Origin of the sequence: Moorena sp. SIO3B2 (assembly GCF_010692525.1) — a bacterium.
In the GTDB taxonomy this organism is placed as follows: Bacteria; Cyanobacteriota; Cyanobacteriia; order Cyanobacteriales; family Coleofasciculaceae; genus Moorena; species Moorena producens.
The window spans coordinates 1-57,671 of record NZ_JAAHHE010000024.1; the positions used below are offsets into that span (position 1 = coordinate 1).

Below are 57,671 nucleotides of genomic sequence, written 5' to 3' on the forward strand. Positions count from 1 at the left end.
TTAAACTTAGCTCCGTGACTCTTGGTAGTAGTGTTTTGGCAGCTTGTAATAATCAAAGCTCTACACCATTAACGACAGAAAAAAAAGGTAAATTAGATAAAATAAAATTTGCTCTGGGCTGGAAAGCTGAAGCAGAGTACGGTGGTTTTTATCAGGCTGTCGCTACTGGAATTTATCAAAACTATGACCTAGATGTTACCATACAACCAACAGGTCCTCAGAGCAATACCACCCAATTATTAATGGGAGGAGTAGTTGATTTAACTATGGGACAGGCTGTTGATGCTATTAAAGCAGTGCAACAAGGTATTCCCAAAATTACTTTAGCAAGTATCTTCCAAAAAGAAATACGAATTCTCTTGGCTCATCCAGGGGTAGGCAATGACTCTCTGGGACAATTAAAAGGTAAACCGATTTTTATTTCTCCTGGAGCCATCACCACCTATTGGCCCCTACTCAAGGCAAAATACGGTTTTACAGATGACCAGAAACGCCCCTACAACTTTAATGTTAGCCCTTTTTTAGTAGATAAAAATTCAGCTCAACAGGGAATTTTGACTTCTGAACCTTACCTTATAGAAAAGCAAGGAGGCTTTAAGCCCAATATATTATCCTTAGCAGATGCTGGTTATAATCCCTATGCTTTCACCATCGAAACCACCAAGAAACTCGTTGAAACTAACCCCGACCTGGTTCAGCGATTTGTTGATGCGTCAATCAAAGGATGGTATAGCTATCTAGAGAATCCCGAACCAGGCAATCAGCTGATAAAAAAAGATAATCCAGAGATGAACGATGACCTGATCGCCTATGGTCTGGATAAGCTTAAAGAGTATGGTATTATCATTTCTGGCGATGCTGAAAAACTTGGCATTGGGGCAATGACCGATGAACGCTGGGAAAGTTTGTTCAATGAGTTAGTTACCGTTGGGGTACTTGATGCCAAGACTGATTACAAACAAGCCTACACCTTAGCATTTGTCAATAAAGGAGTAAATTTTTATACATAAAGTTAGTTAACATTTTAGTTTATTAGTTACTTTTTAGTTACTTTAATTAAGTACCGAAATAACAGCTTATTAAAAAAAAAAGTAAAATGCCGAATATATTATTTATAGACATGTTAACATCAAATTTATTAGATATTGTTATTAGACATTAATTTCTATCTAGTGATTGATAATTTAAACTATTAACGGATTGCTAATCACTGATTAGAGCTCTTGCAAAAGTAGTTTTATGATACTGTTTTTATAAATTTTTTTCCGCTGCTACCTGTTACCGACTTCTGCAAGAAGTCTATTGCTACTAACTGACAATAGATGAACCAAAAACCAGCTATTTCTCTTACCCATGTCAACAAAACTTTTGACAATGGTACTGTAGCGCTAAAAGACCTAAATCTCAACATCAATAAGTCTGAATTCATCAGTCTGGTAGGACCATCGGGATGTGGCAAGAGTACCCTGCTACGCATCATTGCTGGACTAAGCACTATGAGTTCGGGAAACATAGAATGGAGCGATCGCGGCCACCAAAACGAGATAGCTTTTGTCTTCCAAGAAGCAGCACTAATGCCTTGGGCAACGGTAATGGTAAATGTTCGTTTGCCTCTTAAATTAGCAAGGGTATCTAAAAAAGTGGCTGATAATGCTATTAAAGAAGCGCTCCAATTAGTTGGACTAGAAAGTTTTGCCCGATCCTATCCCCGTCAACTCTCCGGTGGCATGAAAATGCGAGTCTCTATTGCCAGAGCTCTTGTTACTTCTCCCAAGGTATTGCTGATGGATGAGCCCTTTGGAGCCTTGGATGATATCACTCGTACTAAGCTTAACCTGGAGTTACTTGATTTGTGGAGTAAGAAACACTGGACTGTCGTTTTTGTGACTCACAATATTTATGAAGCCGTATATCTATCCAATCGCGTGGTAGTAATGGCAGCTCGTCCAGGTCGAGTAGTGGCGGATATAACTATTGATGAACCATTACCACGTAAGGAACAGTTTCGTACATCATTAGTTTATACAAAATATTGTCGCAAGGTGGCTGAGCAGTTGTCAAAAGGGATGAATTATGAATAGAAATATTATGAATAGAAATATTACAGCTATATTAAACGCGATCTAAAAATTTTATGGAAAAAACCAAAGCCTTCGTTCTGGCAAAGCTAAAATTGAAACGTTTGCTATCTATCGATATTATAGCCCCTTTGGCAGTGGGAATCCTGGTGTTGATGGTGTGGGATATCTCTGTTCGAGTGACTAGTACGCCCTCCTATATATTACCAGGTCCTTTGCTGATTATCAAGGTATTAATTAGGGACTGGAACAGTTTATTTCAGCCATTGCTGATCACCATAAAAATCACTGTAGCTGCTTTTATAACAGCAGCAATTTCAGGATTGCTAATTGCCATGTTAATGGCTCAGAGTAAGTGGATTGAAAAAAGCTTATATCCCTATGCAGTAGTTTTGCAAACAATGCCTATTGCTGCGATCGCGCCTTTAATTATTATTTGGCTGAGGAACAATACCTTCGCTGCTTTGGTACTTTGTGCTTGGATTGTAGCATTCTTCCCGATTATTTCTAATACGACGTTTGGTTTAAATAGCATCGATTCCAACTTAAGTGACCTGTTCCGGCTTTACAAAGCATCTCGCTGGCAGACAATGCTGTATCTGCGATTACCAAGTGCTTTACCCTATTTTTTAGCTGCATTACGTATTAGTGGTGGATTAGCCTTAATCGGAGCAATAGTAGCTGAGTTTGTTGCCGGTACAGGCGGTGCTAATTCAGGAATTGCTTATCAAATGCTAATTGCTGGCTACAATCTCGAAATTCCCCGGATGTTTGCTGCTTTGTTTATGATTAGTAGTCTAGGTATCTTGATTTTTGTACTCTTGACCACCTTATCCAACTTGGTTCTGGGGCAATGGCATGAAAGTTCTCTCACCAGAGATAATTGATTTGATAATTAATAGTAAAGCAGCTCTTAAGATTAATTTTTTATATGATTCGATTTCGATATAAGCGAAAGTCTCAATCAAGATCAGGAAAAAAATCTAGATGTACCTCACGCTAACTAGGAAATCCGATATCCGTTTTCATTTCCTATAGCTGAAGTTACCTTTTGGTGATTGATTTTATTGTTACTTGTCCTAAATAACTATATATAGTTATTGATGTATTGTAATTGCTTAACTCCTGTGATTAACTGCCGATTGTTAATTTCCGGAGCCACTTCAGCAATAGTCGGGACCTGGTTAGCGATCGCTTTAGCATCTCCCCAAACTAACGTCTTAGTTGACACTCCCTGCTCGCGCATAGACGGGGAGTGTCAACTAAGACATTAGTTTGTTGGTAAAGGGGTTGCTATGGGACGTCGCTCAATGACCTGGTCGATTAAACCATAGTCCTTAGCCTCAGTCGCTGACATAAAGAAATCCCGCTCGGTATCCTCCTGAATCTTTTCCAGTGGCTGACCGGTATGTTCTGCTAAATAATTGTTTAGCTGCTGCTTGTGGTACAGGATTTCTTTTGCTTGGATTTCTATATCGCTTGCCTGTCCCTGTGCTCCTCCCAGTGGCTGATGAATCATAATCCGGGAGTGGGGCAAGCTCATGCGTTTACCCTTAGCACCAGCACTGAGTAAGAAAGCCCCCATACTAGCTGCTAGTCCAACACAGATAGTGCAGACGTCCGGAGCAACTTGATTCATCGTATCGAAAATGCCCATGCCCGCAGTCACTGAACCGCCGGGAGAGTTGATGTACAGGTAAATATCTTTTTCCTGGTCATCGGCTTCTAGAAAGAGTAATTGGGCAACCACTAAGTTAGCTAAGTCAGAATCAACCTGTTGTCCGAGGAATACAATGCGCTCTCGCAACAAACGAGAGTAAATATCAAAGGCACGTTCGCCACGACCGGATTGCTCGATAACTGTAGGAATCATAAAAAATAAGCGTGAAATTTGCAAACCCCGTGTATGGGCGACTGGGGAGGAAAAACAAAGGAAAAGGGCGGTTAAAACCGTCTTAGATCAATGTGGGGAGAACAGATGCAGTTCATACCCGTTCCTGTTAACAGCCTCAAGCCCCTATCGAAGCATAACCTCATGTTTGCCTCGCGGCTTGTTATCGGTTGGTCAGCTATGTTGCATGACTAGGCTAGGGAGTCCTGTCTAGACAAGAGTGGGGTGCTGACTTAAGGTGGCTGGTAGATTGGTTTTCCTTTACATTGTAGCGACTAGCAAACTCTTGCTTTGGTTCTAATCTCGGCTACCCCTAATCTATTAAATTACACAGAATGACTTAGGAGCAACCCTTTGCACTGTGCCAGTCACTGAGGCGGAACATATAACTTGGCACTTATATGGTTGCTTAAATAAACTGGTAGAGTTAATTACCTTCACGGGTGTATCAATTTTTATAAAGTTCGTATCTCAGTCAAGTAGCATCGCTTTCGATTGTTTCACCAAGACTATATATTAGGAATGAGGAGTGTGGCTCGTGTTTAAGAAAGTTTTTCAGGCATTTACCATTACAATATTGCTCAACTTACTAGTCTATATTAGTCCACCAGATCCTCAACAGTCTGATGCTGTACCGCCGTCACGGTCAACCCCAAAAGTGTTCTTAAGTTTACGGTAGCACCACCAGACATGATTGATTAGTCGTTAGTCATTAAACCTTCGATGTCTTAATTGGTTCCATCTATGGATGGAACTAACAGACTTGTAGACTAATGACTCAATCATCCAAGGGCAATCGGAGTGATGGAATAAGTTAAGGGCTAGGAACACCCAAGATAACTAAGGAATTGTGAATCCCATTTAACTAACTCAATAGCAATGGCGGTTAGTCACCAATTTATCCTATCATTCCAGATGTCCAATTCCACACCCACCCATTGCCGAGCCATGAAATTTAGTCTTTTAATAGAACACCTGGGTAGTACAGCGTCTTTGTGCCATAGCCTGAATAGCGATACAGAGCTTAACCCTGAAATTACCGGAGTTGCTCCCATCGATCAAGCCACCCCAGGCACTCTCAGTTATATTGAAGGACCCAAGTTTGCCCACATGGTAGAAAAAACCCAGGCGAGTGCATTAATTTTGTCCCTGGATGAAGCATTACAGGCAAAAGCGACAGAAAGAGGTATTGCTTGGGTAGGGACATCTGAACCGAGATTACTATTTGCTCATGCGATCGCATGTTTCTATCAACCCTTTCAACCAGCACCAGTCATCCATCCCACTGCAGTGATTGACCCAGATGCTCAGTTAGGAACAGATGTCTATATTGGACCTTTCGTCATAATTTCAGCAGGGGTAAAGATTGGCAATCAGGTCTGTATTCATCCTAATGTAGTACTATATCCTGAAGTAGAAATAGGCGATCGCACTGTTCTACATGCCAACTGCACTATTCATGAACGGAGCCGCATTGGTAACGATTGTGTGATTCATAGTGGTGCAGTCATTGGTGCTGAAGGGTTTGGCTTTGTGCCAACCCCCCAAGGGTGGTATAAAATGCAACAATCTGGCTACACGGTCTTAGAAGATGGGGTCGAAGTTGGCTGTAACAGCACCATTGACCGTCCAGCGGTTGGGGAAACCCGGATTGGACGTAACACTAAATTAGATAATTTGGTACATATTGGTCATGGCTCCGAGGTGGGACAAAACTGTGCCTTGGCAGCCCAAGTTGGATTATCTGGAGGAGTCAAAGTAGGTAATCAAGTGTTGCTGGCGGGTCAGGTAGGAATTGCGAATCAAGTGAAAGTTGGGGATGGAGCAATTGTGACCGCTAAATCGGGAATCCACAAAGATGTAGAACCCGGAAGTATAGTTTCTGGCTATCCTGCTATTTCCAACAAACTCTGGCTAAAAATATCTGCCATCTACAATCGGCTTCCAGAAATGTATAAAATCTTGAAACAACTTGAACGAAACTTTAAAGATAAAAAATAAATATAAAAAGTTAAACAACTGGGCTCTCCTAGACTGATTATAGTAAATTAGTAGTTTAAATGAGCTTAAACCCTTAAAGAGCAAGGGATTCAATAAACTAAAAATACATTGTCTTGATGCAGTCGCTCATGGTTTGTTCGCGTTCGCCTTTGGCGTGGCCTACGGCCAAGCGTCGCCTTTGGCGATAGTTACCGTAAGACAGGCTCGCCTTAATCAATAAGTTTTAACCATGCATCTGCATAGCCTACCAACCATAAAGGCTCCCCTGTCTAAGGTTTCGTCTCCGGGGAAAACCACGGCAGTCGCTCATGGGGGGAACCCCCTTTGGCGGCGCTGCCTCCCCTGTTCCGAAGCTGCATCGCTTTTATTAAAATTGCATTTTTAAATTACTCAAGAGCTTACTAAGCAAGGACTATGGCGATTATTTTGTACTAATTTATCCTAGCCACTCTAGGAGAGCCAACAACTGAACAATTTTTGCTGTTTCTTTTGCTATGATTTTGGAACATTAAGGAATTAAGCTGACTTGAACAGATTTCTTGACAAAATCTTCATATTGGAAGCTTAGTGAGAAATAAAAACTCTAATTTTAATAATTTTTTAAGGTTATAGTTAATCGTTTCTTCTCGGAAACTTAATAAATAAATCTCAAAGTATAAATAGTTTGTAAAGATTACCTAGATACATTGACTTTTAATAAAAAAAACCTGTAAAAATTTACACAATACGTTCATTAGTCGTAAGCATTCAGCTATCAGCCGTCAGTCGTCAGCTAATCAACGGGAGGTAGTAAACAAGCTGAGGGTGCTGATATGGCTGCTTGAAAATCCCTGCTTGTTTTACTCATCCAACCCCCTGCAGTTAAACCGCCTGCTAGCACCTCAAGTAGCGATGCAGCTTCGGAACAGGGGAGGCAGCGCCGCCAAAGGGGGTTCCCCCCACTCGCGCTTTGCATCAAGACAGCACCTCAAGTAGCGCATTAGCTGATAGCTGACAGCTGAATACTTACCATTAGTCATTAGACGATCATCAAACTGATCAGATTAATCAGGGTGTTAATACGGTTGGTGCTCATATCAAAAGTTAAGATTGCCTCTGATTTTTCTGGAATCATCGTCGTCGTTTCAACCTTTAGCGTTCTAGAAAAATTAATTTTATGTCCACGTCTCAAATTCCAAAACAGTCCACCTTAAGAAAAGAAATCAACTATCTGGTTGACTCGTCTAGTTTTTCTAGTGGTGAGGAACCAGTTAAATTAGTTAATGGTGGCTTTGAAGAAGGACTCAAAGGCTGGCAAAAGCTAGGACCAGGCGGGATCAAAAGAGCTAGTTTTGGCATTACTCCAACCGAGGGAGAAAAGCAGCTTTTACTAAGAACTAGCAATACCGAAGTCACCAGAACAGGTCAGCCAAAAGCCCCATCAGCCTCTAAACTGGAGGAGTTTTTATACCTGTCCACAGGAACTCTTGATTGTATTGCCCAGAAAATTTTAGACACCGTTGGCATATGTGGTACTTCTAGCAAGGTAGTCAGAGGTGCTGCTATCCAACAAATGATTACCCCTTGTGTTGGTGATACCTTAACCTTTGATTGGAATTTTCTCACCAATGAAGACGTGGGAGATGAGGCTATTGTTGCCGACTTCGCTTTCTTCTGCCTTAGTTCTCCCAAGTCCCAAATTGTCTATGAACTAGCTAACCCAATCCTAGGGGTCTTTAGTCAAGCACCGAAAAACTTTTACAACCAAACCGGATTTCAAGGATTTACTCATACCTTCACTACTGCTGGAACTTACAGCCTAGGCTTTGGTGTTGTGAATGAATTGAGTCATCAAACTCAGTCTGGGCTCATCATTGACAATGTTAAGCTAACCAGCGCTACTGTTGATGATCCGGCTTCAGTACTCAGCCTACTTTCAGTAGCCTCCTTCAAGGATGCTTAAATAGGACTTAGGCACTCAAGCTATATGTAGAGCTATATCTAGAAATGAGTTGATTTGGTTAAACTCTATCTATAGAGATTAGAGCAGATATATTAGACCAGAGATTAGACCTCCTCAGGGCATAAATCTTGTTAAAGCTTAATCCTTAGTGGGAAATCAACTCAGAAAGAAGTAGACATTAACTCATCCAGGCGAGCCAGTACTTCGGTGCTATGAATTGCTGGTATCACACCAAGGAATATTTCCCGTAGAATGCCTTCTGGATCAATGATATAGGTATGGCGTAGGGACATAATACCTAGCCAAGAACCATAAGCCTTGCTGACAGAGCCATCGGTGTCAGCTAAAAGTGGGAACTGTAAACCTTCTGATTCACAAAACTCCGCGTGAGAATCGACATGATCCACGCTCACCCCTAGGATCTGCGCATTTATCTCCATATATTTGGCCAAATCTTGCTGAAATCGCTGAGCTTCCAAGGTGCAACCACTAGTAAAGTCTTTGGGGTAGAAATAGAGTACGACCCACTTACCGTGATAATCGGAGAGGGACACCGAACCCTTACCAGTATTGGTCGGTAGGGTGAACTCGGGTGCGGGTTCATTAATAGGAGGTTGTTTGCCACCGAGAGCATGGGCAGGGTTGGCAAAATTTATCCAAGCCAGTAAAACGATCAAGCTAGCCAACAGACTGCTGATAAATGCGCGACGAGAGATCATGATGAAAACAGCAAATTATACTTCACATAAGTTTACATCATTGATCAACTAAGACTTTATACACAATTCATCCCGCTTGCCTATGCAGATAATTGACATTTAGCCAATAATTTGTTACATTTATTAATATAAACGGGCTACACAGAGTAAATTAGCGGAGCAAAGAACCATGTCCAATCAAGAGTCTAACGAAGCCAAGTTCGGTTTCACCCCTAAAGCAGAAAACTTAAATGGTCGTCTAGCTATGATCGGCTTCATCGCTGCTTTAGTCACAGAATATATTACTGGTCAAGGTGTACTACACTTCTTGGGATTAATGTAGTTCCCAATAGTTAGTTAAATTTGTCAATCTCAATAAATAGCTGGAGTTCTAGTGTTGAACTCCAGCTTTCTTATGTGTTTTTAGCTGATTCCATAGTTTGTTCTACGGAATGTCAGCTAAAATATGAAAACGGTGCGACCCCGTAATTTAATTCGCCATAGGAAAGCGCACCGGAACTAATTTCTGGGTAGGAATTGGGGTAAGGAATGTGATATAATGTCTGTTTGAATACTTATCATGTTTGGTTGATAGCCAATGGAAAATTGAAAATTAACAATTGTTAGGAGTCAATTGACAATTAACATCCATGGTACCAACCGTATTATATGTGATTAACCAGACTTCATACTGACTCCCTATTCCCCACGAAGTAAATTGAACGATAACAGAAAACCCTGATTGCTATCAAGCAGCAGGGTTTTCTATCGGATATATTCCTTGAGAATGCTATTGCGATTTGGATGGCGTAGTTTGCGAAGGGCTTTGGCTTCAATTTGTCGAATCCGTTCCCGCGTGACGTTGAAGATTTGGCCGATTTCTTCCAAAGTCTTCATCCGTCCATCATCTAATCCATAGCGTAGACGCAGTACGTCACGTTCCCGGGGACTAAGGGTATCAAGGACACTTTCTAGGTCTTCCCGGAGTAGATTTTTGGAAACCTGATCTTCTGGGGTTTCACCATCGGCTTCAATAAAGTCTCCCAAGCGGGAGTCTTCTTCTTTACCAATAGGCGTTTCTAAGGAGATGGGAAGTTGAGCTGATTTGGCAATGAATCGCAACTTCTCGATGGTCATTTCCATCCGATCTGCAATTTCCTCTTCTGTGGGCTTGCGACCCATTTCTTGAGAAAGAAGTTTAGTGGTTTTCTTGATCCGCGAGATGGTTTCATAAAGGTGAACGGGTAAGCGGATAGTCCGGGACTGGTCAGCAATAGCACGAGTAATAGCTTGACGAATCCACCAGGTAGCATAGGTAGAAAACTTGTAGCCTTTTTCGTGGTCAAATTTTTCCGCAGCCCGGATTAAACCTAGAGAACCTTCTTGAATCAAGTCTTGGAATGAGAGTCCTCGATTCATGTATTTCTTGGCGATGGAAACCACCAAACGGAGGTTAGACTGCACCATTTTTTCCTTAGCCCGCCGACCGACGTGTAAGCGGTAACGGAAAGCTGGCAGCTCCATATCGACCTCTGTTGCCCATTCCCGATCTCCAGGTTCCCGCTCTAACTGCTCAGACAAGCGCTCCCGCACTCGTTCTAATTCCAACAAATCAGCAATTTTACGGGCTAATTCAATTTCTTCATCAGCTCTGAGTAGACGAATCCTGCCAATTTCCTGCAAATAGAGGCGAATTGAATCTTCTGTATAGTGCTTCTTTTTGCTTTGGGTTCGGCGACGGTTAGATCGCCCCTTACCAGGCTTACTATTTTCCTCGTCAGGTTGAGCGTCCACCAAATCATCTCGGTTCACGTCATCCTCAATCAAGACTTCTAAATCGCTCTGAGGTTGAGCGATTGTTGCGAGTAATTCATTTGCCTGGGTCATGTTTTTTCCTCATGCTCCTTCAGTTTCAGACCAGTAGATGATGTCCGTTGATCTACTTAAGATGGCTTAGTCAGTGAGAACCTTGTTTGTTGCACCCTATGGTGGGTCGAATCGCTTCAGCCGTAGGAATTAGATCGACTCTATTTCCTTGGACTTAACTTGCAGTGAATCTACTATCCATTTAAGTGTTAATACTGAATTTTGGGAAGACTTTTTGATTGTAGCCTTATTTACAAAATTTTGCTCTAGTGTTTATCTGAAAAATTTAGCTTATTTATCTGGTCAAAAGCTTTGAGAAAGTGTAGCAATAAGTACCCACTTTCCTTTATGCCTAGAATATAGTCACTAGTTTAGTACTAATGTTCTATAAAACCCGACAGTTGAACTTCACTAGGTTAATTAACTTGTCCTGTATGATAACCATTGACAAGCTATGGGTCTAGGTAATGATTATTTAGTATTACTTTTGTAATACATTTTCCTAGCCAATGTAGTAACACGCTAAGTGAAAGTACTGCCAAGTAAGTTGATTTAACCAGCTCCTAATTCGGTATTCCTGCGTAAGGGAATGGTGAATCAGGGCATCGGAAATAATCTAGAGAAAGACGATGGGAACATTGCGTAGGGGAAGCAAGTCTCCTCGTCCGATGGAGCTTTCGGTTGATCATTATTTTAATTTCTAATTTTAATTTTTACAGTTTGCTCATTTTTTTGAAAATTTATCAGATTAGCTGAGCACTACATATAGCGTTAAAATGGATAGTATACTCTATATGAAGTATATAGAGTAGGTAATTGGATTAAGTAGTTCACTACAGGAGTAATGAGATGGAAAACCGGAAGCGTCTAGCAAAGCAGTTTTTCTAGGAGTTTACGGTGCGGTGAGTCAGAAAAGCCTAACTCAATTAACAAAACTACTAATTTTCCTGCCATAGCTGGTCAATGCTAACAAATTTGTAACCTTGGTTCAATAGCTGAGGAATTAACTCAGCCGTAGTTTCAACCACATCTTGTCCTCCATAATAACCATCATGTAGGACGATCAGGGAACCGTTTTGAACCTGCTTTAGGACTCTCTCCACGATTATACTGACACCAGGACGTTTCCAGTCTTCTGGAACAACACTCCACATTACTGATCTATAGTTCCACTGGTGCAGTATATTCAAGGTTCGGGGTGTAAATAATCCGTTAGGGGGACGAACGTCTTTTACCTTGTCTGGGTGAATCTGACAAGCTTGAGCGATCGCGTCTTGGGTAAGGAGCAAACTCTGCTGAAGGGCATCCCGTTTTAAAAAGGGAAAAGACTGATGGTAATATCCATGAAGTCCTAACCAGTGACCTTGTTGGTAAACCTCTCTAGCGACACTGGGGGCTTGGTGTACGCAAACGCCCAACCAGAAAAAACTGGCTCTGACTTGGTAGCGGTCTAAGACTTGCAGTAACTTGGGAGTGTACTGTGGATGGGGTCCATCATCGAAGGTGAGTGCGATCGCAGGTGAATTCGTTGCTCCTGACCACAGGCAATTGGGAAAGGCAGGTTTGAGAATTTGGTACAGAATAGGGTATAGGGGAGCAAATTGCATTTAGTCGTAAGTTTGGATGGGGTGGAGTGAATTTGACTAGTTTCCATGTCCTACTTGATCGCATTTTGCGGCGTCGCCAGATTATTTTGATGTTGATCGGCTTTTGTGTAGCAGTAGCGCTTAGCAGTTGTAACACTGTGATTATTACTGAGTATGAAGCTACAGCACTAACCACCTTAACCTGGCGAGTTGAGTATTCTCTTAATTCAACAACTGATAGAGATCCCGATGTTGAGGAGTTTGCTTCCAAGTCCGTAGTCAACCGCAATGGTGAGAAACCAGAAGGTGCTGTAACAGGACCTGATGACAAGGGGTTATGGTGGCCAGTTGTCCCACCAAAACCAACCATTGATGAGGTAGAACAGCGTCAGCCACTTCATCATAAGCCTAGCAAGCCAGAGCTGTTGCGTACAGTTAAATACGATATCACCTATCAAGAGGGGGCACAGACAGTGACACTACCTACTAATTATGACGTTTACCGGCAAGTTGCTAGAGCCTATCCTTACCGGAAACCTCTAAGGCTTACCCTGGGAATCAATGATGCTTCGGTGGAAAAAGCTGATACTAAATGAGCTAAAGCTCTCCCTTGCGGCTGCCCGATGGTGGGGTGTATGGGATAAATGATTAGTTCAATTCACCCCATCACTCGTGATTCCCAAAAATTTTGGGTTTAAAGCCCCGTCCTTCGCTGGATAGAAACCTTATATAGTGGAGCCTTAATCAATAAGTTTTAACCAAAGGTGCGCTTTCCGCATCTAATTATTAAATTCGCCACGGGTCGCACCTCTTTTATGCATAGCCTGCCGACTCTAAAGGCTCCACTATCTTACGGTAACTATCGCCAAAGGCGACGCTTGGCCGTAGGCCACGCCAAAGGCGAACGCGAACAACGGGGTTTTGTTATCTTTCGTATTGACGGTAGATAATATAATGGCTATTATAGAAGGCAAGGAGGAAAAGCAAATGTTTAATCTCACCTACGAGTTCAAGCTCAAACCTACCAAACAACAATCAAAAATCTTTGATGAGTGGCTTGAGATAACTCGCTTGGTATACAACTACGCTTTAGCGGAAAGGAAGGATTGGTACAAATCTCGTAGTTGTCAGATTAATTCTTGCCGCCTCCGTAGTTGCTACATCATTCCCGCTGACACACCGCGTCCTACCTATGCAAGTCAGTGTAAATCTTTGACGGCTGCCAAAAAACAGAACCTTGAACTCAAAAAGATCCAATCTCAAGTGTTGCAGCAAACTTTAAAAAGAGTTGAAACAGCTTTCACCAACATGTGGGAGCGTAACGCTGGATTCCCCCGATTCAAGAAAAAAGGCAGAATGAGGTCTTTTGTTTTTCCTCAAATGAAAGGGAAAAGATTAGAACATGGGTTAGTGAAATTGCCTGTAATTGGTTGGGTAAAATTCCGTCAGTCACGAGAAATTCCTAATGATGCTCAAATCAAGCAAGCTCGTATAGTTAAACGGGTTTCCGGTTGGTACGTCATGCTAACCATTCAATGGAATGTTGATTTACCTCAACCAATACCCCATGGTGAAGCAGTAGGAATTGATGTAGGATTAACTAGTTTTATTGCTACTTCTAGCGGTCTTTTAATCAAGCGTCCGAGGTTCCTGGGTGATGCCGAACGCAAGCTGAAATTGCTGCAAAAGCGTGTTTCCAGGAAACCTATAGGCTCGAAGAATTGGAGGCGCGCACAAAAAAAGGTAGCAAAACTACACGAGTATGTAGCCAATTGCCGTAAAGATTGGCACAGGAAGCTTTGCCATCATCTGTGCGATCATGCAGGGATGATATTTGTAGAAGATTTGAATCTGGTGGGGCTATCCCGTGGAATATTAGGGAAACACTGCTTAGATGCTGGGTTTGGCCAATTTTTCAAGATATTGGCACAAACTTGTTTTAAGCGTGGGGTGTATTTCCAGAAAGTAGATGCACGTAAAACCAGCCAGATTTGTCCTAATTGTTTGACAGAAACGGGAAAGAAAGAGCTTTCACAACGTACTCACATTTGCTCTGCCTGTGGCTATACAACGAATAGAGATATAGCAGCAGCTCAGGTAGTGGCAATTAGAGGATTAACAGCCGTAGGGCATACGGTGAAGATGCTTGCTGAGGGTAAATTCGTTGGAATCCCATTGAAGCAAGAATCCTCTCGCCTTTAGGCAGAGGAGTGTCAATTTACTCTGACATTAATAACACTGGCGTTGAAGTTATAATCTCTACCTTCTAACTCTACTGGGGTACCAATTTTAATCTTGCTATTGCCTAGGACTACTCCATCTTTGGTGATTGTTGCTTTACCACCTAAGGTGAGTAACATATTAATTCCATAAAAGCTAGGTCTGGGATCTGGTAGTTCTTTGATAGAGCCATCTGGTTGTGGCACCAGGACACTTCTACGCAGAATTTTGACGGATTTGACGTCAACCTGACCATAGGGTTGCTTACGAATCACAATATTAGTCTTCTTGGTCTCCTCCAACTGATTGACCAACACATCTGGTTCAAGCAAGCTTAACCCCCGGACAATAACATCTACTTCTACTGGTTTGGTGCTATTGAGTTGGGCAACGGAACCAGACTCACCAGGAAAGAAGAAGATTCCTACAACTACCAACAAAATCACCAAGGCAGCACCGAAGTCGATAATGCTCACCTTGCCAAACAAACGTCCTTTAGAATCTACAATAGCCATAAACTTGCTTAGGTTTGAGTTCTCCCCGCTTTGAAAAGACGGGGATTCTAAGTTGATGTCGTTACGCGGATTAAAACCGCGCTTGGCGCGCTTTCCAATGGCGAATCTGATTCGCCTTGGGTCGCGCCTCTCCACGACGCTTACGATACCGACTAGGAGAACCTACCTGTATCGTTGCGGCACACTCAAAGATGCCCTACCTCCCTGGCCGTAGGCCACGCTACGCGAACGGATTAACAAAAAAGTTAACCTGTGGATTTACTTTTGATTTAAAAAAACTTTCGGAGTGGTTGTACCAAACAAATTAGGGCAATAAGTCACTACTTTTTGCTGCGTTACTTACCTGTTCCTTGAGGAGTAGGATTAACCCCGTCTCTTACTGGTCGGAATCTCACCGAAAAGCGCAAAAAATCAACGTAACCAACCTTGTTCTTACTCGTCCTTCTATTCTAACACGGTAGCCGGGATAAATCCCGGGGCGCTGGCCTTTGGCCACGCGGGGCGCGTTCGCTGGCCACCCAATAAATTAGGTGGCTAACTCTCGTTTATTATCTTCTCTGTTTTTGTGAAAATTGTATAGTGTAAAGATAACTCCTTAAGGTTCCCTGGCTCTAGGTTGAATGGCTAAGGGGTTTATAACCTAGTTATGAAGGGCTCCTATTAAAGGATATCGGCTGTTAACTGCTTTTGATCTACCTAATACCTATAATTAGAGTTATCCATAACTGGTGAGTGAGAATAACAAACACCAGGTTCGTCTGTGGAACATATTACCCTATTTGGGGTTCAACCATAACGAGGAATGCTACTGGTCAGTAATTATGGCAGACAACTCCTAGTAGAGAGTTGACTTATGATGTTAAAGACAAGGCTCCTCTACAGCAAGCCATGGCTGCAAACCCTTTTTCCAGTGGAAAAAGGGATAATAGCTAAAATAATCTCTTTTCGATTTAATAATTCATAATTTTGCTATGTTCAGCAATATATTATCGATTTACTCCCGTTATCGACGTCATTTGTTATATCCGTTAATCAGCATGCTTCTATCCCTGAGTCTGGTGGTGGGAACAGCCCAGATCGCCCAAGGGGTTCCTTGGTTAGAGCTGCTATTGCGTGGTATTCAGATTATCCAGTTATCTAATATGTCTGATCAACAGGAAGTCCAAATTGGTCAGCAAATTAATCAGCAACTTGTTGGAAAGCAATTTAAGCTCTATCGCAATCGGGAAATTAATCGCTATGTTGATCAAATTGGTCAGCGACTAGCTAAAAGGAGCGAACGTCCAAACATTAACTATACATTCCAGGTGGTCGATGATGGTAATATTAATGCCTTCGCTACCATGGGAGGATTTGTTTATATTAACACGGGTTTAATCGCAGCAGCAGACAATGAAGCTCAACTGGCAAGTGTAATGGCTCATGAGATTGGTCATATCGTAGGTCGTCATAGTATCCAGCAAATTAAGCAAGCCGCGATCGCTAGAGGTTTAGCAGAAGCGGCTGGAGTTGATAGCAACACGATGGTTAATCTGGGCGTGGAATTAGCACTACGTCGTCCCAACAGTCGTCAGCATGAATTTCAAGCGGATGAACTAGGTATCAAGAACTTAAAACAAGCAGGCTATGCTCCGATAGGATCAGTAGACTTTATGAAAAAACTACTCAAGCAAAGAGGCTTTATTCCAGGGTTTTTGAGTACTCATCCGTCAACAGCAGACCGAATTGATTCCTTGGAGCAGTCTATCGATTCAAATCGTGCCTATGTTGGTGATGGATTAAACAATCGGGCTTACAAAAACAAAACTCGTGCAGTCCGCAACCAGAAAAAAGCTGCCCTCAAAAGGACAACAGGTCGTAGAGGGCGAGTGCTCAGATCAGCACAGCTAGCTCAAGAGCCGCAAGCTTGCCCAATAGTTTTTTTGTTAACCTCTAGAACCGTCAGGAGGTAATCAACACTTGACGTCGGCATATTTTACTAGGTTCTATCTTGGTCACGGCTTCTTCCAAGGGGAATTGGCGAACATAACCCCGAAAGACGTTAACTTGATAAACAAGATTATTGGTAATGTCTAGACCTGTCATCCAACCACTTTTGGGATGATAAGCACCAGTGTCTATATCTAGCCAACCACAACCTTGGGCTATTGTACCGGGAGCCACTCCTGGTAAGGTGAAAGTCATGGTGTGACCGGTGATGATCAGCTTGTCGAGAAAGTAAGGTTCACGCATACTGTGAAATTCATCCCGAATCCAACAAAATTGCTCAACGGTTTGCTCCTCAATGGTCATGCGAGGATTAACCCCGGCATGAACTAGCCAGGTATCTCCTAAATCAATGTAGGTTGGCAGTGTTTTGATCCAATCTAGGTGATCTTGGCAGACTTTTCCACCATAGCTGTTGATAGTAGTTTCACCACCACTATAGAGCCAGGCTTGTCGTGTTGAGTTAGGTACTGAATTGTTACCGATAATTTCTAGTAACATCAGCTCATGATTACCTAATAAACAGGGGTGAGCATTTTGCTTGACAAATTCCACAACCTGAGCACTCATCGGTCCTCGATCAATCAAGTCTCCGAGAAAATAAACGGTGTCGTCACTAGTGGGTGCGATCGCATCCAATAAGGTCATAAGAGGATTATAGTGACCATGAACGTCACCGATAACAATACGACGGTGGGTCATTACTTTACTTATCCAAATCTAATTTCGTTAAATATCAGGTAGATCCCTTCATATAAAATTTAAGGTTAATGGCTTTAGGCATCAGATTTCTAGGTTAAATGGCTAAGCGGGTTCTGACCAGCGTATGAAGCAGCCCTCCTCAAGCACAGAGGCTATCAACTGCTTTTGTTGTAGCTAATACCTAATACCATTAGCCTCATACCTATTTGTAGATATATGCACCGATTCTGTGAGAGTGGTCTTCCTTTTAAGATATTTCCTATTCCTGAATAGAGTCGTTAAGTGTAATAGTTTTGAGGAATAGGCTCAAGTAGCTAGTTTAACTTGTCTTATAAGTATTTATGTGTAGTGTCTATGTAAATTTATCATGAACTACCCGGATTTGCTACGGTTAAGTCGGGGTTTACGACCCAACTTGTTGCTACAAAAGCGGGTATTGAACCCAGTTTTTGACGGGATTACACCTGCGCCTTAACAAGACGAGGATTGACACGATTCAGTTAAAATTAATAGCATCGCCTACCGATCCCAAAGCCTGTTTGCAATGAACAAGCCAACTACTTTGATTTGTTTGATTTGAACAAAAACCGTGTCTTCTTCTGCTCTGCCTTTGATTAATACCCTGAAACACCCTACTAGCCAGGCTTGGATCGAGCAAGCCCTTGCAAACCTTGATGTTATTTTACTCGACCATTCCCATTGTGAACGTAAAGCGGCTGGAGTAGCACTGAATTTAATGTTTCGCTACCCATCCTACAGTAAACTGGTGCGTCAACTGACGGTCATTGCCCGTGAGGAACTAGAACACTTCGAGCAAGTTAACCAGTGGCTAGAAAGACGTAGCATTCCCTTAGGTCCCCTTTCTTCACCACCCTATGGAGCTGGATTGAAAGCTCAGATTCGCCGAAACGAACCAGAACGGTTGTTGGATTCTTTACTAGTTGCTGGACTGATCGAGGCTCGTTCTCACGAACGTTTGGGATTACTAGCAACTCACTGTTGTGATCCATCTTTAGCAAAATTTTATCATAGCTTGATGGCATCTGAGGCTCGTCACTATGGTGTTTACTGGGTACTGGCTGATACCTATTTTGAGCGAGTACTAGTAGATCAGCGGTTGGATGAGTTAGCAGTTAAAGAAAGTGAGTTGCTGGTTAGCCTTTACCCAGAACCAAGAATTCACAGTTAGCAGCCAGTCTCCTCAAAGAAATAGTCAAATTATACCAGAGCAGCGGCTATCAAGCAGACACTGGTGTGGCAACCAATAGATGCGTTCGCGTAGCGGCGACCTAGGAGCATCGCGTAATGGTTAAGTGATTGGTTTGCGCTTGATCAAAAATGCTCTCAACCGAGCTGCCTGAGCGCCCTGATAGTCTTCTTGAAAACTATCACCAATATGAAAAGCCTCCTGAGCAGTACAGTGATGTTTTTGTAAAGCAGCAGCAAAAATCTGTGGATCAGGCTTGGCAAAGCCAGTTTGGGTAGAAATTGTGATGGAGGAGAAAAATTCTTCTAATTTTAGGGCTTTTAAGACAAGATGGAGACGGGAATCAAAATTTGAGACGACACCCAACTCAATACCAATATGCTGCCATGCTTTCAGCGCTGGGATAACATCGGGATAAATGAACCAAGGTTGAGCAGTGGCAAAGTGGCCATACAGTTCGTCAAAAAAATCAATGAAATCGGTGAACTGGTCAAGTACACCAACTTGTTCAAAGGTGCGGGAGGCAATCACCCACCACCATTCAAATTCTCGCTGGGGAATTTCTTCAGGATCTGTTTCTGGAAAAACCGCTGGTTCTGCTGAGGCGAAGGCTTTGACAAAGGCTTTGTCCAAAGCTGAAGCAGGTACTGTAACCCCAAATTGATTAGCGATCGCACTATAAACTTCCCCTACACTCCCTTGAACACCAAATAGGGTACCGACAGCATCTAGAAAAATTACTCGCGGTTTTTCCATGGTTAATGGTTAATTGTTAATGGTTAATTGTTCATTTAATTTCAATTTTCCATTTTCCTGTATCTATAGCAATCCTAAATCATTTGTAAAATGATAAAAATCTGGAATCGTTGCTGGTAAAGGGTTATAGCAATTGCTTTGGCCAATATATTTCACGAATCATTTAGGACTGCTATATGCCTTTATGTTCCAGACAGAATATCAGTTAATGGTCGAGTAATCCAGTTCATGCCCACTTTCAGTTGGTGCTCTATAGTTGGCATCCGATAAAGATAGGCAAGTCGGCGTACTATGTGGGCTAAAGGACCATCCAGCTTCAGACCTAAACCACTCAGAGTTGCATTGTCTTTCCCCAAAGTCATCATCTCTCCCAACTGCTGGTAACGGAAGGGCAGCAGGGGACGCCCAGTTAAAGAAGCCCAGACATTCCAACCCACATAATCGGCTTGCTGAAAAGCGGATTGAGCTGTATTGGGAACTGGTTGATTATCAGCATCTCGGCAATCGGCTAGATCACCTAGGGCAAAAATTTCGGGATGGTCAACCGCTTGTAACCTGTGGGTGGTAGTCAGCTGACCACGGTGGTTTTGTTTGAGCGGAAGCGATCGCACAACTGGTGTCACTCTTGTTCCTACTGTCCACAGCACCAAATCTACGGGAATAGTATCCACCTGTCCTTTATACAACAGAGAAATGGTGTCAGGTCCAATGGACTCAACACTGGTTTCCAAATCAATCCAGACTTTCTGTTCATTCAAAGCTTTGCGTGCTGCTTCTCGGTTAAAGTCCGTTGATGTTCTTAAAATCACATCACCGAGTTCAATCAACCGCAACCTTCCGCGCTCTCCCAACCGTTCGGCTAGATGGCAAGCTAGTTCCACACCAGAGTAACCTGCACCAACTATAGCGATCCGGATTTTATCTGTATCGGATTCTTCCAAAATCCGTAAGCGTTCTTCCAGGTGATAGGCATCAGTAATAGTTCGGAACGGGATAGCATACTCAGCCACCCCAGGCAACTGCTCTAGAGGGGTTTCTCCACCTAGGGCTAACACCAGGCGATCATACTGAAATTCCGATCCAGTCTCTAACTGTACCTGCTGCTGTTCTACATCAATGCCTGCTACCGCTGCCTGAGTAAACCGTACACCTGTGTTTGCTAACAGTTCTTCATAGGGTGGAGCAATTTCCCAGGTTTGTAGTTCGCTGGTGATCAGTTCATACAACAGCGGTGAGAATAAGAACCGATCATTTTGATCAACCAAGACAATTTCTGGTTGTTGGGGCTTTTCCCAAGGCAGCTGGCTTAAGCGTAGGGCTGTATAGAGACCCCCAAAGCCTCCACCGAGAATGCAGATTCGGGCTGGTTGTTTAGTCATGGTTGATTGAATCGGGGATGTCCTATTAGGGGAACTTCTTTTAGCTTGATCCGCGCTTATGCCCCATATCCGTACCAAAGGTGGGCGTGGGATGAATGGCGGAGGCGGAACTTTGTTTTTTTATTTTCATCTATAATGAAGATAGCAGGGAAAACAAATTAAGAGCTAACCGCCACCTGCGTGCCTAAAAAATAGAACGAGTTGTATTGTTCCGGTGGGTCGGGGCATCCCGTGTCGTTAATAAAGCTTGCCGAACGCGCCCCGCGTGGCCTACGGCCTTGTATCCTAACCGTTGGGTGGAGTTGGCAAGAAGCCTACACTGAACTCTAAGACTCAGTGTAGGAGTATGTCACGATAGCAAGGCTATTACAACAGGATAGCTGGGTTTAACCGATACTTTTTAGCTACCAAAACCTACCAAAGGCAAATTATGGCTCGCCAATGCCAGATGCAATAGCATCCAGGGGGTATCTCCGCGCTTCTCTGACGGAATATCCCGCGAGCGCCATAAAAATGTCAAAAAAGTCTAACACCGGGATAGAGAGCGCAACTACTAAACCCTTGGTTTTCGGCTTTAATTTAAGTTACATAATAATCCCTGTCGGTGTTACCGTAATTTAAGTTTAACAAATAATCAGAGTTTTTGGTAGACTCTGCGACATTTTCTCTAGCTGTTTACTAACCTCCCCCATAGTTAATACCAATTCTTCAAAGTAGGACTATAGATACAGATGGGGAGCTCGGGAGTGTCACGAGTGTCGAGAGTGTTGGCAGTGTCGGGAGATGGCCAGATTAAATTGATGTATAGCCCTAATGCCCCAGAATTGGGATATAAGCGTGAAAATGATTTCAATTTTTATTTTCTAGTTTCTATTTTTTAACTGTTTTATCCTGATCAACCACGCTCTACCTTGAATATTGATTGATGTAACTGTTGCTTTAGACAACAGCTAGAAGCATTGTTTTGAGCGAAGCCAAATGAAAAGTTTTCAACACTATCTAGCTCCTGTTGCGATTGGAGCAATTGTCGTTGGTTTCAGTAGCTATGGTTTGGTGAGTGATAACAATCCTGGTTCCCAGAAAACTCCTGTAGCGAATCTATCTGCTGAACCAGCCACCGAGGCTAGCTCTACCACTGGTGTAGCACCCTCTAATACTACTCTACCTAAGATTACTGTACCTACGGAAGAAACTCAACCAGGAACCAAGGTTGGTAAGGTCGCGCTTAAGGCTACAGTCAGCCAAGGTAATAATAATAGCAATCGAGCTAACGGAGTAATTCTTAATGTCTATCGGGCTGACAGTCAGTGTCAGTCTCTGGTATCTGAACAGGTAGCTGTACCAGTAGGAAATCCAGTAAATACAGTTATAGGAAAAGTTTTAGAGACTGGTAACTCCAGTGACTTTAATGTATCGGGATACCGCGTGAAGGTCAATGCCAATACTGGTGTGGCTACCGTCGATTTGCGCCTATCACCAGATTCCCAGCGGCAGTTTGTCTCCCTCTCCACTTGTGAGCAATTTGCCCTTTTCGGTAGTTTGCGTAAAACTCTTACTGCTAACTCTCAGTTGAATATTAAAGATGTTCGCTTCACAGAGCAAGGAGAAGATATTTATCTTTGAACTGTTCGATCAAACTTACACAAAACGTCAGTTTATGACGCTTTCAGAGGCAAACCCCATCTAAATTCCAAAACCCTTATCCAGTAAGGATTTCATCAATTGATTAAAAACCGGACTCGATTGCTGAAATCCTCACCTCGCCAGCATGTACAAAAATAAGATGCGATAGCCGCAGCCCTGTCCGCTCATCCGACGCCGACGCTACTGCTTTCGGACCTGGGATGAATTGCGGCGGAAGCTAACGAATGGATATTTTTGTTTGTCGAGAGCAATTTGCTTTTGTCTAGATTTGTCTAAGTTTTGATGAGAAGTATCCTTCAACAAAGGTCTTGCTTGTGCAAGACCCACTGTGATTAACCTAAACGCAATCTGCCTTACTTGTGCTACTGGTAGTTTCAGCTGCTTTGCGATCGCTTTCAGAGAAACTTTGCCTGTTGTATAATTCCACACTTTGCATTCTAAAACGTTGAGTCGATAATGGGATTGGGGTGGATCGCAGATGGTACTGACTAAACCCCAATCAGGGTCAGGCAATTGCTCAGCCAAAGCCTCCCAGTGGTGCAGTTCCCTTAACCCGATCAATGTCGCTTCTGTTGCCGGTATACTTAAACCGGTCATTTCCAGGATTGGGATCGGCACGTTCTGCTCGAATTTAAATCGACCATCTTTCAGTTCAAACAAAGGACACACTTGCCGTTGTATTTGAATCTGAAACAACCATTTTAGTTGTGCAGTTTGTACAATACCTTGACTTTGGAGATATAAACCAAGTGGCTGATTGGGAGTACATGACTGAGCTAGTGTAGTGACTATACTGTGTTTAACCCACTGATGTTGAGCAATCAGGACAATTAAACCCTGATGGTCCAATCGATTAGCTGCTGCCACAATCCGACCCTGGTAAACCCAAAAGTGATGAACTGGTCGCCGGTATCCAGAAACTCTGGGTAAGGCAGTAATTCTGAGCCAACCAGTTTTCTTTCCTTTCTCTAGAAACTGAAAAAGTTCTGGCAAGTATAAGTCGCTTAGGTAACCATTAAGGGACATGTCGGGTAATTAAAACCAAGAGAGCACCTTGAGAGTGTCAACTATGAGTGACAATAAATTATATAGTGTTAGATGGTTTGTGCGGCACAATCCAAGTTTTAGCTGAACCGCGATCAGCCCCACGTGTCACCCTGGGAGTTGCCTTCTGTTTACTAAAGCCGAGAGTCCTTAGGACAAGCAGAAGGAGTAGGTTAGCCAGCGGACCGGGCTTTCAAGGTGCGGACGCAACCTTTGAGCACTCAGCCCCTCATCAATCCCAGACAGAGGTTTGGTTTTTTTGATCGGAGCAAAGATGTTGTGCTATAATGCTATGCCGTTGACCAGAACCACAAAGTGCTAAGTTGGAATTAAATAACATCGTCCCTTGATGCTGATGGGTGAAAGTTCTTTTCAATAGTTGGAAACGTAGCTGAAGAAGCTGGATACGTAGTGTTTGAGTAAAACCCTGCCTCTAAGTCTCAACTCTTTTCTTATCGAGATGAGTGCCAAAGAAATGATTGTAGTATTCAAGACTAGTTTGATTACGATTTCCAGCTTTGGATTAACGGTGATATCAACTGAGCAATCAACCAAAGCGCTAGCAATTCTGGATATGTTTCCAACTCTAAAAAGCGCTCTGAGGGAATACAGTTGTGCTTACCTCCACAATTAATATTACCTTTAAGTAGTACTTTAAGGAAGTTTTTATCCCGTTTAAAAAGGGCTCAAAAAACCACACTTGACCGTCAGGTCAATGTAGATAGGTCACATAAGTTGCTAACCAATAAGGGAACTTCTTCTACTAAACCTGTTGTGATTAGTCTAAAAGCAACTTGTTGCACTTTTTCTACTGGTAATCTCAGTTGCCTTGCAATTCTCTTGAGAGAAACATTGCCATTTGTGTACTCCCAAACTTGCCACTCTATAGAATCCAAACTGTATTTAGGTTGACCACCGTTGATACTGACCAAACCGCCATTGGGGTCAGGTAATTTATCTGCCAGAGCTTGCCAGTTGCGGAGCGATCGCAATCCTTTCAACATAGCTATTTTTGTTGGTATACTCAAACCCGTCATTTCTCGTGTTGGTATGGGTACATTCTGTTCAAAGTTAAACTGACCATCTCTGAGCTGAAACAAAGCACACACATGCTGTAGAATTTGCATTCGAAATAGCTGTTTTAATTGTTCACCTTGTAAAGCACCCTGAGTTCTGAGGCATAAACCCAGAGGTTTATCTATGGCACACAGCTGAGCTAACTTAGCAATTACCCGTTCGCTAACCCCGCAGTGTTCAACAATCAGCGATACCAAACCTTGATTGTCTAACCGATCTGCAGCTGCCACCAGGTGACCCTGATATACCCAAATATAATGAATCCTCCTAGGGGTTGCTTGGTTTATTGGCAAGGGAAGCAACCTTAGCAAACCAGTTTTTTGTCCCTGGGCGATAAACTGAAACACTTCTGGTAGGGAAATATCGGTTAAATGGCCTGTAACAGACATAATTGTTAATTGGCTTCATACTAAAGGGTTAGCGGAAATTACTAATTTATAATATATTAAGATTTGTTAAAAAAACACCTGGAAATCATTTTTAAAAGTCAAAGTCAACGTTTTATGACCTGAGTGGCTTGTTAATTTGAAATTAAATCCCATATCAATTTATTAATCCTCTTGAGAGAAACAATAATTGGTAACAGTTTCCGAAAGGTCAGACCCCTCAATTGATTAGGTGGTAGCGATGTTAAGATTGGTAAAAAGTTTTCCTAAAACGCTTCTACCTTAAGATCTGGAATACCAAAATTATTGCTATGGGCAGATAAATTTTCCAACAAATTTTATATTTAACACGCGAGGGGAAAAGCACATTCATAGGCTATAAACGGTTGTATACCCTGTTCTATACCCTATTGGTAAGGCTTGATTTTTTAGTTAGACTCTGATCAGTAATTGCTTACTAGGGTTGGATCAAAATCTTTCAACTGACGCGTTCGCCAATAGGCTGTGCATCCACAACCTACGTTACCCTTCATTGAATGGCTATACTTAATGGCAAGGGCTACTCTAGCCAAAAGCCACCTCAAAGAAGAACAACAACGCCTATGGGCGCGAAAGCGGCTTCCCATAAGGGCATCATATCTGTACGAGAATCCATTCAGGGTAAGCCCTACAAACTCTATGGGCTGCAACCTATTTTTTTGAGATTAGATTCCCCCTTCAGATGAAAGCCCACAAAAATCAATCTCTTGGTGCGCATTCCCTAACGCTTTAAAAAAGCGTGGGGTTCCACGGTTTGAAAAATCGCGGGATCAAACCGCCAAACTACTATTGCCTGACTTCCCACCCAATATTCGGATTAGAAACAAAGCAACGAAGGTTTGCGACTTGGATCAATGAACGTCGATTCCGACGGAAAGTCTGCACTTTCGCTCTTGCTGAACTATTGTCGGATTCGACTAAATAAGCTTTACACCCTAATGAGGTCATAAAAATGACCTATGCTTGATGGCTACTCTCAAGCTTTATACTTTTGAGCCTAACTCCAAATCAAAGATCAATATCTTTGAACCGATAATCTTTAAAGTATCTTTATATTAGAGCCAATTGTGAAATAGTCGAGTAAGTTGTAAATAAAATGTGAATGTATCGGTTCCATTTTTCACGTCCTACCTAGTAGCAATTGGGTTTAATGGATCAAAATCAGCTTGGTGTAAGGCTCAGAAAGCTTTGCTCACCTACTGAAAAATTACTACTGAAAAATTACTACTGACTGATCTTTCCAGCTAGGGATTGAGCTGGGAATACACAATCTTGACCAGTGGCTTTGGCTCGCTCAATAGCCTCATCAGCGGCTCGATAGAGGCTTTCGATGTCTGTGCCATCCTCAGGGTACTCTGCCACCCCAGCACTAAATGTTACCTGCACTAGATCACAGTCATCAAATTCTTCACTAACAGTCTCCAAAATTTCTTGGAGCCTTCTGACCCCAGCCTGTCGATTGAGACCATACATCCCGATGAAGAACTCCTTACCTCCCCAGCGGGCAACTATATCCTCGCTGCGAAACTTTTGCCGCAAGATTTGTCCCAACCGCCTAAGCATTCTATCTCCCATCACATGACCAAATTGCTCATTCACCTGCTTTAAGTTGTTTAAATCCAATAAGGCATAGCAAAGAGGTTGATGGTACCGTTGGGATAAGCGCAGTAATCGGTTAAATTCTATGGTAGATTGACGACGATTAGCCACACCAGTTAATTGGTCAGTTTCTCCTAAACTACGGAGCAGTTTGGTACGCTCTAGACGATGGAAAACACGGGTGACTAACTCGGATTTCGTTATCGGTTTAAAGATATAGTCATCAGCTCCAGCTTGATAAATGCGGTGAATTGTTTCAGAGTCTAGGTGTTCACAAAGCAATAGGATAGGTAATCCATGCCAGATGCGATCATTGCGCACAACTTGGCACAGTTCAATCCCATTGAATTGGGGCATGTCTAAATCCAAAATCAGTAGATCAGGTCCTGTCGCTTCGAGCTGTTCCCAAAATTGATCGGGTTCTTCTAAGGTAATAATCTGCACTCCTAAAGGTTGTAGGAAGTGTCGTATACTTTCGAGCACTAGGGGATCATCGTCTACTGCCAGGACTTTGGCGGTGGAAGGTCTGTCTTGATTTAAGACATCTTCAACGGTTTCTAGTAACTGTATTGGGGTAACGGGTTTGGATAAAAACGCCCTTCCTCCCTGACGAGCAACCTCAACGCGATCGCTAAACCGATTTTGCTGTGTAGAAACGATTACTGGGATTTGAGGGTATTGGTTCTGGAAATATTTTAGGAGTGCGATTCCGACCTCTGGATAATTGGGAAACATCAAGTCCAGTAGCACAACATCAGGTATTTCTTGATCCATGACAACTCTGGCTTCCCTGGGATCTAGGACAACTTTTACTTGCATATCCCAATTGACTGCTTCTCTTTCCAACTGTTGTGTCAGTTGCACGTCTCCATCGATAACTAAAATCAAGGGAAGCTTTTTTGGGAATTGGTCGGGTGCCAGGGGTTCTGATCTATCATCCTCGGTTAGTTCAGAGTCTTTTAATACAGTAATGCTAGGATTATCTTCCAACTCACTACTGACATCACCAGAGAATGGTGATGGAGGTTGCTGGAGTTCTTCAGACAGAAGTGCTACCAAAGATGCCAGATTTTGAATATTAGTTGGGGAGGTTAGCTGCTGTAATTGAGGACTAGGCAATTCTATTTGGTTGTCATAGTTCCTGCGTCTTGACAGATATCTACCTTTACCGGAGTTCCTTGTCTTGGTTATACTGACTTCCTGTAGCCAGTACTCAATAGTTTGGGCTAGCCGTGATCCTTCCACTAAGCCAAACTTATCTAAAGCTCTAACGAGCTTGTGGACTTGCTGCTGGGCTTGTTTTCGCAGATCCTCAGTAAGATGTCCGGCTTCGAGAGCATTAACTGCCTGTTCTAAAGTGGCAAACTGACGCCACATGGTTCCTTTAGAACGCTCCCAAGGCTGATTGAACCTGGTTGGGGTTGGTTTGAGTTTCTTTCTCTTGCTCCTCGGTAAGCTCTTGAGGCGATAGCCCATACCATAGACAGTTTCAATCATATCATCAGCTTCAACACTCTTGAGCTTGCGCCTTAACCCCTTAACATGTGCCCTAACTGTTTCTGGTGAAGGAGGGTCTTCAAATGACCACAGATGTCCGAGAATGAAACTCTGACTAAATACTCGGCGCGGATGGCTCAAGAATAGTTCTAGAAGACCGTATTCCTTTGGTGAGAGATGGAGCAGTTGACCTTTATAAGTTACTTCACAGGTACTCGGGTCTAGGCAGACATCACCCCATTCCAGTAGCCTTAATCCAGAAACACTGTGGTGACGCAGTAATGTCCTAATTCGAGTCAACAGATTCTTGGCTGTAAAGGGTTTAACAATATAATCATCAGCTTCAGCATTAAGCTTGACTTGCTCAGCAGTAGCTGCTTGAGAAAGCAACAGCAAAATCCCTCTATCATAGCTTGCCTGCCGTAGTCGCTTACACAAGCTGATACCATCGAGCTTGGGTAAATCCACTTCCAGCACAATCAGGTCATAGGTAAAGGCTTGAGCATACTCGCAACCTTCTTCCCCATCTCCAGCAATATTTACAATATAATTCTGCTCTCTCAACACTTTACTCAAGGTTAGAGCTAGAGCATTGTCATCCTCTACCAGCAAAAGTCTCATGAACAATCCTGCTGTAAGCCTAGTCCTTTACAAATTTTGGATAAACACAGAACACTAAAAAATATACCTCTTTTGACCTAAGCATTCAGGCGTCAGCTGTCAGCTGTCAGCTTAAAATAAACCTGATTTGGGAGAATTTAAAGGTGCCCTTGACCCATTAAGAATTAAATTCGCCAAGGTCAAGCGCACCTGTGGAATGGGCATCTGGCCGTGGAATGGGGATCTGGCCGTGGAACGGGGATCTGGCCGTGGAACGGGGATCTGGCCGTGGAACGGGGATCTGGCCGTGGAACGGGGATCTGGCCGTGGAACGGGGATCTGGCCGTGGAACGGGGATCTTGCCCGTTTCATTTCCGGGCGGGCAGGATGCCCACTCTACTCTTATTCATTCAAAGACTGACGCAACGCCCAAATGCTTACCTCTTTTATTCAAAAGCTGTTCGCACCTCAATTAGCGTGGCCATTCCCTTAGTGTGGCCTTTGGCCAATGCCAAGGGTGGCCATCGCCCATAAGCACCTTAAGTAGCGTAGCCAAAGGCCAAAGGCTGATGGCTGATAGCTGAATGCTTACCTTTTGACAGATGCTATATGTAATTTCTTGATATGTGTTCACCACTATTTGGGTTTTACCATTAGTAACGGCTAGTTGCACTGGATCATCTCAAAATTCTGTAAAGAGTGTGTAAAGATTGTGTCAACTTGAGAAGTGAGCCTTCCCTCTCTTGGTGGGCGTTTCCTAGCGCTCTCTTGGTGCCCATTCACCCTTAGCTTTGAAAAAGCGCGGGGTCGCACCGCATCTTTGATCGCAACGCGCGGATGAGCGGCGTTACCACTCCTTTAACGAAAGGGTAGCGATGAAGCCTCTGTTATTCGAGAACACTAGTCCAGTAATAATACCAAGTTGGACTCAAATTCGTAAGTCATTCTCTTGGTGGGCCTTCCCTAGCGCTTTGAAAAAGCGCAGGATACCACCGCTTTCAGTTGTTATTAGTCCTTTGTCACCACTCGATAACCAATAATCGAGTAATAGAACTGGATAAATTCACGCTCGATCGGGATTTATAGCCATCAAAGCCTCACGGGGTGACAACCCCGTGAAAACCCAACCAGATTGAGATTTTAAGGAATTGATGGTAGAAAAAGATCGGTCTTGAACTTGTGAGCCAGACCGATCAAAAAATGATATTACCTGAACTATATCTTACTCACCTATCACAATACTTCAGTGAGGCTCAATTAATCACTTTATAAATTTTATTGTTGCTACTGCAAATCCATAAACAGATTAAGATTGAAAGGTTAGCCGCTCATTTTACTTTACCAATTAAGTCCGAAATTCGCCGTCGTCATCTTCAAAGGTTTTTCAAGTTACAGTCGAACTCAGGAGCTCTGATTTTGTTACCAATTATTCAAACAATAATTTCTAATAAATCTCCCAAAAAATAGAGGTTATATCTAGTGTTGGATAGAACTCAATGGCAAGATATAGCAGTCGCCAGGGTAATTAGGACATGACAAAAGTCTCAAACTACAGTTTGGCTTGAGTTTAACTTCTGACTTCTGACTTCTGACTTCTGACTTCTGCTATAAAAACTTGTTTATGGTGGGGGTAATTCTTGGAAAACGGGCACTCCCAATTTACTGGCATTGTCTTGATGCAATAGCGAGTGGTTTGTTCGCGTTCGCCTTTGGCGTGGCCTACGGCCAAGCGTGGCCTACGGCCAAGTTACCGTAAGACAGGCTCGCCTTAGGAGTTGCGCAGAAATAAGTTTATGATAAGGGTCTAAAAATGAGACAATAGAATCGAAGTGATTGTTTCTGGGAAAAATGTCAATAATTGAGGATATTAGAACCAAATTTGAGGCTTTAATGCCATACATGGATGAAAAACTCAGACGATTGTGGTCAGGAGTTGAAGCAGTATCTTTAGGGAAAGAAGGAATAAAAACAGTGGCTTTTGCGACTGGATTATCAAGTAAAACCATTAAAAGGGGAATTCAAGAACTACAAGTTCCAATTGTTCAAGATGATAATCAAAATCAAATAATCAGCTCAACTAAGATCCACAGAAAAGTGAGAAAACCTGGAGGTGGACGCAAAAGTCTATCGCAAAATGACCACACATTAATTCAAGATTTAGAAAAATTAATTGCACCAGCGACTCGTGGAGATCCATGTGGGAGCAGGTCAAATTTGCCGAACAAATGAACTACTTGACAAAACACCAAAAATTCTGTTATTGAGCCGGTCTTAGTTGCAGAACAGATCAACTATGTACCATTAGAGCAAGCTTAAACCCGGGGGCTATAGTAATGGTAAAAATATTCGGCATTTCTGACATGCTCCCCCTATTACCTATTACCCATTACCTATTACCCATTACCTATTACCCATTACCCAGATAAGCGTACAAATGTTCTGCATAAGTGACATGCTCCCGATCCATGTTCCCCGTTACTCTGGACATCGAAAAGTACAGCAAAATTAGCCAAAGCTCTAAAAGAAATGGGACATCAAATTAGTCCAAGAACGGTGGCAAAATTGTTGAAGCAATTAGGGTATAGTTTACAGAGTAATAGAAAAACTTCGGTTCGCGCAGCGTCTCCGAAGGAGAAAGGTTCATCTGATCAAGATAGAGATGCTCAATTTCAATACATTAATGAGAAAGTCAAAGATTTTCAAGAGCGTAATCAGCCAGTAATTTCAGTAGATACAAAAAAAAAAGAATTGATTGGAAATTATCGCAACGTAGGACAAGAGTGGCATCGAAAAAAAGAGCCACTTCAAGTTAAAATTCATGATTTTCCTGATCCAGAACAAGGAAAAGTAATTCCTGAGGTCGTTTATGATGTAACTGATAACTCGGGATGGGTCAACGTAGGAATAAGTCATGATACAGCTGAGAGAGCCGTAGCTTCCATTCGTCAATGGTGGAAAAATATGGGAAAAAAAGTTTATCCAGCAGCTAAAGAAATACTGATAACAGCTGACTCTGGTGGCAGTAATGGCTATCGAATTAGATTAGGGAAAAGTGAGTTACAAAAATTAGCGACGGAAATCGGATTGACCATCAAAGTATCCCATTTGCCTCCCGGGACAAGCAAATGGAATAAAATTGAACATCGAAGGTTTTGTCACATAACAAAAAACTGGAGAGGTAGACCTTTAACAAGTCAAGAAGTTGTCGTAAATTTAATTAGTCATACTACGACTAATACCGGACTTAATATCCAAGCTGAATTGGACAAAAATGACTATAAAACTGGCATAAAAGTTAGGGAAAAAGACTTTAATGAGGTGCAGATTGTGCGAGAATTTTTTCATGGAGAATGGAACTATGCTATCCTGCCTCAATCAACGTCTAAATAGGGAAAGTTATTTTTGCGCGAATTCTTAATCAATAAGTTTTAACCATGCATCTGCATAGCCTACCAACCATAAAGGCTCCCCTGTCTAAGGTTTCGTCTCCGGGGGAAACCACGGCAAAGCGCGAGTGGGGGGAACCCCCTTTGGCGGCGCTGCCTCCCCTGTTCCGAAGCTGCATCGCTTCCTCAACAAAAGAGGTGCCAGTAATTGTGATCAGCAAAAAGCAATACTAAGACCAGTATTAAAGTTATTGGGCTCTACCGAACATAGTGTGTATAAAACCGCGCTTATGGCCGAATAGGTCGGATGGGACGGGTTATTTATAAAAAATCATTCTATTGGTACTTAAACTAAAATCGAGAATCAATAAAGGTATAATACAGTTATGGCCGACATTTCACGTTAAGACTTGAGGAATGAAAGAGACAACTCCCGCACCCCTTGCCCCCTTGCTTCGAACGATGGTGTAAACCCTTTGATGATGTCTGGACCCATAAAGCCCAAAAACGGGAGTTTAGGAACTATATAGGTGGATTATTAGGGGAAAGTGAACGAAAAAACCTGTCTCAAATGGCTTATAACCCTGTGGGAGTGACTTACCACCGATTACATCATTGTCTTGATGCAATAGCGAGTGGGGGAAACCCCCTTTGGCCGACTGCATCGCTTTTTGACGGAAGCGCCCTGGTCAGCCGAACCGGTTGAACGCCGCCTGATCGTGATGAATCAGTGTAGCCAAACCCGGATCAGTAGAGGATTCACGTTAATTGTTGATGACTCAGGACTCGCGAAAAAGCGGCAATTTCACAGCCGGAGTGGGACGGCAGTACATGGTCGAAATCGGTAAAATCGATAATGGGGTAGTAGTGGTAACAACTGATCTATATGATGGCCAAAAAAGCCTACCATTAGATTTAGAGTTATATCAACACGCCAGTTCTTTACCTCAGGGAAACAAAGACCCTGAATTCAAGAAAAAGCCGGAGCTAGCTTTAGGGTTAATTGACCGCAGCTTGCTGAGAGGATACCGACCGGGGTACGTGGTAATTGATGCTGGCTATGGAAATAACACAACATTTCTGCATAAGCTGGAAAAAAGGAAACTAAAGTATTTAGGGGGATTAGCCAAAAACCGCCAAGTTATAAGTCAAACATCGGCAAATAACAGAGAGGAAATTCCCTTAGATAAATTAGCATCAGTCTTGCCTGGCTCAGCTTTTATCCCGGTTAACCTCAATCTAAATCAATCGAAAACAGTTTGGGTGGCCACTGTTGAAGTTGAACTATCACAGCTCGAAGGAACGAGAACAATTGCTATCGTCAATCAGGCCTCGACCTTCGACCAAGAAGCGTGAGATTGACTATTTGATTACCAATGTTGACTCAACAAAAGCCACAGCCGAGTGGATAGTAACTAGCTATGCTCAAAGGAATTGGGTGGAAGTTTTCGATCGAGAAGCCAAAGGATGGTTAGGGCTTAAAGAATATCAAGTCAGAGATGCTCGCAGCTTGCTGAGACATTTCATTCTTGTGTTTTGTGCCTATACATTTATTTTATGGCACACCTTAACTGGAGGGTTAAGAAGACGTTGGGCTAACAAACCTTTAAAAACCTTTCCTGAGTCATTAGAGGCGTAACGGAGCAGCGATGTCTTTCCGTTTTGTGGAGTGGCTGACTCAAAATCGCAACCTATTCTTCGCTTACAAAGCTGCTTTGGGCTTTATTTGGGCTTGATATCTGTTTAAGTACCACTAGGCAGGAGTTACTCAATACTGCGCAACACACTCTATAAGTAGTAGGGGGCATTATTAACGGAAGCTACAGATAGAATTGCTGCGTAAGTTCTGCTAGGGTGGGCATTATCCACCCTACTACTAACCTAAGTTGCTAGTTATCAAAAAACACCTCAAAATGGCTTCAAGACACCAAAACTTAGTATCGATAGATCCTTAATTATATAGATTATTGGTATTAAGAGCTACCATTTATGGGTATAACTAGCCAGGGCAAACGTATCTTGTCAATAAACTGGGGATAGTTCTCAATAAACCCTGCCTTGTCTGTCTTGTCTTCGTTGTCCCCTTGTAGCCTTAGTTTGAGATTTTCCGGCGATAGACCCACACTTTAGTCATTAGGGTGAGTGTGGGATATGTCACATTTAATGAAATATTGTACTAGCACTATTAATGCTTGAATCACAGAATCTCGTTGATTGGCATTGAGGCTGACCATCGGGGGTCGATTGCTTTCATCCACAAAGCCCAACGCGATCGCTACATCCTCTTCTGACCAAGCTCCTTCACAATCAACATGGGTTAGACCAATCACTAGGGGAATTTTCACACGCTGTCCCATAAAACTGAGCAGGCGACGGGAAGAGCTAAACTGACTGGGACGATGGGCATCAACAAGGAGTATGTAAGCATGCGCTTTCCGAATCAGGATATCCCACATGAAATCAAAGCGAGACTGTCCTGGAGTACCATATAAATGTAGCGCCATATCTTGAGCAAATTGCAAACGCCCAAAGTCCATCGCTACTGTAGTTTTTTGCTTAATTTTAGTTGTCACGTCCGTTGCTAGGCAATCTGTATCCACTACATCAATTTCGCTAACCGAGCGAATGAAAGAGGATTTTCCAGCACCCACGGCACCGGTTACAACTAGACGCATAATTTCCACGCTTATTTGCTGTTAGCCGTTCTGAAGCAGAATCGGAAACACGACAACATTATTGTCAACCACAGGATTAGGATTACCATACTCTGATTGCAGAAAAACTACCATTAACTCCAAAAAGTACCTAGCTGTTATTAATCGTTATTACCTCCTTAAGAAACCAAGTAAGTGTTGCACAAAGCGATTGCTCAGCTCTTGAGGATTGTCCTCCTCAGTTCGATTTGCCCCAACGGCGACTGGCTCTAATCCCTGTGATTGCCAATAGTTCTGTTGATATGAAGTAAGCATAGGCACTTCTGCGACTAAACCCACGCTAATCAGCCGGAAGGATATCTGTTGAACCGTTTCCAGAGACTTCCCCAACCGAGTAGCAATATCAGTGAGGGGAATCGACCCATTGGCTAATTTCCAAACTGCAGCTTCCATAGGGTCTAGCCCTAACTGGCGATGACCAACCATCGCCCTAGATAGTGCTGAGGTTGTCTCAGGTAGCTTGTCTGCTAATCCAGTCCAATCTGGTAGAGCTCGCAGACCAATTAGAGTTGCTTTGGTAGCTGAGATGCTTAAACCCGTCATTTCTATCGTGGGCAAGGTTGCCTTAGAGTCAAACCTAAATTTAGCATCTTTGAGCCGGAATAAGCCACAAACTGAGCGTATAACCTGGGCATGAAATAGTAGTCTCAACTGCTCTGGATGCAGAAATCCCTTAGTCTTCAAGTACAGACCAATCGGTTTATTCGCCGGACATCGATTTACCTGTTCATTAATTACCTCAGGGCTCAGCCAACCCCGCTGACACATCATTTTCAGCAGGCATTGGTGATCCAGACGATAGCTAACTGCCAAGATCCGACCTTGGCGCAGTAGAATATGTCGAGCTTTTATTTCCTGACTATGCCTACTTAGCTTGAATCGGAGGGTTAGTAATCCAGTTTTGTTTCCTTGATCGAGGAACTGAAACAATTCTGGGAGGGAAAATTCCGCTAAAGAACTCGTGATAGCCATTACTTGCCAATAATAAAGAAAGTCACCTATTACTAGGCTTAAGTTTATTGATAGTCACAAGACATAATGAATAATCTATTTTTTTTGATCGATTTTTTCGGATTTTATATTAAAGTTATTAAATTTTAATTATTTTACAATACAATTCTAACCATTGGGTTAGTAATTCCCTAAGTGTAAAGTCAAAAATTTCTATCTTATGACTGATGCGTAAAATGAAGATATAAGCCTTCGAGAGGAGAGGTTCAGCAGGGTTTCTGACATTGGCAATCTGACATTGGCAATAGGCTTAACTCAAACCTGGCGCTTAGATAGTTTTCCCACTATAGCCACTTCCAGTTAATACGATAGGTATATTGAGTTACCTAAAATCAAAAGGATTTCTTAAATTATTCAAATAACAGCTACCATTTTTACCAAAATCATTATTATATATTATATTCAATTATTGGTCAAGATAAAATTAACCCACCCTAATCTAAGCAGTGGCAACCTTTCAGATCGTTGCTGTGGCACTTTAGCTAGAGTTTTGTTTCATAAATTCCTGGTATGCTCTGGTGAGGCTCTAAGGCAGCCTTCAAATCTGGAATCACCCGCTTGATTTCCAGCATCAGCACCCCCTGTTTAGCTGCCTTGGTGGCTAAGACTAATAGAACCGCATACTCGCCACAGTTGGTTAGTATGCCATAACCTTTATTACCTTCTACGAAAATGCGGTCTAGAATGCCTCTGGACAATTCCGAGCCAATCCGTTCACCTAGGGATAACATAGCAGCTGACATGGCTGATACTCGTTCTTCATCCATCTCGCTCGGTAAACTGGATGCTATAGGCAGCCCATCAGGAGAAACTAAAGCAGCTCCTTGAACCTCACTGGTGCTGGTGACAAAATTTTGGATAATGGTCTCCAGCTTGGCGGTATTAATGGTCATGGTTATCCATTCCTCATCAAAACGTTACTGCTCAATCGAGTTTGTCGAAAATAGAGTGATAGGGAAAGTCTAGCCAATTATTAAGGTCTAGTTGCCATACTCGGTGGTTGCCGTAAAATCGTCGGAGATGTGGCTTGGTTTAGCAGATCAGGAACTATAGCCCGAAGGTAAATAAGACCTATGAAACCTTTTCCCCCAGATCAGGAAGCCTAGGGCGTGTCTTCAAACTCCGAGTACCCCCGTTGGTCCCCCTTAAAAAAGGGGGACTTTGAGTATGGCTCCCCCCTTAATAAGGGGGGCTGGGGGGGATCTAATATCTTGCGGAAAACTTTGAAAACACACCCTAGTGTCAGACTATGGCCTAGACTCGGGTCAAATGAGCTATAATTCAGACTTTGTGGTGCCTGAAATTGCCTGGGTCGGCTTATTGGCGGGGGATTTTAATCCTAGTCAAGTGCTGGTAAAACAGCACATATCATCCGTGAGGCTGAGAATCTAAGACTATAACGCGCCAGGGTTTAGCCTGATAAGTAAGTTAATTGAACCAGTATTATAGACAAAGACTATGCGAACTCATTATTGTGGTGAACTCCGAAGCCAGCACATTGGTGAAACTGTTACCCTGTGCGGCTGGGTCTCGAAACGTCGCGACCATGGAGGTGTGATCTTCTTGGACCTACGGGATATTAGTGGTATTGTCCAAATTGTTAGTGACCCTGAGCGTACCCCTGATTCCTATAAAGATGCCGATCACCTGCGCAATGAATATGTAGTAAAGGTTACCGGACGAGTTACTAAGCGTCCTGACGAGTCCCTTAATCCCAAATTGCCTACTGGCGAGGTAGAAATTTACGCTCTTTACATTGAACTGCTCAATAAAGTGCGTAAGCAGTTGCCATTTCAGGTGTCCAGTGCTGATACTGAGTCAGTGCGAGAAGACTTACGGCTGAAGTATCGCTATTTGGACTTAAGACGCGATCGCATGAGCAAAAACGTGCAACTGCGCCATCAAGTGATTAGAGGAATTCGCCGTTACCTGGAAGATGAACAAGGCTTCATCGAAGTGGAAACCCCAGTGCTAACTCGTTCCACTCCCGAAGGTGCTAGAGACTATCTTGTCCCCTCCCGTGTGAATCCGGGTCAGTGGTACGCTCTGCCCCAATCCCCCCAATTGTTTAAGCAGCTGTTGATGGTATCGGGTATGGATCGATACTACCAGATTGCCCGGTGTTTCCGAGATGAAGACCTCAGAGCTGACCGACAGCCGGAGTTTACCCAGTTGGACATGGAAATGTCGTTTATGTCCCAAGAGGAAATTCTCCAGCTTAATGAGACATTAGTATGTCACATTTTTAAGACAGTCAAAGGTATTGATATCCCCAGACCATTCCCCCGCCTCACTTACGCTGAAGCCATGGAACGCTACGGAAGTGATAAACCCGATACTCGCTTTGGCTTAGAACTAGTCAATGTCTCTGATTTGATGAAAGATTCTGGCTTCAAAGTCTTTTCCGGTGCAGTAAAGACTGGGGGTGTAGTCAAAGTTCTACCTATTCCTGGTGGTAATGAAGCTATATCGAATGTCCGGATTAAACCAGGGGGTGACTTATTCAAAGAAGCAAGCGAAGCTGGTGCTAAGGGGATAGCTTACATCCGGGTGAGGGAAGGAGGTGAAATTGATACCATCGGGGCGATTAAGGATAACCTAAGTCATAGCCAAAAACAGCAGTTATTAGAGGCAACTGGTGCTACTGCTGGTCATTTGCTGCTTTTTGGTGCTGGTTCAGCTGACATCGTCAATAAAACCCTCGACCGCTTACGACTTGTGATTGGTCAAGAGTTAGGATTAATTGATTCAACAAAGATTAACTTACTCTGGGTAACAGACTTCCCCATGTTTGAGTGGAATGCCGATGAAAAGCGTTTAGAAGCACTGCACCACCCATTTACAGCTCCCCATCCTGATGACTTAGATGATCTGAAAACGGCTCGAGCTCAAGCCTATGACTTAGTATGGAACGGGGTAGAAATCGGTGGTGGTAGTCTCCGGATATACCAGCCAGAGATTCAGCAACAGGTTTTTGAAGCTATTGGCTTGTCTGAAGAAGAAGCTCACAGTAAGTTTGGGTTTCTGCTGGAAGCCTTTGACTATGGTGCCCCTCCTCACGGTGGGATTGCTTATGGTTTGGATCGGCTAGTGATGCTATTGGCTGGGGAAGAATCGATTCGGGATGTGATTGCTTTCCCGAAAACCCAACAAGCACGTTCTTTGCTAACCGATGCTCCAGGTGGTGTGGATGATAAACAGTTAAAGGAGTTGTACGTAGCTTCTACCTATCACGATGAAGCATGAAATATGAAGTATGAAATATTATGAAGTATCAAGTATGAAGTATCAAGACTTCATTCTTCATCTTGATTAGAAGAGCGATCGCTTGGAGGTTCATTTAACCATGCCAGTGCCGCACCGCCAACTTCTGATAGAATACTGATCAAACGATACAAGGCAACCGAACTCAGCACCACTGCCGGAGCAAAGTCATGCTCTAGTAAACCCACTGCAGTGGCTTCAAATACCCCAACTCCCCCTGGTGCCCCTGGGACAATTAAGCCCAACAGCCAAGCTACACTAAACCCACTAAGCAACAGGGGGAGTTGGCTGGGGCTGATTGGACTTAAGGCTAACAGGGTAAGCAAAAAGCCTGAACCTCGCAATCCCAAAAAGCCCAATTCCCCCAACAATGGTAGGATTGGGTAGCGCTTGACCCGGATAATCTGATCAACACCCGATTCAATGCTTTTCTTCTTACCTGTTAATTTAGCTAAATACTGTAGGCATGGGTTTAAACACCAAGGATGAATCAGTATCAGTACAGCAAACAGAATTGGGAGTTGAATGATCCGGCTGGCCAAAGGAGAGCTGATCAAAGCCAGCAATAAAGCACCTACTGCCATCATGGGAGGTTCCATTAACACGCTCAGAGTAGCTACTCCCAATGGAACTCCTGCTGTTTTCGCTGCCCAGATCCGACCATAGAAGTGCCAAACGTTACCTGGTAAGTATTTGGCAATGTTAACTTTGAGATAGATCCGGATACACCACCCAACCCCTGGTTCTTGGTCGAATTCCCGCAGCATCCAATGCCAAACCCAGCCAGTCCAGGTGTGGGCTAGTAATGTCACGCCAACAGCGATCGCTAAACAAGTCCATCCAGAAGTGCTGATCCGAATCGCTAGCACTTCTTGCCAGTTGTCTTTCAAGGCTTTTGCTAAAAAGAATAATGTCCCACCTAAGATTACCCAGCGTAGGTAAGGTTTTAGGGGTGATAGGACTCGCTTAATCGCTACATTCATTGACTATCTATTCTACCATTTTTACAAAGTAATACGACACGAACGAAGATATCACAAATGACAGACAAAGAATGACAGTGATAAAATGCTAAAGACTCAATTAGATTACTAATAGTTGTAAATATATATCTGAAGTATAGCATTTTTTAGTAAAATTTATAAGTGTTCCTCGACTGTGATCGAGTCAGCCTGTTTACAGCAAATTGGGTTATGACGAGGTCACTATTGCAACAGTTTTTTGCCCAAGAGGATTGAGCGTTTACCGTTGACGGTTAACAGTCAAATTCAAGGATAGTCTTACCAGTAAATTACATCTTTAAGCGGCAACTTAGTATTAGACTCGCTTACACTCGAAAGCAAGGGGCTTTGTAGCAGTAGCATCACTATGCCAGAAAACATGTCGGACAAGCCATCGTTCCAAAACAAGTCAAAAGCTTTGGAACCGGAAGAAAACTTGGTCATGGGGTTGTGGGGAAAATTCACCTCACAGTTTAACGACGGAAAATCAACCTCACAGTTTCAAGACAAGTATTACCAAAGCTTAGTCTACGGTTTTCGTGACTTGAAGACAGTAGTGTTGAACACAAGGCTATCAAGGTTGGATTTCGAGCAGGTATTTGTCCCCCTAAGATTCGCTACAAAAATTCCAGGTAATAGACCATTACCTAAGACAAACTCCCATCAATCTCAGATCAGTCCGGAAATTTGGGATTTTATCGCCAAAATACCTAAAATACCAGCCTATCGACATTTGGCAATCATTGCCCCCCCAGGAGCAGGAAAAACCACTACCTTGCAGCATTTGACCCTGACCTATGCCAACAATGCTCACCGCCAGTATAAAGCGCCAAAACTAATTCCTATAATGGTAGATTTGCGGAATACTTGCGATCGCATTACTAGTGAGCAAACACCATTATTGGCACAGCTAGTTACGAAACAAGTTGAGGAAGGGTCATTACCAGGATTTGGTCAATCCGCAGGCTTGGAGAAACCTCCTGCTAATTGGTTTCGGGATCAGTTAGACAATGGCAAATGCTTAGTGATGTTGGATGGGTTGGATGAAGTAGCTGATCCGGATCAGCGTCAGCAGGTGAGTCAATGGGTTAACCAGCAGATGCAAACCTATTCCCAAACTGCTTTTATCCTGACATATCGTCCCCAGGGCTATCGTAGTATACTGAGGTCGCAGATCGAAACAGTTTTAGAAGTACAACCATTCAATTTCAACCAAATTCAGCAATTTCTTCAGGGCTGGTATCGACAAACTAAGATTAGTAGTCGAGGAAAACAATTATCAGCTCAGAAGCAAGTTGAGGATTTAGTAGAGCGGATTAGACATAATCCCTCGATAGCTTCAATGGCAAGCAACCCACTGCTCCTAACTATGATAGCTACCCTTCACGCTTGCGGTAGCATGTTACCAGAGCGTCGGGGAGAACTTTACAGCAAAATTTGCCATGTATTGCTGGAGGTGTCATCAGCTCAGAACATCCCTATACAGCTCACAACCGTGCAAAAACAATCAGTCTTACAAAGGCTAGCACTAGGGTTGATGGAACAGGAAACTTGTGAATTCACCCCATCTGATAGTCAAGACCATTTAGCATCAGTGGCGGGGAGTCCGCTAAAACCCAAGGAATTTCTTAAGCATATAGAGACAGCTACTGGGTTATTAGTGGAAAGGAGGCTAGGGATTTACGAGTTTGTTCACCAGAGTTTTCAGGACTATTTAGCCGCTGCTCAGGTAAAGGAACTGAACCAAGAGCAGATCTTGACTAAAAACGTGGATAATCCCTGGTGGACTGAAACTATCCGCTTCTGGGCGTCGGATGCTGATGGAACTAACTTGATTCGTGCAGCCTTGGAAAAGGGTACAGAAGAGTCTTTAGCTCTTGCTTATGATTGCCTAGCGCAAGGGTTGACCGTTAAGCCTAAGCTAGAGCAACAACTTGAACAAATCCTAGCAGCAGATTTAGCATCCCCTAATCCAGAAATTGCTCAGGTAGCTGCAGAGGTTAAGTTATCTAGGCGGTTGAATCAACTATTCCGGATTGATGACAGAATCGAAATTGCCTTGAGTTATATTACCTGTGCTGAGTATCAATTATTTTTGGATGAGACCCTAGCAGCAGGTGAGTATCATCAGCCAGATCATTGGGAAAGCAAACGGTTTATAGCGTTAGAGGGAAATCAGCCAATTACTGGAATTGGAGCTAGTGATGCAGAAGCATTTTGTAAATGGTTGACTCAAAACTACTCAACACCAGGATTCAGGTACAGATTGCCCACTTCCGATGAAGCACAGGAGTACCCAGCGATTGAACAGCCAGTAGGCTGCTGGTGCCAGGAAAAAGAACACAACGTGATTGTGGGCATAAAAGCAGCTAAGTGGAAAAATTGGCAAAAACAATTAGCTAATGTTGTTCAACTAGATATAGCTCTAGATTTAAACTTAGACTTGGAGGGGGAACTAGAACTGTTCCGATACCTAGATATCCAACTCTACCGATATTTAGAGCTTAACCTCTACCAATACCGAAACCTTTACCAAGAGCTTGAACAAAACCTCGACCTCGATCGATACCTTTACCAAAACCTTGAGCCATACCAAGACCTATACAAAGAACTCAAGCTAGGTCAATATATCCACCTCAATCCCTACCTCAACCTCGACTTTGACCGATACGAAAACCCAGATCTTAAATTACTTCGCTTCTATGTGCTGTTAGTGTTTATTGCCTGGACTGTGCGAGCTGATATTTATAAAAAAGCTGCTACCAATCCTCAAATCCTGAAACCTGTTCATTTGACAGTTGAAAATTGTCAATAATTAAGCCGTAAGTATGCCAGTAATAGAGATAAAATTGCGCCAATTTACACATTATTTTTATTAATGGATGAGCGACGAACTGGTCGAATGCCAGCTTGGGAGGGGATTCGGGTTGTTCGATAAAAAGTTAACTAAACTATCAAATAAAAAAGGCAAAATTAAGAATAGTTATAAATTTAAATGCCTATTAGCTTACTATGGACGAAGAGGGTTAGCTAAATGCTAATAGCTAAATGTAAATCTTACGAATTTACCATTATCCTTAATCACCACAATAAACAATCAAATCAATTTCTATATCACCATTACCAGCAAGACCCATGACTCCAACCGTTGTTCGACAAGGCAACCTATTGTTAAAATAAGAAGCATATAAGTCATTCACTGTCTGGTAGTATCTAAAATCAGTCAGAAAAATGCGAGTCATAACTACCTGCTCGAAGCTAGTGCCAGCATGGTCTAAAACCAGCTTCAAGTTTTCCATTACCTGTTTAGTCTGTAAGGTGCGCTTTCCTATGGCGAATTAAATTACGGGGTCGCACCTCCTCAATTGACCCAATTATTACTTTTCCAGTGACAGGGTCCTCAGCTAGCTGTCCCGTCACAAATAGAAAATCTCCTGCCCGAACAGCGTGGGAATAAGGGGCTACAGGTGGCAGAACATTGTTCGGTAAAGTGATATATTCCAGCACGTTTTCAACTCCTTTAAAAAAAAACTTTAAATTTTTTATGAATTCGATTTTAAAGTGTGGAAATTATAATCAAGGTAGTAACTGCCAAAGTTAGCCACTTGTGGTTTATTTTTGTTAGCCTGCATGAAAGCCTTCAATTAACTCAATACCTGAGCTCCTAGAATGTCTAGACCAGTTTTATACATCGCTATCACTAGCCACGGTTTTGGTCATGCTGTACGTACTGCCTCCGTAGCTGCGGCTATTCAACGACTGTGTCCGGATATCTTACTGATTCTAGTAACAACAATACCACGCTGGTTATTAGAATCCTACATTCCGGGGGATTTTATTCATCGCCCACGGGCTTTTGATGTTGGTGTTATTCAAACCGACAGCTTAACAATGGATAAAGAGGTAACATTAACCAAACTACAGCAAATTCGCTTCAGTGCTAGATCAATTATTGCTAGTGAGGTTGACTTTATTCGTAACAATCGAGTCGGGCTGATCTTAGCCGATATTCCCCCCTTAGCTGTAGGTATTGCTCAAGCGGCTGACATTCCCTGTTGGATGATGAGTAACTTTGGCTGGGACTTCATCTATCGAGACTGGGGAGGAGAATTTGCCGAGATTGCCGATTGGATCAGTGAGTATTATCGAAAATGCGATCGCTTATTTCGCCTTCCTTTACATGAACCCATGAGCGCCTTCACCCATATCACCGATGTGGGGTTAACAGGCGGCTCCCCAGGCTACAGTGCAGACCAATTAAGGAAGAATTTTGATCTGAAGTCTCCAGAGTTTAAAACTGCTTTACTCACCTTTGGGGGATTAGGGTTGGAACAAATTCCTTACCACAATCTATCTAGATTCCCTGACTGGCAGTTTATCACATTTGACTCTCAAGCACCAGATTTACCCAATTTACTTAAAATCAAGGATCACGACTATCGACCAGTGGATTTCATGCCCTTGTGCTCGCGAGTGATTTCCAAACCGGGATACAGTACTTTTGCCGAAGCGTTACGCCTGGATATCCCAATTGCTTCAGTTACCCGCTCTGGATTTGCTGAAGCCGCTATCCTAATAGAAGGGGTGCAAGACTACGGTCACCATCAGATTTTAACACCGACAGAATTTTTCCACGGCAAGTGGGAATTTCTCCATCATACTCCCAAGCCTCCCAGAAAATCTCAAAGCTTGGTAAAGGATGGAACAGACAAGATTGCTAAAGATATTGTTAACTACCTCCAGACTTACACTAAATAGCCTAAATAGCCCCTGCCATGATATCTACCGTAGATTCGCTTATAGAACAGATCCAGAATAGCCACAATTCTATCCCAAAGTCCATCGACACACCAGAAACCTCTATCACTCAAGAGCAGACGTCTTTCCCAAGCCTGGAGTTGGCAGCACGAGACGTTCGTATGGTGCTCGATCAACAAAGGGAGCGCAGTCAAACCTTGACCACAAAACTCAATATCTTGTTTGTCACTAACGGAGCCTTATTAACGAGTTTAACCATCTCTGGGCTAGTATTTTTCCGCAGCCCCTTTGGTATTGCTGAGATACTGGGATTTATGCTTAATTTTACCCTACTAATCCGTGCTTTTCTCCCGCGTCAGATAGCAGTCAGTCCCAACTTGGGAGATAAAAAATTCCTAGAACGCTACCTGGTACTCTCACCAGAACAATACCAACTACAGATGCTGGTTAATCTGGTAGAGGCTTATAATGCAAACAGGCAGCGATTAGAAGATTTTTCTCTATCGTTGAAGTATTCTGCTTATGTAACTTGGGGGGTTGCCTTGATTATTACGTTGAATGTCATAGCAGAGTTTTGCATTCCTGCGCTTAAACTGATGTGATGTATTGTTGGCTTTCGCTCAGACTATGAATTCTAAACAGGTTAATAACAAACCCTCTGGAGAACCCTTGAGTTTACCGGAACCAGACCCAGAGAACATCACTGTCTTGACCCGTAACCTGCCCAACGAGCCAATTCTGCCCTGGAATCACTATGATTCCCCTTGGCGTGAAGGGGAACCGGAGAATCCAGAGGCATCGGAAAATTCCGAGCAGGCAGATGAGTCGAGTGACAATCAATCTGCAACTGAGCCAGAATCAGCAGAAAAGCCAGAGTTATCAGAAACTGCTGCTCAACTGGATAAGTTGTATACAGAAGAATTGGCAGAATTGGCAACTGTCCCTGAGTCGTTATCAGAAGATACTCTAGAGTCATCAGAAACTGCTGCTGTGGTGGATAAGTCTGCTGACAATCCACCAACAGCTGTAGCCACAGAAACCTCGGAAACACCTGTGGTGGATAAGTCTGTTGACAATCCACCAACAGCTGTAGCCACAGAAACCTCGGAAACACCTGTGGTGGATAAGTCTGTTGACAATCCACCAACAGCTGTAGCCACAGAAACCTCGGAAACACCATCGGAGGAACTAAAACAGCTCGGGTAGCAGTGGCTCGATTAACTAACCCTTCTATGACTCATTATCAACAACGACTCAAAATTAGGACTACCGGTAAATCGTTCTCCAACATTACCGGGAAAGTTCAATCCGTGGTTGCTACATCAGGACTGGAGACTGGATTGTGTACGATATTCCTGCGTCATACCTCCGCAAGTTTGGTAATTCAGGAAAATGCTGATCCTGATGTGCTCATGGATTTATCGAACTTTTTTGCTAAATTAGTACCAGAAGATGGCAAAAGCTATAGCCATAGTGCCGAAGGTCCCGATGATATGCCTGCTCATATCCGGACTGCGCTGACTAAAACATCGGAACAGATTCCTATTGCTCAGGGGAGATTGCTCCTAGGAACCTGGCAAGGCATTTATATTTGGGAGCATCGGCGACAGGCTCACTACCGGGAGTTGGTGGTGCATATCGCAGGGATTTAATATCAACCAATATCTATTCTAACTATTACCTAAATTCATTACCTATAAGAATAAATGCTGACCAGTACTAAGGGTGACTGTATTCAGGAGTCAATAGCCACGAGAGTTGTGCTTGCTGTAGGGCTTGAGTATTAGTGATGTTTTCTTTTGGAAGGGTTTTGTAAAAAGCATCCGTCAGCACCTCGGTGCCTTGGGCATCAAGCAACCACACTGATATCAGATTTGGGTTGATCGCTATTGACTTATCTGCCAACAGGTCTGCTAACCTATGTCTTTAAAGCAGATTAGGATTTTTTACCATTGTGAGTGCAAAGGGTCTGCCTCAAACCACTGCCTACGTCAGAATTACGCGGCACTGCTGGCAACAGGGCAAGATTGAAGGGGAAGTTCAAGCCGCAGACTATGAATGGCAGTTTCAGTGGCATTTTCGGGTAAGTCAGCTGTTAGTCACCCCCTCTCTCGGACGTGCCTTGATTCAGGAACCCCTGGGGCGATTTTTAGAACAGTGCGATTACCAGCTCGAACCAGGGGGAAACTATGCTTTTACGATTCGAGCCGAACTATAGCATTTATCAATTCCGTGAGGTACAAAGTTCATGGTTTTAGGGAGTAGGGAGTAGTGAATCGGGAATCGGGAGTAGGGAATCGGGAGTAGGGAACTTATGTACCTCATAACTATGATAAACGCTATATTCTCAGAAGGGATAAGAGAGGGAAGTCAGGAAAGTCAGGAAAGTCAGGGATGTGGGTAAGTTGATCACAGGCTTGAGCATCCTGTCAATAGCTCATGCCCAAGGGAAGACGACGATATCCCTTCTAGCTTTTGCCTTTGATTATATAGCGCTCGATTAACAAAATTGCCACAATATCATCAATGGGTCGAGGAGGTTGGCGCATTCCTTGGGGAATGAGCCGTTGGAACCCTCTGGGAGGATACATTTGCCAGTAGCGTGGGCGAGCTTCTAAACTACTGTAGCGCTCATCTACCAGGACAATAGGTACTGATGCTGGTAATTCCTCCTTGATTTTCCGTTTCCATCTCTTGGCAGTAGTTTGGTCTCCCATGACAATAGTTTCAATGGGGAATTGTTGACACAGTTGCTGGAGTTTTGCGATCGCATTTCCTGAAGCGACTACCTCATGGGTTAGCAGCTGACCCTCTTTTTCCATCACTGCTACACCACATTTATCTCGTCCTGGATCGAAGCCTAAAATCATCTCAAGTCACGGGTTATCTAAATATTTGTCAAAATTGCTAATCTGGCAACACAACTAGTACCCTACTCTACAAGAAGAGTGATTGCCTAAATCCTGATTGGTATTAATCATGGGCGAAAGGAACCTTGAGACAACACCATTACACCAGATGAACCCAGAGAGTCGATTTTCTGAGTTGGTGGCAGATTATGCCAAATACCGACCCAGTTACCCAGCTGCAGCTATCGACAAGATTCTGGAAGGACTTGAGCACACAGAGCAACTGGTAGCTGCGGATATTGGTGCAGGAACAGGAATTTCCTCTCGGCTACTAGCGATGGCGGGGAGTGCAAGTGATTGCCATCGAACCCAATACTCAGATGAGACAAGCTGCTACCACCCATCCATTGGTTGAATTCCGGGATGGAACTGCTCAACAGACCAACTTACCAGGGTAAGCGCAAGAAAAACGAACTCATAATATGCTCAGGGTAAACGTAGATAAAAAAATAGCCAAAAATACAGACATATAAAAATAAGTATGTATTTAAACCGAGAAGGCTAAAAGAATATTGCTGAGGAGCAGGTCAAATTCGTAGAACAAATGTACTAAAATAAGTCATGACTGCTACTGAAGCCCCGAAAACACTGTAGTTCAAGGGTCTGCATAAGTGACATGCTCCCTGAGTTTTTCGTGAGATATGAGTTTTTCTATGAGTTTTTCTATGAGTTTTATGAGTTTTTCTATGAGTTTTGGGAGTATGTCAAATTTGTAGAACAAATGTACTAAAATAACTCATGACTGCTACTGAAGCCCCGAAAACACTGTAGTTCAAGGGTTTGTAGTTCAAGTGTTCTTACAAAATTGACCTGCTCCCCAAATATTCGGGTATTGTGACATGCTCCCCCTATTACCGATTCCCCATTCCCCATTCCCCAGATAATGTACTAATGTTGCTGGATAAGTGACATGCTCCCTGAGTTTTTCGTGAGATATGAGTTTTTCTATGAGTTTTTCTATGAGTTTTTCTATGAGTTTTATGAGGTTCAGAGATATAAAACAGGGCTAATATTATTTTGTTCTCACAAATTGATGGGGAGCAAGTCTATGTTCCAGAACAAATGAACTATGTACCATAGGAGCTTGGCTTTTACCCATGAGGGGGCTATAGCTTTAGTACAAATGTTCTACATAAGTGACATGCTCCCTATTGCTGTACTGCCCATGAAGTTGTGGAACAGACAAAAAGTTCTCAACACTCTTTGTGTAAACTCAACCCAAGACAGCCTAAAACAGCGTTGCTGAATCCAAAAATGGTTTACTAAAAATAAAACCATGGAATGCTCTAAATGTCATAGTCATAAAACTCATAAATATGGTCATCAAAGAGGAAAACAAAGATATAAATGCAACGAATGTGGACGGCAATTTATAGAGGTTAAAACTGAGCGTGGTTACGATGAAAAAACTAAATTTCTCTGCATAAAAGCGATGCAGCGCGGTTTTGGGGGTTCCCCCCATGAGCGACTGTATCAAGACAATGTATCTAAATGGCATGGATTAAGGTATGGCCGTTCAACTTAACGGTCTGCGACGGCAGGTTGAACGCGCACGCGTGACCAAAGGTCAATCCTCATTGGCAAAGGGGTATCAGCTACCTGAAAATCGGTCTGCGCTGGCTAATGGGAGTTCTCCACAAAGGTCGTCCACTTTTAACACCTATCCCCTTGCGATCCCATTGACCCGCAACCGTGCTAAGCGCCGCTCTTAAAGCCCGTGAGGATTTTTATGTTCGCGTAGCGTGACTGCATGTCAATCGCATCTGGTTCTCACGGATTCAGTCGTTACAGTGTCGAGCCTGATACGCATCGGTTTCACGCAGATGTGTCAGGCAGTCAGGATAGGTTCTATAGCAATCCTAAATCATTTGTAAAATATGCAAAATCGTAAATCCTTACTGGGCAAGGGTTATAGCGATAGCTTCGCCGAATATATTTCACGAATCATAAAGGATTGCTATAGACAATTTTCTATGGGTTTACTGTGGTATATTCCTTTCTATCGCTCGGTTTATTGACCCCTCAGGGTAAACGCATCTTGTCAATAAAGTGGGGGTATTTCTCAATAAACCAGGTTTTATTGTGCTTATTGACAATTGGTTGGTTTTCCACATATAGTGCTTAATTTTATAAACACTATATATAGGATTTAAAAAATTAGATGCGTTTACCCTGATTGACCCCTACCTACTCACTACATGTTATACGGTCAAACATTGACCGGGAGTAATTATGGAACAAAAACTTCTTTTCTGGGGAATTTTAGTATTTTTGTTTGCCACCCTGGGAATTGGAATGTGGGCAGCAAAACAAGTAAAAGGAGATAGTGAAAACTATTTGGTTGCTGGAAGAGGGCTAGTCTTACCCCTAGCGGCAGCAACTTTGATGGCGCAGTCGGTAGACTCTAACGCCACTTTGGGCAATACAGATTTGGTGGGGAAATTTGGTTTCTGGGCTGGTGCATCTTTACCCATTGGGTTAGCACTGTGTTTATTTTTAACCGCACTATTTTTTGCCAAACCAATGAACCGCATGGGTTTAATTACCCTGCCAGATTTCTATCGAGTTAAATATAACCGCCAAACTGAAGTAGTAGCATCATTCCTGATGGTGTTGAGTTTTTCCTTTTTGCTAGCTGGTAACTTGGTAGCAGGAGGATATATGTTTGAAGCCTTTTTAGGCACCAGTTATACGGCTGGGATAATGCTGCTAGCGATTGTCGTCTTTATCTATACTGCTAGCGGTGGGTTGTTTGCCGTTGCCTATACCGATGCCATTCAAGTAGGAATTGCTTTTGTCGGTTCTTTAGGTTTACTTTTGTTCATTGCTGGCAACTTTGGCTTAAATATTGCTGCTGATACTGGTCCTTTGGCTTTGGCACAACTAAGCGATCCTGCTGCTGGCGCGGCAGTTAATTGGGCGACTCTGTTAGCGTTGGGATTTGGGGATATTGTGGCGATCGATTTTATGGCAAGAATCTTTGCCGCTGACAGTCCCGAAACTGCCCAAAGGGCTTGTCTAATAGGCTGTGTGGGAACTTTAATTATCGGCATTCCGTTTTCGTTGATTGCTCTGTCTGCACCTCAAATTCTCGCTTCGGCCGGGATTACCCCCGATGGACCGCTCCTTTATGCTCTCCTCGATGGTATAGTACCTCCCCTGCTGGGATTATTAGTCATCGTCGCCATTCTTTCCGCGTCTCTTTCTACCGCTGATGGTGCAATTTTGGGTACTTCTTCCGTAATTGCTCATAATATTATTGGTATCCGCCATGACGACCACAACGCAGCAGGAGACAGGCTGTTAATGATTACCCGCGTCATGGCTTTTGTAATTACCACTTTAGGAGTGATTTTTGCTTTAAAAGTTCCTCAAACTGGAGTTCTACTACTGCTAGCTTTCGATCTGGGATTTGCAGGGTTGGTAGTACCCCTAGCAGGTGGAATTTACTGGTCTAAAGCAACTTGGCAGGGTGCCCTATCCTGTATTATTCTGGGTTCGCTGACGCGGCTGATACTATTTGTATTGATGCCTACTACTTTCGGGATCGATAATACACTGTTATATATTCCTAACAGTATTTTTACTGCTGATTTCGATGGTTTCCCCACTATGATTAGTCCTTTGGTGGGATTGGTCGCATTTATTCTCGTCTCCAATATAACTGGAGGAAGTAAAATTACTAGACAGAGCGTGCGGTCTGAAGAAAGAGAAGCTCAATTGTATCGCAGTTAAAATTATGGCGATCACTTCTAGTAATTCTATCCCAAAATATCGGTCAAGAGCACCGATTAAGTAACTTCTGGGCTGAAATTATTACCCAGTAATGATTTCAGCTTGCATTTCACCCCCCCAGGGTTTTACCAAAATAACCAGGTGCACAAAATTAATTACACATTGTTAAAAACTCAAAACCTTACACTGTAAGGGTTACAGAGATTGGGAATAGGTAATTAATTTTGTTTAGGTGCTTAAAATGATCTAAATTCATACTTCAATATCTTGATTAAGCACCTAAACAAAATACTTTATTATCTACCCATAATAAAAGTCATGTACCTCAAATTATGGTTTTTTTATACTTTTTCAAAAGTTAGTAATAAATACCAAAAAGCGATCGCTTACAGCTCCTAGCGATCGCTTTTTGATTACCCTTCTAATCATTATTGGGGTAATTCATAAATCAATCTAATCGAGCAGGTTAATTTCCAGAGCTGCATCAAAGCTGTGGTATATCGGCTTCAACAGCAGAGCCACAGTATTCAAGTCGGTCAATCTTTAATTCTCGCCCAGAGCGGATGTCTTCCATCGGTGATTTACATTCAGGGCAAGCATATTGACTATCAATCTCAGGCCGATAGTCTTGTTGACACTGATGGCAAAAGGCAATTAAGGGGGTTTCCTGAATCACCAGTTTTGCACCAGACAAAAAGGTGTTGGAAATTTGAGCTTTAAAGGCGAATTCCAAACTCACAGGTTCGACACCAGTGAACTGGCCTACTGTCAGATGGACGCAGGAAATTTTGGGTCGCTCTGGCTGTGCTTGCCACCAATTGCGCAAGGTCACAATTAGTGCCTTGGTCATGTCAGTTTCATGCATTGTTAAAATCCACCTTCAAGTCCACTCTACTAATTCCGGCTGCGCTTCTGGATGAATGTAGGAGGGTTTTTCCTGGCGCGGCAGTTGACCGGATAGCACTAGGTGCCCCATTGTGTCACAGATGACGCGAGTTGCCATCAGGGCAGTGATGTCGCTGATGTCATAGGGCGGTGAGACTTCCACTACTTCCAAACCGCAAACAGGAGCCTGCTGAACTATCTTGCCCAGTAGATACAGAGCTTCCCGGGGGAGCAGTCCGCCCGGTTCGGGCCAGCCTGTACCAGGAACAAAACCAGCATCGATACAGTCAATATCGAAGCTGATATAAATGCAGTCGGTACCGTCTAGTGCCCGTTCGAGGGCAAACTCTACCGCTGCATCCAATCCCATTTCAGTGATATCGGTTACTGTCAGGATATTACTTGCCCGCTCCCGACAAACTTTGACTCCCTGGCGAGGTACTTGCCAACCGCCAATGCCCAATTGCACTAAGTTCTTGGCTGGAGCATTCCTCATGTTAGTTGCATGAAACCAAGGGCAGGTGTGCATCCGCTCATCCAGGTCAGTTTCCTGGGTATCTACATGGCGATCAAAGTGGATAATCCCAACTTTCTTGTCCCCTAAGTGCCGACAAATACCCCGAACGGTAGGAAATCCGATGGAATGATCCCCTCCCAAAATGATGGGAAACGCTCCAGAGCTGAAGATGTGAGCAATGCCCTTAGAAATTTGGTCAAATGACTTTTCGTTGTTGGCTGGAATTGTAAAAATATCTCCCACGTCACAGAGAGTAATTTGCTCTCGTAGGTCAATCCCCAACTCAAAGTTGTAAGGGGTGTACAAAGCAGAAATGCGGCGAATGCCTTGGGGACCAAAGCGGGTTCCAGGGCGATAGGTGGTTCCCGAGTCGTGGGGAACCCCAACAATGGCCACATCGTATGCCTCAACCTGGCGAACATCTTCGAGATAGGGCGCTTTGAGGAAGGTATTGATCCCAGCGTAGTGAGGTAGTTCACCCCGCGAAAAGGTGGGAATGGTGCGATCGCTAATACTCTCTGCCGCTTCCAGCCCGTATTCGAGCCCCTTTGACACCTCCTGCTGCCATCCCGTCAATGGTAGTTGAGCTTCACGCTCCAGGGCACGTTCCGCCTCAGAAGAATTTGAACTGTTACTGCCTGGGCTTTCAAACAAGGGGTTTTCAGAAGAATTTTCAGTCATTTGCACTCCCGAGAAGTTTTCAAAACATCTTAATCAGCGATTTATAGCGTACATTCCGCAGGTTGGAGATGAAAGCTATGGTATTTTTTAACAAAACTTGCTATCCGGGATGGATAGCGAGACGATAACCTACGACGATTCGTGATATAATAAAGTTGGTCGATGACCCGCCTGACTGACTAAAAGGCTACCTTAAAGGTGTAAAAGTACTAGCAGAGCTCAGGGAAGAGACTTGCCCCGGCTGGTTAGCCATAGATGCTGTAATTCCAAGGTGAGTCTGTCGTAACACTATACATCTGCGGAAGGCGGATGTCTGCCTGTGGACGCTGAGTAAGACCAATTCTAGCGCGGCTTTTTGAGGCGTCGGCGGATGAAGCGGGAAACCCTTTTGACGAATAAGACCGTCCCTGATTTGAGTTGAGAATTGGAAGCCCCAACCGAGAGCGTTGCAGGTTGGGGTACTTCACACTTCTCACCGATAGGTTCTGAAATGATAAACCTACAGATTTCTTGGGAGCATCCCAATTTGGCAAATCCATGGCTCAAACTAACGAGAGTACTAGGGTTTAAAAACATAATTGAAAGTGTTATGGGCAAAAATGGGATGCTCCCGATTTCTTTTACTTGAGTTCGATCTCAGGGAGTTGGCTAAAAGCTAGGGCATGTCTGCTTGGGTCTAAAAACCCTTGGTGTAGCGATGCAGGGGAGCCAAGGGAGGCAGGGGAAGTAGGGGAAGCAATGATAAATTACCACTGTCTTACACCCTACTTTTCTTGATCGAGTAGTTTGCAGACAAATCCTAGAACTGAAGGAAACTGATTTAATCTAATAAACTTGTGGATTCACACAATAGGGTAATCGTTTACCCAAAAGTCCAGCAATAAGATTATTCACCGCCATCGTAGCCATTTGCGATCGCGTTTGGTACGTTGCACTACCAATGTGAGGAGTAATGATCAGATTATCCAAGGTCAACAAAGGACTATCCATAGGAATAGGTTCTGGTTTAGTTACGTCCAGAGCAGCCCCAGCGATTTGACCATTCCTCAGAGCTTGGTACAATGCTTCTGGATCTACGATTGCTCCTCGTGCGGTGTTGATCAAGATCCCTGAGGATTTCATCAGCTCAAACTGGGGAGTACTAAATAGATGGTAGGTTTCTTCAGACAGAGCAGTGTGAATGGTAATAAAGTCTGATTGCCTTAGCAACACGTCGAATTCAGCATACTTTACACCAAGGGATTGTTCTAATTCTGAGTCCCGTCGATGCCGACTGTAATAAAGAATTTCCATATCAAACCCTCGCCCACGACGAGCAACAGCTTGACCAATGCGTCCAAACCCAACAATTCCTAAAGTAGCACCGGTGATGTTTGGTCCTAACAATAAAGTAGGTTCCCAAGTCTGCCAATCACCAGCACGTACAAATTTATCTGCTTCAATCACTCGCCGTGCTGTTGCCATTAGTAACATCCAGGCTAAGTCAGCTGTAGCCTCAGTCAGCACACCAGGAGTATGACCAATGGGGATACCCCGGATGGTGGCAGCAGAGATATCAATGTTGTCGTAACCTACTGCTAATTGGCTGATTACCTTGAGGGATGGTGCAGCTTCGATGATTTGCTTGTCAATGGAATCTGTGAGTAGGCACAGTAAGCCATCGATTTCTTTGACTTTGTTCAGCAATACCTCGTAGGGAGGCGGTTGACGCTCTGGCCAGATTTCCACATTGGCGATTTGGTGGAGTTGTTCGAGTCTGGTATCAGGAAGGCGGCGAGTTATCAAGACTTTGGGTTGAGACATGGGGTGGGTCAGTGCTGAGTAGTTTAGTACTTAGTATTGAGTAGTTTAGTGTAGAAAGGCAAATAGAAAGGTATTGTAATGGGTGATACTCTAGCATAGTGATTCCCCTTAGTTAGACCTGGCTGATTGCATTTTCGCCTCGAACAGGCTGCTTATTATTTAGATGTGGTTGGGCTGTCTGGGTTTGCTAAGTCCTATCCAAAAGAATTATCTGGGGGCATGAAACAACGGGTTGCGATCGCAAGATCTCTAGCTTGTCATCCTAAGATCCTGCTGATGGATGAACCCTTTGGCGCACTGGATATACAAAATAAGGAAACCATGCAACAGTTTCTACTCCAGATTTGGCAGCGAACGGGTTGCACTATATTAATGATTACCCATGATGTAGAAGAGGCTAATTATCCTGACATGATATTAACGGTTGACAGCGATGCAGCGCGGTCTTGGGGAGGCAGCGCGGTCTTGGGGAGGCAGCGCCGCCAAAGGGGGTTCCCCCCACTCGCTATTGCCGTGGTCTCCCCCACTCGCTATTGCCGTGGTTTCCCCCACTCGCTATTGCATCAAGACAGTGAACTATCAACCGTTAAGGGTCAATCGGTCAATCGTCAACGAAAAAAGACATCAACTAATACAAAACAAACCTAACTGCAAATGCGATCGCAAACACTAACCCCTCATTATTGAAAGTATGAAATGTGTGTGAATCGTAGGCCATGACTATCTAATGGGGTGCATCTTTCCTTAAACTTTGACTTAAGCTTTGACTTAAGCTTTTCTGATTAATTATCAGAACTAAACCCATCAATGGCCTCAATCAACCTATCAATTTCATCCGGCTGGGTGAAGTAGTGAACACAGGCACGGACACAGTCTGGGTCTCGGAGAGTTCGTAGCAAAAAGCCTTGCTGCTCCAGAAACTCTACTAAGGTGTTATGGCGCTTGCCATTAGTCAACACAAAGGACACCAGACCAGCTTTGGGAGGTAAAGTAGCCAAACAGCTGACTGCTTCTAATTTCGATAAGCCTTGCCATAGGTATTCACTCAATTGACAAATTTGGTGATAACGTTCCTCAGCAGTTCCCCATTGCTGATGAATTGCGATCGCACTACGTAATCCTCCATACAGGGGATAAGCCGAGGTAGCCACTTCAAATCTCTGTCCATCTGGTTGCCAATCCACAGGTTTCCCAGCTTTATCCAGAATAATCCCCCGCCAACCAATAAATGTAGGATTGAGGCTGCCCAAGGCATCTGGACTCACATAGAGACCTCCCACTCCTGCTGGGCCACACCACCACTTGTGACCGGTAAAGGCATAGAAATCTGCCCCCAGTTCGGTTAAGTTTAACGGCAAAGAACCTACTGACTGAGCTGCATCCACTAGAACCCTCACCAATTGGCTACTCTGATCGTAGTTGTGACACACATGAGTAATATCCTTGACTGGCAATACTTGACCGGTATTCCAAAGTAGATCACTCAATACCACCAATCGGGTCTGAGGTCGTAAGTATTGCTCAATAGTTTTAGTGGGGTCTCCCTGATTTAGAGTTGCCATAATTGGACAAGTAGATACCTCTACCTGATACCGACGGGAAATTTCCTGGGCAGTAGCGATAATGCCTTGGTGTTCACAATCACTCATCAGGATATGATCACCCGGTTGCCAATCAATCCCCCACATCGCAATATTGCAGCCAACGGTCACATTTTCTGTGAGGGTGATCGTTTCTGCTGATGTCCCCAACTCTGATGCGATCGCACTTCTAGTTTTGTGGGATTCCTCGGTAACCCAGTCATTGACTTTACCAGAGAATGGGCCATAGCGCTGCAGATACTCATAGGCTTGTTGGATAGCATTTAGAGATGCCAGAGGCAGAGTCCCTTGGCCCCCAAAATTGAAATAGGCTTTGTGGGCTAATGCCGGAAATTGCTGTCGGTGGATTTCCCGTGGAGTTGCTGTAGGAGATATACCAGTCATGAGCATTTTAGTCATTCCCGTGGTATTTTATCTTATTAGCCCCGTGGACAAGCTAAAATTTTTTGGATATATTGAACTAAGACATATGTCTTAATTTAAACAGCGCAAATTTAGTGCATTTCTACAGCTCTGCTTGAGCTTGTCAAGTGCATATGTATAAAATTTAAGCAATTCCTCAGTTGACGGTAGCTAACACTAATCCGTTGGTCTTGGGGTTATTTTATTATGTATGCTCCAGTCAACTGACTCTACTACTGTCTTTGGATTAAGTCCATAGCAGTAAGCTAGAACCGGTCTAATTAGCCGTAT

General features: G+C 43.3%; 49 protein-coding genes and 5 pseudogenes. 27 read left to right on the forward strand and 27 right to left on the reverse strand.

Annotated elements, in window-relative coordinates:
* The 3 genes from F6K38_RS08370 to F6K38_RS08380 all read left to right on the forward strand — a co-directional run.
* A partial coding sequence (locus F6K38_RS08370) for an ABC transporter substrate-binding protein (RefSeq protein WP_287356443.1) occupies positions 1–1,010 on the forward strand: 1,010 nt, incomplete at its 5' end.
* 312 nt (positions 1,011–1,322) lie between these two features.
* Positions 1,323–2,081, forward strand: a complete 759-nt coding sequence (locus F6K38_RS08375) for an ABC transporter ATP-binding protein (RefSeq protein ID WP_287247579.1) — start codon at positions 1,323–1,325, stop codon at positions 2,079–2,081.
* Positions 2,082–2,134: 53 nt separating this feature from the next.
* Positions 2,135–2,965 (forward strand): ABC transporter permease, encoded by an 831-nt coding sequence (locus F6K38_RS08380; RefSeq protein WP_287247577.1) that lies wholly within the window; start codon positions 2,135–2,137, stop codon positions 2,963–2,965.
* A 200-nt stretch (positions 2,966–3,165) separates the two neighbouring features.
* Here the strand turns inward: F6K38_RS08380 and F6K38_RS08385 are convergent, their stop codons facing one another.
* Both F6K38_RS08385 and clpP read right to left on the reverse strand, forming a co-directional pair.
* Positions 3,166–3,324, reverse strand: coding sequence for a hypothetical protein (locus tag F6K38_RS08385; RefSeq protein ID WP_008182031.1), 159 nt, complete (start codon positions 3,322–3,324; stop codon positions 3,166–3,168).
* Between the two features lie 24 nt (positions 3,325–3,348).
* Positions 3,349–3,951 carry an ATP-dependent Clp endopeptidase proteolytic subunit ClpP gene (clpP, locus tag F6K38_RS08390; RefSeq protein ID WP_008182028.1) on the reverse strand — a complete coding sequence of 201 codons (603 nt, stop codon included), beginning with the start codon at positions 3,949–3,951 and terminating at the stop codon, positions 3,349–3,351.
* 556 nt (positions 3,952–4,507) lie between these two features.
* Between clpP and F6K38_RS08395 the strand changes: the two genes are divergently transcribed.
* From F6K38_RS08395 to F6K38_RS08405, 3 genes are all read left to right on the forward strand, one after another.
* Positions 4,508–4,648: a QAALIT motif small membrane protein gene (locus tag F6K38_RS08395; RefSeq protein WP_154659741.1), complete on the forward strand. Its 141-nt coding sequence runs from the start codon at positions 4,508–4,510 to the stop codon at positions 4,646–4,648.
* 269 nt (positions 4,649–4,917) lie between these two features.
* Positions 4,918–5,970 (forward strand): UDP-3-O-(3-hydroxymyristoyl)glucosamine N-acyltransferase, encoded by a 1,053-nt coding sequence (gene lpxD / locus F6K38_RS08400; protein WP_008182027.1) that lies wholly within the window; start codon positions 4,918–4,920, stop codon positions 5,968–5,970.
* A gap of 1,156 nt (positions 5,971–7,126) precedes the next feature.
* Entirely contained in the window at positions 7,127–7,912 is a 786-nt protein-coding gene (locus tag F6K38_RS08405; protein WP_008182024.1) for a hypothetical protein, read from the forward strand.
* 161 nt (positions 7,913–8,073) lie between these two features.
* Here F6K38_RS08405 and F6K38_RS08410 read toward each other — a convergent pair whose 3' ends face one another.
* Positions 8,074–8,631 carry a peroxiredoxin gene (locus tag F6K38_RS08410; protein ID WP_008182023.1) on the reverse strand — a complete coding sequence of 186 codons (558 nt, stop codon included), beginning with the start codon at positions 8,629–8,631 and terminating at the stop codon, positions 8,074–8,076.
* A 169-nt stretch (positions 8,632–8,800) separates the two neighbouring features.
* Here F6K38_RS08410 and F6K38_RS08415 point away from each other — a divergent pair, with 169 nt between their 5' ends.
* On the forward strand, positions 8,801–8,953 hold the full coding sequence (locus F6K38_RS08415) for a CAB/ELIP/HLIP family chlorophyll-binding protein (protein WP_008182021.1): 153 nt from the start codon (positions 8,801–8,803) through the stop codon (positions 8,951–8,953).
* 422 nt (positions 8,954–9,375) lie between these two features.
* Here F6K38_RS08415 and rpoD read toward each other — a convergent pair whose 3' ends face one another.
* Entirely contained in the window at positions 9,376–10,497 is a 1,122-nt protein-coding gene (gene rpoD / locus F6K38_RS08420; protein ID WP_008182019.1) for an RNA polymerase sigma factor RpoD, read from the reverse strand.
* Positions 10,498–11,414: 917 nt separating this feature from the next.
* On the reverse strand, positions 11,415–12,083 hold the full coding sequence (locus tag F6K38_RS08425) for a polysaccharide deacetylase family protein (RefSeq protein WP_287247572.1): 669 nt from the start codon (positions 12,081–12,083) through the stop codon (positions 11,415–11,417).
* A 26-nt stretch (positions 12,084–12,109) separates the two neighbouring features.
* Here F6K38_RS08425 and F6K38_RS08430 point away from each other — a divergent pair, with 26 nt between their 5' ends.
* The 3 genes from F6K38_RS08430 to F6K38_RS08440 all read left to right on the forward strand — a co-directional run bounded on the left by F6K38_RS08430 (position 12,110) and on the right by F6K38_RS08440 (position 14,264).
* Positions 12,110–12,658 carry a hypothetical protein gene (locus F6K38_RS08430; protein WP_008182016.1) on the forward strand — a complete coding sequence of 183 codons (549 nt, stop codon included), beginning with the start codon at positions 12,110–12,112 and terminating at the stop codon, positions 12,656–12,658.
* Between the two features lie 168 nt (positions 12,659–12,826).
* On the forward strand, positions 12,827–13,012 hold the full coding sequence (locus tag F6K38_RS08435) for a hypothetical protein (protein WP_131826851.1): 186 nt from the start codon (positions 12,827–12,829) through the stop codon (positions 13,010–13,012).
* A 37-nt stretch (positions 13,013–13,049) separates the two neighbouring features.
* Complete coding sequence (locus F6K38_RS08440; protein WP_287262837.1) at positions 13,050–14,264, forward strand: RNA-guided endonuclease InsQ/TnpB family protein; 1,215 nt, start codon at positions 13,050–13,052, stop codon at positions 14,262–14,264.
* 11 nt (positions 14,265–14,275) lie between these two features.
* Here the strand turns inward: F6K38_RS08440 and F6K38_RS08445 are convergent, their stop codons facing one another.
* On the reverse strand, positions 14,276–14,797 hold the full coding sequence (locus F6K38_RS08445) for a DUF4330 domain-containing protein (protein WP_008182013.1): 522 nt from the start codon (positions 14,795–14,797) through the stop codon (positions 14,276–14,278).
* Between the two features lie 971 nt (positions 14,798–15,768).
* Here F6K38_RS08445 and F6K38_RS08450 point away from each other — a divergent pair.
* Complete coding sequence (locus tag F6K38_RS08450; protein ID WP_081431826.1) at positions 15,769–16,749, forward strand: M48 family metallopeptidase; 981 nt, start codon at positions 15,769–15,771, stop codon at positions 16,747–16,749.
* Here F6K38_RS08450 and F6K38_RS08455 read toward each other — a convergent pair.
* A complete protein-coding gene (locus F6K38_RS08455) occupies positions 16,739–17,485 on the reverse strand; it encodes a metallophosphoesterase family protein (protein ID WP_008182011.1) in 747 nt (248 codons plus the stop codon). The two genes, F6K38_RS08450 and F6K38_RS08455, sit on opposite strands and share 11 nt — an antisense overlap.
* A 589-nt stretch (positions 17,486–18,074) precedes the next feature.
* Between F6K38_RS08455 and F6K38_RS08460 the strand changes: the two genes are divergently transcribed.
* Positions 18,075–18,674, forward strand: coding sequence for a MiaE family protein (locus F6K38_RS08460; RefSeq protein ID WP_008182010.1), 600 nt, complete (start codon positions 18,075–18,077; stop codon positions 18,672–18,674).
* 120 nt (positions 18,675–18,794) lie between these two features.
* Here the strand turns inward: F6K38_RS08460 and F6K38_RS08465 are convergent, their stop codons facing one another.
* The 3 genes from F6K38_RS08465 to F6K38_RS08475 form a co-directional block, all read right to left on the reverse strand.
* Positions 18,795–19,448, reverse strand: coding sequence for an HAD-IA family hydrolase (locus tag F6K38_RS08465; protein ID WP_008182009.1), 654 nt, complete (start codon positions 19,446–19,448; stop codon positions 18,795–18,797).
* 182 nt (positions 19,449–19,630) lie between these two features.
* Complete coding sequence (locus F6K38_RS08470; protein WP_008182007.1) at positions 19,631–20,827, reverse strand: NAD(P)/FAD-dependent oxidoreductase; 1,197 nt, start codon at positions 20,825–20,827, stop codon at positions 19,631–19,633.
* Positions 20,828–21,521: 694 nt separating this feature from the next.
* Positions 21,522–21,680 carry a hypothetical protein gene (locus tag F6K38_RS08475; protein WP_154659740.1) on the reverse strand — a complete coding sequence of 53 codons (159 nt, stop codon included), beginning with the start codon at positions 21,678–21,680 and terminating at the stop codon, positions 21,522–21,524.
* Positions 21,681–21,805: 125 nt separating this feature from the next.
* Between F6K38_RS08475 and F6K38_RS08480 the strand changes: the two genes are divergently transcribed.
* Positions 21,806–22,450: a hypothetical protein gene (locus tag F6K38_RS08480; RefSeq protein ID WP_008182005.1), complete on the forward strand. Its 645-nt coding sequence runs from the start codon at positions 21,806–21,808 to the stop codon at positions 22,448–22,450.
* Between the two features lie 201 nt (positions 22,451–22,651).
* On the opposite strand, the gene F6K38_RS08485 is transcribed toward F6K38_RS08480, so the two are convergent.
* The 5 genes from F6K38_RS08485 to F6K38_RS08505 all read right to left on the reverse strand — a co-directional run bounded on the left by F6K38_RS08485 (position 22,652) and on the right by F6K38_RS08505 (position 30,442).
* On the reverse strand, positions 22,652–23,497 hold the full coding sequence (locus F6K38_RS08485; RefSeq protein WP_008182003.1) for a DUF4388 domain-containing protein: 846 nt from the start codon (positions 23,495–23,497) through the stop codon (positions 22,652–22,654).
* 725 nt (positions 23,498–24,222) lie between these two features.
* A complete protein-coding gene (locus tag F6K38_RS08490; protein WP_008182001.1) occupies positions 24,223–24,981 on the reverse strand; it encodes a DUF4388 domain-containing protein in 759 nt (252 codons plus the stop codon).
* 1,260 nt (positions 24,982–26,241) lie between these two features.
* A complete protein-coding gene (locus F6K38_RS08495; RefSeq protein ID WP_008182000.1) occupies positions 26,242–28,734 on the reverse strand; it encodes a response regulator in 2,493 nt (830 codons plus the stop codon).
* Between the two features lie 451 nt (positions 28,735–29,185).
* Positions 29,186–29,386: a hypothetical protein gene (locus F6K38_RS08500; RefSeq protein ID WP_131826852.1), complete on the reverse strand. Its 201-nt coding sequence runs from the start codon at positions 29,384–29,386 to the stop codon at positions 29,186–29,188.
* A gap of 894 nt (positions 29,387–30,280) precedes the next feature.
* Entirely contained in the window at positions 30,281–30,442 is a 162-nt protein-coding gene (locus tag F6K38_RS08505; RefSeq protein ID WP_161603148.1) for a hypothetical protein, read from the reverse strand.
* Between the two features lie 119 nt (positions 30,443–30,561).
* On the opposite strand from F6K38_RS08505, the gene F6K38_RS08510 reads away from it, so the two are divergent.
* The 3 genes and pseudogenes from F6K38_RS08510 to F6K38_RS08520 all read left to right on the forward strand — a co-directional run bounded on the left by F6K38_RS08510 (position 30,562) and on the right by F6K38_RS08520 (position 33,835).
* On the forward strand, positions 30,562–30,942 hold the full coding sequence (locus tag F6K38_RS08510; RefSeq protein WP_008181994.1) for a hypothetical protein: 381 nt from the start codon (positions 30,562–30,564) through the stop codon (positions 30,940–30,942).
* Positions 30,943–31,173: 231 nt separating this feature from the next.
* Positions 31,174–32,103: pseudogene (locus F6K38_RS08515) on the forward strand (ISAzo13 family transposase); the annotation flags it as partial.
* Positions 32,104–32,516: 413 nt separating this feature from the next.
* Positions 32,517–33,835, forward strand: a pseudogene (locus F6K38_RS08520) (IS701 family transposase).
* Positions 33,836–34,225: 390 nt separating this feature from the next.
* Here F6K38_RS08520 and F6K38_RS08525 read toward each other — a convergent pair.
* The 3 genes from F6K38_RS08525 to F6K38_RS08535 form a co-directional block, all read right to left on the reverse strand.
* Positions 34,226–34,774 carry a GTP-binding protein gene (locus F6K38_RS08525; protein WP_008181987.1) on the reverse strand — a complete coding sequence of 183 codons (549 nt, stop codon included), beginning with the start codon at positions 34,772–34,774 and terminating at the stop codon, positions 34,226–34,228.
* A gap of 150 nt (positions 34,775–34,924) precedes the next feature.
* The gene (locus F6K38_RS08530; RefSeq protein ID WP_008181986.1) at positions 34,925–35,785 is read right to left on the reverse strand and encodes a DUF4388 domain-containing protein; all 861 of its coding nucleotides are present in this window, start codon (positions 35,783–35,785) and stop codon (positions 34,925–34,927) included.
* Positions 35,786–36,306: 521 nt separating this feature from the next.
* Positions 36,307–36,717 carry a roadblock/LC7 domain-containing protein gene (locus F6K38_RS08535; RefSeq protein WP_008181985.1) on the reverse strand — a complete coding sequence of 137 codons (411 nt, stop codon included), beginning with the start codon at positions 36,715–36,717 and terminating at the stop codon, positions 36,307–36,309.
* 565 nt (positions 36,718–37,282) lie between these two features.
* Here F6K38_RS08535 and aspS point away from each other — a divergent pair.
* Positions 37,283–39,070 (forward strand): aspartate--tRNA ligase, encoded by a 1,788-nt coding sequence (aspS, locus tag F6K38_RS08540; RefSeq protein ID WP_008181984.1) that lies wholly within the window; start codon positions 37,283–37,285, stop codon positions 39,068–39,070.
* Positions 39,071–39,120: 50 nt separating this feature from the next.
* Here aspS and F6K38_RS08545 read toward each other — a convergent pair whose 3' ends face one another.
* Complete coding sequence (locus F6K38_RS08545) at positions 39,121–40,071, reverse strand: lysylphosphatidylglycerol synthase transmembrane domain-containing protein (RefSeq protein WP_008181983.1); 951 nt, start codon at positions 40,069–40,071, stop codon at positions 39,121–39,123.
* A 385-nt stretch (positions 40,072–40,456) separates the two neighbouring features.
* Here F6K38_RS08545 and F6K38_RS08550 point away from each other — a divergent pair, with 385 nt between their 5' ends.
* Complete coding sequence (locus F6K38_RS08550) at positions 40,457–42,904, forward strand: NACHT domain-containing protein (protein WP_008181982.1); 2,448 nt, start codon at positions 40,457–40,459, stop codon at positions 42,902–42,904.
* Positions 42,905–43,166: 262 nt separating this feature from the next.
* On the opposite strand, the pseudogene F6K38_RS44125 reads toward F6K38_RS08550, so the two are convergent.
* Positions 43,167–43,596: pseudogene (locus F6K38_RS44125) on the reverse strand (RidA family protein).
* Positions 43,597–43,758: 162 nt separating this feature from the next.
* Here F6K38_RS44125 and F6K38_RS08565 point away from each other — a divergent pair.
* Genes F6K38_RS08565 through F6K38_RS08580 form a run of 4 tightly spaced genes read left to right on the forward strand, consistent with a single transcriptional unit; the run spans position 43,759 to position 46,499 of the window.
* A complete protein-coding gene (locus tag F6K38_RS08565) occupies positions 43,759–44,847 on the forward strand; it encodes a glycosyltransferase family protein (protein ID WP_008181979.1) in 1,089 nt (362 codons plus the stop codon).
* Positions 44,848–44,864: 17 nt separating this feature from the next.
* The gene (locus tag F6K38_RS08570) at positions 44,865–45,449 is read left to right on the forward strand and encodes a hypothetical protein (RefSeq protein WP_202799179.1); all 585 of its coding nucleotides are present in this window, start codon (positions 44,865–44,867) and stop codon (positions 45,447–45,449) included.
* Between the two features lie 25 nt (positions 45,450–45,474).
* Positions 45,475–46,053: a hypothetical protein gene (locus F6K38_RS08575; protein WP_287262832.1), complete on the forward strand. Its 579-nt coding sequence runs from the start codon at positions 45,475–45,477 to the stop codon at positions 46,051–46,053.
* 26 nt (positions 46,054–46,079) lie between these two features.
* A complete protein-coding gene (locus F6K38_RS08580; protein ID WP_287253133.1) occupies positions 46,080–46,499 on the forward strand; it encodes a secondary thiamine-phosphate synthase enzyme YjbQ in 420 nt (139 codons plus the stop codon).
* A gap of 67 nt (positions 46,500–46,566) precedes the next feature.
* On the opposite strand, the gene F6K38_RS08585 is transcribed toward F6K38_RS08580, so the two are convergent.
* Positions 46,567–46,752 (reverse strand): hypothetical protein, encoded by a 186-nt coding sequence (locus F6K38_RS08585; RefSeq protein ID WP_071102475.1) that lies wholly within the window; start codon positions 46,750–46,752, stop codon positions 46,567–46,569.
* 49 nt (positions 46,753–46,801) lie between these two features.
* On the opposite strand from F6K38_RS08585, the gene F6K38_RS08590 reads away from it, so the two are divergent.
* Positions 46,802–47,065: a DUF3146 family protein gene (locus tag F6K38_RS08590; RefSeq protein ID WP_008191512.1), complete on the forward strand. Its 264-nt coding sequence runs from the start codon at positions 46,802–46,804 to the stop codon at positions 47,063–47,065.
* On the opposite strand, the gene F6K38_RS08595 is transcribed toward F6K38_RS08590, so the two are convergent.
* Together F6K38_RS08595 and F6K38_RS08600 are read right to left on the reverse strand one after the other, a co-directional pair.
* On the reverse strand, positions 47,035–47,172 hold the full coding sequence (locus tag F6K38_RS08595) for a hypothetical protein (RefSeq protein ID WP_154659990.1): 138 nt from the start codon (positions 47,170–47,172) through the stop codon (positions 47,035–47,037). The two genes, F6K38_RS08590 and F6K38_RS08595, sit on opposite strands and share 31 nt — an antisense overlap.
* A 143-nt stretch (positions 47,173–47,315) precedes the next feature.
* Positions 47,316–47,717, reverse strand: a complete 402-nt coding sequence (locus F6K38_RS08600) for a pre-16S rRNA-processing nuclease YqgF (RefSeq protein WP_287253126.1) — start codon at positions 47,715–47,717, stop codon at positions 47,316–47,318.
* Positions 47,718–47,826: 109 nt separating this feature from the next.
* On the opposite strand from F6K38_RS08600, the pseudogene F6K38_RS08605 reads away from it, so the two are divergent.
* The 3 genes and pseudogenes from F6K38_RS08605 to F6K38_RS08615 form a co-directional block, all read left to right on the forward strand.
* Positions 47,827–48,145, forward strand: a pseudogene (locus F6K38_RS08605) (class I SAM-dependent methyltransferase); the annotation flags it as partial.
* A gap of 887 nt (positions 48,146–49,032) precedes the next feature.
* Complete coding sequence (locus F6K38_RS44130; RefSeq protein ID WP_502708324.1) at positions 49,033–49,281, forward strand: IS1/IS1595 family N-terminal zinc-binding domain-containing protein; 249 nt, start codon at positions 49,033–49,035, stop codon at positions 49,279–49,281.
* Between the two features lie 707 nt (positions 49,282–49,988).
* Positions 49,989–51,491, forward strand: coding sequence for a high affinity choline transporter 1 (locus F6K38_RS08615; protein ID WP_287253130.1), 1,503 nt, complete (start codon positions 49,989–49,991; stop codon positions 51,489–51,491).
* Positions 51,492–51,975: 484 nt separating this feature from the next.
* Here the strand turns inward: F6K38_RS08615 and hypA are convergent, their stop codons facing one another.
* The 3 genes from hypA to F6K38_RS08630 all read right to left on the reverse strand — a co-directional run bounded on the left by hypA (position 51,976) and on the right by F6K38_RS08630 (position 55,377).
* Positions 51,976–52,356, reverse strand: a complete 381-nt coding sequence (hypA, locus tag F6K38_RS08620) for a hydrogenase maturation nickel metallochaperone HypA (protein ID WP_287248705.1) — start codon at positions 52,354–52,356, stop codon at positions 51,976–51,978.
* Positions 52,357–52,371: 15 nt separating this feature from the next.
* On the reverse strand, positions 52,372–53,574 hold the full coding sequence (speB, locus tag F6K38_RS08625) for an agmatinase (protein ID WP_287248703.1): 1,203 nt from the start codon (positions 53,572–53,574) through the stop codon (positions 52,372–52,374).
* An 825-nt stretch (positions 53,575–54,399) separates the two neighbouring features.
* The gene (locus F6K38_RS08630; RefSeq protein WP_287248701.1) at positions 54,400–55,377 is read right to left on the reverse strand and encodes a 2-hydroxyacid dehydrogenase; all 978 of its coding nucleotides are present in this window, start codon (positions 55,375–55,377) and stop codon (positions 54,400–54,402) included.
* 135 nt (positions 55,378–55,512) lie between these two features.
* On the opposite strand from F6K38_RS08630, the pseudogene F6K38_RS08635 reads away from it, so the two are divergent.
* Positions 55,513–55,776 (forward strand): annotated as a pseudogene (locus tag F6K38_RS08635) (ATP-binding cassette domain-containing protein); the annotation flags it as partial.
* Positions 55,777–56,159: 383 nt separating this feature from the next.
* Here F6K38_RS08635 and F6K38_RS08640 read toward each other — a convergent pair.
* Positions 56,160–57,362 (reverse strand): aminotransferase class V-fold PLP-dependent enzyme, encoded by a 1,203-nt coding sequence (locus F6K38_RS08640; RefSeq protein WP_287356454.1) that lies wholly within the window; start codon positions 57,360–57,362, stop codon positions 56,160–56,162.
* Positions 57,363–57,671: the final 309 nt, after the last annotated feature.

Coding starts and splice junctions, on each gene's coding strand:
- clpP (WP_008182028.1), bottom strand. CDS start 3,951: ATGATTCCTACAGTTATCGAGCAATCCGGTCGTGGCGAACGTGCCTTT.
- F6K38_RS08530 (WP_008181986.1), bottom strand. CDS start 35,785: ATGGCTATCACGAGTTCTTTAGCGGAATTTTCCCTCCCAGAATTGTTT.
- F6K38_RS08385 (WP_008182031.1), bottom strand. CDS start 3,324: ATGCGCGAGCAGGGAGTGTCAACTAAGACGTTAGTTTGGGGAGATGCT.
- F6K38_RS08455 (WP_008182011.1), bottom strand. CDS start 17,485: ATGACCCACCGTCGTATTGTTATCGGTGACGTTCATGGTCACTATAAT.
- F6K38_RS08510 (WP_008181994.1), top strand. CDS start 30,562: ATGTCAATAATTGAGGATATTAGAACCAAATTTGAGGCTTTAATGCCA.
- speB (WP_287248703.1), bottom strand. CDS start 53,574: ATGACTGAAAATTCTTCTGAAAACCCCTTGTTTGAAAGCCCAGGCAGT.
- F6K38_RS08375 (WP_287247579.1), top strand. CDS start 1,323: ATGAACCAAAAACCAGCTATTTCTCTTACCCATGTCAACAAAACTTTT.
- F6K38_RS08410 (WP_008182023.1), bottom strand. CDS start 8,631: ATGATCTCTCGTCGCGCATTTATCAGCAGTCTGTTGGCTAGCTTGATC.
- F6K38_RS08495 (WP_008182000.1), bottom strand. CDS start 28,734: ATGAGACTTTTGCTGGTAGAGGATGACAATGCTCTAGCTCTAACCTTG.
- rpoD (WP_008182019.1), bottom strand. CDS start 10,497: ATGACCCAGGCAAATGAATTACTCGCAACAATCGCTCAACCTCAGAGC.
- F6K38_RS44130 (WP_502708324.1), top strand. CDS start 49,033: ATGGAATGCTCTAAATGTCATAGTCATAAAACTCATAAATATGGTCAT.
- F6K38_RS08630 (WP_287248701.1), bottom strand. CDS start 55,377: ATGTCTCAACCCAAAGTCTTGATAACTCGCCGCCTTCCTGATACCAGA.
- hypA (WP_287248705.1), bottom strand. CDS start 52,356: ATGCATGAAACTGACATGACCAAGGCACTAATTGTGACCTTGCGCAAT.
- F6K38_RS08525 (WP_008181987.1), bottom strand. CDS start 34,774: ATGCGTCTAGTTGTAACCGGTGCCGTGGGTGCTGGAAAATCCTCTTTC.
- F6K38_RS08640 (WP_287356454.1), bottom strand. CDS start 57,362: ATGACTGGTATATCTCCTACAGCAACTCCACGGGAAATCCACCGACAG.
- aspS (WP_008181984.1), top strand. CDS start 37,283: ATGCGAACTCATTATTGTGGTGAACTCCGAAGCCAGCACATTGGTGAA.
- F6K38_RS08465 (WP_008182009.1), bottom strand. CDS start 19,448: ATGGAAAAACCGCGAGTAATTTTTCTAGATGCTGTCGGTACCCTATTT.
- F6K38_RS08535 (WP_008181985.1), bottom strand. CDS start 36,717: ATGACCATTAATACCGCCAAGCTGGAGACCATTATCCAAAATTTTGTC.
- lpxD (WP_008182027.1), top strand. CDS start 4,918: ATGAAATTTAGTCTTTTAATAGAACACCTGGGTAGTACAGCGTCTTTG.
- F6K38_RS08415 (WP_008182021.1), top strand. CDS start 8,801: ATGTCCAATCAAGAGTCTAACGAAGCCAAGTTCGGTTTCACCCCTAAA.
- F6K38_RS08550 (WP_008181982.1), top strand. CDS start 40,457: ATGCCAGAAAACATGTCGGACAAGCCATCGTTCCAAAACAAGTCAAAA.
- F6K38_RS08600 (WP_287253126.1), bottom strand. CDS start 47,717: ATGATTTTAGGCTTCGATCCAGGACGAGATAAATGTGGTGTAGCAGTG.
- F6K38_RS08490 (WP_008182001.1), bottom strand. CDS start 24,981: ATGTCTGTTACAGGCCATTTAACCGATATTTCCCTACCAGAAGTGTTT.
- F6K38_RS08615 (WP_287253130.1), top strand. CDS start 49,989: ATGGAACAAAAACTTCTTTTCTGGGGAATTTTAGTATTTTTGTTTGCC.
- F6K38_RS08405 (WP_008182024.1), top strand. CDS start 7,127: ATGTCCACGTCTCAAATTCCAAAACAGTCCACCTTAAGAAAAGAAATC.
- F6K38_RS08445 (WP_008182013.1), bottom strand. CDS start 14,797: ATGGCTATTGTAGATTCTAAAGGACGTTTGTTTGGCAAGGTGAGCATT.
- F6K38_RS08470 (WP_008182007.1), bottom strand. CDS start 20,827: ATGACTAAACAACCAGCCCGAATCTGCATTCTCGGTGGAGGCTTTGGG.
- F6K38_RS08565 (WP_008181979.1), top strand. CDS start 43,759: ATGTCTAGACCAGTTTTATACATCGCTATCACTAGCCACGGTTTTGGT.
- F6K38_RS08380 (WP_287247577.1), top strand. CDS start 2,135: ATGGAAAAAACCAAAGCCTTCGTTCTGGCAAAGCTAAAATTGAAACGT.
- F6K38_RS08480 (WP_008182005.1), top strand. CDS start 21,806: ATGAAAAGTTTTCAACACTATCTAGCTCCTGTTGCGATTGGAGCAATT.
- F6K38_RS08545 (WP_008181983.1), bottom strand. CDS start 40,071: ATGAATGTAGCGATTAAGCGAGTCCTATCACCCCTAAAACCTTACCTA.
- F6K38_RS08425 (WP_287247572.1), bottom strand. CDS start 12,083: ATGCAATTTGCTCCCCTATACCCTATTCTGTACCAAATTCTCAAACCT.
- F6K38_RS08450 (WP_081431826.1), top strand. CDS start 15,769: ATGTTCAGCAATATATTATCGATTTACTCCCGTTATCGACGTCATTTG.
- F6K38_RS08570 (WP_202799179.1), top strand. CDS start 44,865: ATGATATCTACCGTAGATTCGCTTATAGAACAGATCCAGAATAGCCAC.
- F6K38_RS08485 (WP_008182003.1), bottom strand. CDS start 23,497: ATGTCCCTTAATGGTTACCTAAGCGACTTATACTTGCCAGAACTTTTT.
- F6K38_RS08595 (WP_154659990.1), bottom strand. CDS start 47,172: ATGAGGTACATAAGTTCCCTACTCCCGATTCCCTACTCCCGATTCCCG.
- F6K38_RS08440 (WP_287262837.1), top strand. CDS start 13,050: ATGTTTAATCTCACCTACGAGTTCAAGCTCAAACCTACCAAACAACAA.
- F6K38_RS08575 (WP_287262832.1), top strand. CDS start 45,475: ATGAATTCTAAACAGGTTAATAACAAACCCTCTGGAGAACCCTTGAGT.
- F6K38_RS08580 (WP_287253133.1), top strand. CDS start 46,080: ATGACTCATTATCAACAACGACTCAAAATTAGGACTACCGGTAAATCG.